Source organism: Alistipes sp. HGB5 (genome assembly GCF_000183485.2).
Classification (GTDB): Bacteria; Bacteroidota; Bacteroidia; order Bacteroidales; family Rikenellaceae; genus Alistipes; species Alistipes finegoldii.
The window spans coordinates 1-43092 of record NZ_AENZ01000026.1 but is presented as its reverse complement, the minus strand read 5'-3'; the positions used below and the strand labels follow the sequence as shown (position 1 = coordinate 43092).

Below are 43092 nucleotides of genomic sequence, written 5' to 3'. Positions count from 1 at the left end.
GAAAAAACTACTTTTGACTATGGCCGCCGGAATAGCGCTTTGTTCCTGCGGTTCGCACGATCCGCAGATCGCGATTGTGCCCTATCCCAATCATCTCGAAGCCGGTCGGGGAACCTATCGGGTGACCGATCGGCCCGTTACGTGCGACAGTCGCACCGACGAGCGGACGCAGCGCGCCGTGGTCGGATTCGCCGCACGGCTGGCGACGGTTACCGGCGGGACGAATCCCGTGACGGTCGCCGACGAGATGCCCGCGTCGGGCATCCGTTTCGTCACGGACGAATCGCTCCCGGCCGAAGGCTATGAACTGAACGTGGACGGGGAGGGAATCGAAGTGCGGGCGTCGCAGTTTCCCGGCTTTCTCTATGCCCTGCAAAGTCTCGGACAACTGCTGCCCGCGGCGGTTTACGGCACGGAGACTGCGCCCGATGCGGCGTGGGAGGTGCCCTGCGTGAAGATCGCCGACGCGCCGCGGTTCGCCTACCGCGGCATGCACCTCGACGTGGCGCGCCACTTCTTCTCGGTGGACGAAGTGAAGCGGTATATCGACGTGATGGCCATACACAAGCTCAATACGCTGCACTGGCACCTGACCGACGATCAGGGCTGGCGCATCGAGATCAAGCGCTATCCGGAGCTGACCGCCGTGGGCAGCATCCGCAAGGCCACCGTGGTCCGCAAGGAGTGGGGAACCTATGACGGTACGCCCTACGGCGGTTTCTATACGCAGGACGAGATCCGCGACGTGGTGAAATATGCCGCCGACCGGGGTGTTACGGTGATTCCCGAAATCGACCTGCCGGGCCATATGCTGGCGGCGCTGACCGCCTATCCCGAACTGGGCTGCACGGGCGGTCCGTACGAGGTGTGGGGCCGCTGGGGCGTGGCCGACGACGTGCTTTGCCCCGGACGGGAGAAGACTTTCGAATTCCTCGAAGGCGTATTGACCGAGGTGATGGAGCTGTTCCCCTCGGAGTATATCCATATCGGCGGCGACGAGTGCCCGAAGGTGCGCTGGGAGAAGTGTCCGCGCTGTCAGGCGAAGATCCGCCAGCTCGGCCTGAAGGACGACGGAGAGCATACCGCCGAGCATTACCTGCAGAGCTACGTGACCGACCGCATCGGCAAATTCCTCGCGCAGCACGGCCGCCGCATCATCGGCTGGGACGAGATTCTGGAAGGCAGGGCGCCCTCCGACGCCGTCGTCATGTCGTGGCGCGGCAGCGAGGGCGGAATCGCCGCGGCCAAGCTGGGGCACGACGTCATCATGACGCCGAATTCGCACTTCTATTTCGACTACTACCAATCGCTCGACACCGACGCCGAGCCGTTCGGAATCGGCGGTTACATACCGATGGAGCAGGTCTATTCGTACGATCCGGCGTTCCCGGAGCTGACGCCCGAACAGCAGAAACATATTCTCGGCGTGCAGGCCAACCTCTGGACCGAATACGTCTTGAGCGACGAACACCTCGAATACATGCTTCTGCCGCGTCTGGCCGCCCTGAGCGAGGTGCAGTGGTGTCTGCCCGAAACGAAGGACTGGAACCGCTTCATCGGCAGTTTCAGGATGGACGAAATCTATTCTCAGATGGGATATGAGTTCGCCAAGCATATCTTCGGGGTGACGGCTTCGTATGCGGTCGATCCGGAGAAGGGGGGCGTCGTGATGACCCTCACCACGCAGGGCGGCGCGCCGATCCGTTACACGCTCGACGGCTCCGATCCCACGGCTTCGAGTCCGCTTTACAAGGCGCCGGTGACCATCGGCGAAAGCTGCACGTTCAAGGCCGCGGCCCTGCGCGAAGGCATGCAGACGCCGGTCTATACGCGGAAATTCGATTTCAACAAGGCGACCGGACGGCGCATCGCGCTGAACGCCGCGCCGACGCTCAAATATACCTACGGCGGCGCCTCGCTGCTGGTGGACGGTTACCGCGGAGGTCCCGTCTATTCGAACGGCGCGTGGATCGGGTTCCTGAACGAGCCGCTGGACGTTACGATCGACATGCAGGGGGCGAAGCCCTATTCGGCGGTGACCGTCGAATCGCTGGTCGAGAAGGGCGAGTGGGTTTTCCCGCCTTCGTCGGTGGGGGTCTACCTCTCGGACGACGGCAGGGAGTTCACCGAGGCGGCGCTGATGTCCGTGCCGCAGGAGACGGCCGGCAGCCCCGACGGCGTCAAGCCGTTCAAGGTGCTCTTCCCCGAAACCTCGGCCCGCTACCTGCGCGTGGTGGCCCGTACGGTCGATCCGATTCCGGCATGGCACGGCGCGGCCGGACAGAAGGCGCATATGTTCGTGGATGAAATCATCGTAGAATAAAACCGGGAGTGGACGTGGAGAAGACCGCCGTGCGAATACAGGGACGCGAGTCCGTTGCGATGACGACGGCCGAATTCGGCCGCCTGTTCGCTACGTGGCGCGCGCGGTTCGAAGCGATCGCGTGCCGCTACGTGCGGAGCGCGGCGGTGGCCGAGGATCTCGTCTCGGACAGCTTCATGTCCTTCTGGGAGAACCGCGGCCGGATTCCCGCCGATGCCAACCTGCAGGCCTATATCCTGATTATCGTCCGCAACAAATGCCTCGACTGGCTGCGCGCCCAAAGCCTGCATGCCAAGATCGAGCAGGAGGTGTACGAGCTTAGGCGGCGGGTGCTGGCGGCCGACATACGGTCGCTGCAGGCGTTCAATCCTGAGGAGATTTTCTCGGCGGAGGTGGCCGCGATCGTGCGGCAGTCGCTCGACCGCCTGCCCGAACTGACACGCGAAGTGTTCGTCGCCCGCCGCTTCGAGGAGCTGAGCTACAAGGAGATCGCCGAAAAGTACGGCATCACCGTGCGGCGCGTCGAATTCGAACTGGAAAAGGCCGTGAAGCAGCTGCGCGTGGCGTTGAAGGATTATTTGCCCGTGTTGCTTATGTTGCTGTCGGATAATATTTTGCGATCCTGAATTCGAGAGCGTGAATTATTAAAAATATTTTTTTAGCAAATCCAAGTGCGTCTGATTGGGAATCGGGCGCACTTATTCGTTTTTATAGAAACAGACGAAGAGAGAGAGATGAATCCGGAACTTATCTATAAATATTTGGAAAATACGGCGACCGATGCCGAGACGGAGCAGGTGCTCGACTGGCTCGACGCCGATCCCGCGCATATGCGCGAATTGGACGAGCTGGACAAAGTGATGGCCGCTTCGGTCATTTACGGTCCCGACGTGCTGTCGCCTGCGCCTGCGAAGAAGGCGGCGCGCCGCATTTCGCTGGGTCGCATTCCGCTGCGCCGCATCGTGCGTTATGCCGCGGAGCTGGCCGCCGTGGCGGTCGTCGGCATCGGCGTGGCCCGGATGCTTGCCGACGACCGGATCGAAGAGTGGACGCGGCGGACGACGGCGCTCGAAGTGCCTGCGGGGCAGTACCTGAGCATGGAGTTGCAGGACGGCACCAAGGTCTGGCTCAATGCGGGAACCCGGCTGGAGTATCCGCTGGTGTTCGCCGGGGGCGAGCGGCGCGTGAAGGTTGCGGGCGAGGCGATGTTCGATGTCGAGCACGATCCCGCGCATCCGTTCGTGGTCGAGACGTTCGCCTGCGACGTCGAGGTGCTGGGAACCAAATTCGACGTGACGGCCGAGGAGCGCGAGGGATTGTTCTCGGCGGCCCTGCTGCGCGGAAGCGTGAAGGTGACCAACCGCCTGACGCCCGGCGAACAGTTCGTCCTCAAGCCCAACGAGGAGGTGCGGCTGGCGGGGCGGCGGCTGAACCTGAATGCGATCGGCAGCATGGACGACTACCTCTGGACCGAAGGCATGATCAGCATCAAGGGCCTTTCGTTCGGGGAGCTGATGCACAAATTCGAAAAGAGCTTCGGCGTGAAGATACGGATCGACCGCAACCGGATGCCGGAGGTCGATTACAACCACGGCAAGATCCGCATTTCGGACGGCGTCGATTCGGCGCTGCGCCTGTTGCAGATGGCCTCGGATTTCACCTATACGCGCAGCGAAGACAACGGAACGATCGTCATACGATAACCAATTTATAAACCTGAAAAAAACGAAAAGACTGCCTATGAGAAGAGCCGAACAATGACCCTCGCCGGTCGTCCGGGGCAAATAAAAAAAGCTTGCAGATGGTCGCAACATCCGCAAGCCGCGGTCGGCCGTTAATCAGCTACCCAGCCTACTAACAACTAACTAATTGCAAAAGTATGAACAAAAAACGTATTCAGCAAATTAAATGCCTGTTTACACTCTTTTTTGTCGTGTGCGCATCGTTCTATGCCACACGGTCATACGCTCAGAATAATGCGGTGACGATCCGTCTGTCGGGCGTCAGCATGGAGCGTGTGATGAATGAAATCGAGAACCAAACCAATTATTTGTTCCTGTCGAACAAGGACGTGGACATCAACAGCGTCGTGAGCGTCGATGTGGAGGCGCGCCCGCTTTCGGAAGCGCTCGCGCAGATGGTGCGCGGAACAGACGTGGTCTACCGTTTCGACGGCAAATACATTCTGCTTTCGAAGGCCGACCGCAGGCCTGTGACCGTGAAGGGCGTGGTGACCGACGCCGACGGCGCGCCGGTGATCGGAGCTTCGGTGATCGTCAAAGGTACGACCGTCGGAGCTTCGACCAATACCGACGGCTCCTTCTCGCTGCAAGTTCCCCCCCCCGCGGAAAATGCTGTCCTGACCGTTACCTACTTGGGCTACGAGCCGGTCGATGTGACCGTCGGCAGCCGCACCGATTTCCGGATTACGCTCCGCGATTCGGCCGTGGCGGTGGAGAACGTCGTAGTGACGGCCCTCGGCATCAAACGTCAGGAGAAGGCCCTGAGCTACAACGTGCAGCAGGTCAAGTCCGAGGAGCTGACGACCGTCAAGGACGCCAACTTCATGAATTCGCTGGTCGGCAAGGTGGCCGGCGTGCAGATCAACAGCGGTGCGAGCGGCCCCGGCGCCAGTGCGCGCGTGGTGATGCGCGGCGAGAAGTCGATCGAGAAGGGCAACAACGTCCTCTATGTGATCGATGGTATTCCGATGTATAACCACAGCTTCGGCGGCGACGGCGGCACCTATGCCAAACAGGCCGGTTCGGAGAGCGCCGCGGATATCAACCCCGAAGACATCGAGTCGATCAACATGCTGACCGGCCCTTCGGCTGCGGCCCTTTACGGCAGCGACGCCGCCAACGGCGTGGTGGTCATCAACACCAAACGCGGCGTCAAGGACCGTACGGTGGTGACCGTCAGCAACAGTACGACCTTTTCGAAGGTCTACCGGCTGCCCGACATGCAGAACAGCTACGGAACCAGTTCGGGGCTGATGAACTGGGGTGAGAAGTCTGCCAGCACGTTCGACGCCAAGAAGTTCTTCAACACGGGAACCAACATCATCAACTCGGTGTCGGTATCGACGGGCAACGAGAAGAACCAGACCTATATCTCGGCTTCGACGACCAATACGGCGGGCATCATTCCCGAAAATACGTACGACCGCTACAACTTCACGGCCCGCAATACCACCTCGTTCGCCAAGGACAAGCTCGTACTGGACTTGGGCGCCAGCTTTATCATCCAGCACGACGAAAACATGGTGACGCAGGGCAAGTATTACAACCCGCTGCCCGCGCTCTACCTCTTCCCGCGCAGCGACGACTTCGACGAAATCCGCCTTTTCGAGCGCTGGGACCCCGTGCGCGGCTATATGGTGCAGTACTGGCCTTACGGCGAGGGCGCACATTCGCTGCAGAACCCCTATTGGATTCAGAACCGCATGAACCGCGAGACGAGCAAGCGCCGCTACATGCTCAACGCATCGCTGCGGTGGAATATCACCGACTGGATGAACGTTTCGGGCCGCGTGCGGGTCGATAATTCGGAATACCGCATCAAGCAGAAGCTCTACGCCTCGACGCTGACCACCTTCTGCGGAACGAACGGCGGTTACGAAGACCAGACGCAGCACGACCGCAGTTTCTACGGCGACGTGATGCTCAACATCGACAAGACCTTCGGTGACGACTGGACGCTCAACGCCAACATCGGCGCTTCGATCAACGACCAGCGCTACGAGCAGGCCGGCGTGGCGGGCGACCTGCTGCTGACCAACCATTTCGCCATGAACAACCTCAACTATCAGGAGAAGTTCAAACCCCTGCAGGAGGGATGGCACGACCAGACGCAGGCGATCTTCGCTTCGGTCGAGGTGGGGTGGCGCTCGATGCTCTACCTGACGGTGACGGGCCGCAACGACTGGGCTTCGCAGCTGGCCTATTCCAAAAACTCGTCGTTCTTCTATCCTTCGGTGGGTCTGTCGGCCGTGGTTTCCAACATGGTGAACATGCCCGAATGGTTCACCTTCCTCAAGGTGCGCGGGTCGTATTCGAAGGTGGCGTCGGCTTTCGCCCGCTACCTCTCCAATCCGGCCTACTCGTTCAACAACCAGACCCACAACTGGAGCAAGCCTTCGACCTATCCGGCCTACAACCTCAAGCCTGAGGACACCAAGTCGTGGGAGATCGGCCTGAACGCCCGTTTCCTCAACCACATCAACTTCGACGTGACCTACTACCGTTCGAACACCTACCACCAGACGATCTATGCGCCGCTGCCCTCTTCGTCGGGTTACAACCAAGTGGTCGTGCAGGCCGGCGACGTGCAGAACCAAGGCGTCGAGCTGGCGCTGGGCTACAACAACAAGTGGAATGACTTCACATGGAGCAGTTCGTACACCTTTACGCTCAACCGCAACGAGATCAAGCGGCTGGCGGCCGGCGAAGTGAACCCCGTGACGGGCGAGACCATCACCGACAACGAGATTCAGAAGGACTGGCTGGGCGCGAGCAACGTGGCGCCGCAGGTCATCCTGCGTCCGGGCGGTTCGATGAGCGATATTTACGTCAATCACGAGCTTAAGCGCGACCTGAACGGCAACATCGAGATCGATCCTTCGACGGGCAACCTCTCGATCGCCGAAACCGACTTCCGCAAGGTGGGCCAGCTCTCGCCCCGCTACACGATGGGCTGGAGCAACAGCTTCGGCTACAAGGGCATCGAACTCGGTGCGGTCCTCACGGCCCGAATCGGCGGCCTGACCTACTCGGCCACGCAGGGCGTGCTGGACTACTACGGCGCGTCGCAGGCCACGGCCGACGCGCGCGACCGCGGCGGCATTCCGATCAACTACGGCACCGTCGATCCCCAGAAGTACTATTCGGCGATTTCGACGGCCGAGGGCGGTTACGGAGCCTATTACCTCTACAGCGCCACCAACGTACGCCTGCAGGAGCTGAGCCTGCAGTATACGCTGCCGGCGCGGTGGTTCCGCAACAAAGCCAGACTGACGGTCGGATTCGTCGCCAAGAACCTCTGGATGATCTACTGCAAGGCGCCGTTCGACCCCGAAATCTCGGCGGCGACGGACAACGCCTACTATCAGGGCGTGGACTACTTCATGCAGCCGAGCACGCGCAATTTCGGCTTTAACGTGAAACTGCAATTCTAACCGAACCAAAGCTATGAAAAATATCATTAAACTTACCTGCCTCTTATTGACGGTATGCGGTTTTGCGGGTTGTACGGGCAATTTCGACGAGTACAACACCGATCCCTATGCCCTTTACAAGGGAGACCCCGCCGTGCTGATTCCCACCATGCTCGACGCCATGATGTACGTGCAGCAGAACGACTCGCAGATGGTCGATCAGATGGTCGGCTCGCTGGGCGGATATTTCACGCTGTCGAACCGCTGGGGCGGTCAGAACTTCGATACGTTCAATGCGTCCGACGCATGGAACGCCACGCCGTACAATACGATGTTCGAGGATATTTACGCCAACTTCTTCGACATCGAGAAATCGACCAGCAAGTCGGGCCACTACTACGCGATGGCCCGTCTGGTGCGCGCCGCCGTGATGATGCGCGTCGCCGACTGCTACGGCCCGATCCCCTACAGCAAGGTAGCCGACGGCTCGTTCTATGTCGAGTACGACTCGGCGGAGGATGTCTACAAGCATATCATCGAGGACCTCGCGGGCGCGGCGACCACGCTCTACGCCTATGCGCAGGAGTATCCGGCGTCGAAACCGCTGGCTAACAACGATCCGATTTTCGCAGGCGACTATACGGCTTGGGCGCGTCTGGCCAACTCGCTCTGCCTGCGTGCGGCGATCCGCTCGAACGACCGCGAGGCCGCCGAGAGCGCCTGCGGCCATGCCGCCGGCCTGATCGAGACCAACGCCCAGAACGCCATGATGAGTCCCGGCGTGCAGGGAAATCCCTATCAGCTGGCTTCGGCGTCGTGGGGCGACCTGCGAATCAATGCTTCGATCGTCGATTACATGACCGGGTACGACGATCCCCGCTGCGAAGCCTATTTCCAGAAATCGACCTTCGACAACACCCGCTATATCGGCATGCGCGCCGGTACGGCCGGATTCGAGAAATCGGCCGTAAGCGGTTATTCGCTGCCCAACGTGCAGTCCGGCTCGTCGCTGCCGATTTTCGTGGCCGCCGAGACCAATTTCCTGCGCGCCGAGATGGCGCTCAGAGAGTGGACCGTAGGCGGTACGGCGCAGTCCTACTACGAGGCCGGCGTGCGTCTGTCGATGGAGCAGAACGGCGTGGCGGGCGAGGACATCGACGCCTATCTGGCCGATGAAACGCTCGTTCCCGCCGGACATCTGAACGATCCGCGCGGCGCGAAGTACAACTACGACCGTCAGACGGACGTCAAGATCAAGTGGAACGACGCGGACGGCACGGAGAAGAATCTGGAGCGCATCATCACCCAGAAATGGATCGCAAACTTCCCGATGGGACTCGAAGCGTGGGCCGAATTCCGCCGTACGGGCTATCCCGAACTGGCGCCGGCCATCGACAACCTCAGCGGCGGCGTTATCTCCGACAACTTCCGCGGTCTGCGCCGGCTGCGCTATCCCTATACCGAGCGTAACCTCAACAAGAGCAATTACGACAAGGCGGTGGCATTGCTGGGCGGTACGGACAACGAGTCGGTCGATCTTTTCTGGACGAAGAAAAAATAGTGTCGAAACCTAAACGAAAGCATACATTATGAACATAAAGAAAAATATATGGGCATTGGCGGCGGCGCTGCTTTTCGCGACTGCGTTTACCAACTGCAGCGACTGGACGGAGGTCGAAGCCGAAAAGAAGGTCGATTACGGCAATACCGAGACCTCGCGCCCCGAATCCTACTACCAAGCTCTGCGCGAGTGGAAAAAGACGGATCACTCGATTTCGTTCGGGTGGTTCAGCGGCTGGGGCGATCCTGCCGTTCTGACGGCCAGTATGCTGATGGGACTTCCCGACAGTATGGATATGGTCTCGTTGTGGGACAATTCGAGCAACCTTTCGCAGGGCAAGATCGAAGATCTCCGCATGGTGCAGCAGAAGAAAGGGACCAAAGTGCTGATGTGTACCTTTATCCAGTATGTCGGCAAGGGGTTCACTCCTGCCGAATATGATGTCGATGAAGCGACCCGCGAAGCGTTCTGGGGCTGGGTGGACGACGATGAAGCGGCCATCAAGACCTCGATGGAGAAATATGCGCAGGCTATCGCGGATACCATTTACAAGTACAACTACGACGGTCTGGATATCGATTTCGAACCGAATGTCGATGGAGTTGTGGGCAAACTCGATGAAAACGATACTTATGTGAGATGGTTCCTCGATATTTTGTGCAAGCACCTCGGCCCTCAGTCCAATTCGGGTAAAATGCTCGTTATCGACGGCGAACTCTGGAAGGTTCCTGTGAGCGCGGCGACTTATTTCGACTATTTCATCGGACAGGCCTATTCGGTTTCCGGCGGCACTCCGTCGCCCAATGCCGGACAGAGCGAGTCGAATATGGACTCGCGCCTGACGCAGATAATCAATAGATTTGGGGGCGTGATGTCCGAGGAGGAGATCACCAAGCGCTTCATCGTTACGGAAAACATGGAGAGCGCCATTGACGCATTGAACGGCGGTTATTTCTGGACGCTTCGCAACGGAACCAGACTCGACAAGGCCGAGTGCCCGTCGTTGCTGGGAATGGCCAGATGGCAGCCCGTCAACGGCTTCCGCAAAGGCGGTTTCGGCGGTTACCGGTTCAGCAACGAGGCGGTGAACAAACCCTCCTACAAATGGATGCGAACCGGAATTCAGGCGCAGAACCCCGCAGTCAATTAGTCCGAACAACCAAAAGCAAGAAAAAGATGAAAAACAGCATTAAAACAGCAGTTCTCGGTCTCGCGGCGCTCGTTTCGGGATTCTCGGCCTGCAACGATGCCGATTACGATACGCTCGGAGTGCACGCCTTCGTCAGCGAGAGCGCGTCGAATAAAAGCACGAAAGTGACCATTACCGAACTGGGCGCCGACGCCGAAATCACGGCCTGCCTGAGCGAGGCCGCAACGAAAGACGTAAAGCTGAAATTCGTGGTCGATTCCGAGGTGCTGGACCGTTACAACCAGAAGCAGGCTTCGAGTTTTCTCGTACTGCCCGAAGAGGTCTACGAGATGGACTCCGAAGTGACGATCAAGGCCGGAGAATTCAGCGCTCCTGCAACCAAGATCCATATCAAGCCGCTGCCCAAGGAGTATGTCGGCGAGAGCTATGCCCTGCCGCTGCGTCTTGTCAGCGCCGACGGGTCGGTTCCGGTGACCTCGCTGACCTCGACCTATGTGATTACGACCGAAGCGATTGTCGTCTCGTCGCTCCCGATGTTCGTCGGCGGCGCGGGACTTGCCGCCGACGGTTTCCCCTTGACGCTTCCGCAGTTTACGGTCGAGGTGCGTTTCCAAGTGAGCAATACGGCCAACCGCAACCGTGCCGTATTTACCAACGGCGGTTCGGTGCTGCTGCGCTTCGAGGACCCGCAGAACGACACTTCGGACCATAAGGCCCATTCGCTGGTGCAGTTCCAAGGCGACGGCTGGTATCTCAATCCGTCGTTGTCGTTCACGCCCAACAAATGGCAGCATCTGGCGCTGACCTATGACGGAACCAAGGTGACCCTCTATGTCAACGGTACTTTTGCCGGAAGCAAGGAGGGCGTGTGCGATCCCAACTTCGGATCGGCCAACTGGTTCGGCGGCGATGCCGGCGGCGGACACGGAACCGGCGATTCGTGGTGGAGCGGATGTAAGATACTGATGTCCGAGGCGCGTATCTGGTCGGTATGCCGTACGGAAGCGCAGGTGCAGAACAACATGACCACGACCAGCGCCAAATCGCAGGGCTTGGAGGCTTACTGGCGCTTCAACGAAGGCGAGGGCAATACGTTCGAGGACTGCACGGGCAACGGGCATACGCTGAAGACGTCCAAGACCCCGACGTGGGTTGCCGGCATCAAGTCCACCGATACGGAAACGCCGTGGCCTTAATCCCGTAATTATGGCGCAGGCGCGCCCGGTGCGTGCCTGCCGCCATGCGGTTCATTCAAATTGTTTGTTAAATACGATTACATTATGATGAAAAAATTGAAATATCTTTTGGCCGGAGTTCTCGTTTCTGCGGTTGCGGGTTGTTTTGTCGCATGCGACGACGATGAGTCTGCAACAGACGAATGGACGGCCGACTATGTTTATTTGGAACGTCTGAAGCTCGGTGTCGGCTCTTTGGAGTTCAATCAGACGCATTCGTCTCTGGGAATTGCAGGCGATACGGAGGTCTCGATGCCGTTTGCGGTTTGTCTTGCCAAACCATGGAAGTCGGATGTCGCCGTGAAGTTCGCTTATACGATCGAAGGCGATATGCCGGAGGAGATCGTTACTTTCCGCGAAGGCGGTGCCGTCGTGATTCCTGCCGGGGAGTTGGCAGCCAGAGATACGATGGATCTCAGGACGGATTGGAGTTTTGTTCCGCAGGAGGCTGCCACCTACAAAGTGACGGTCGGGATCGGATCGGTGCAGCCTGTTTCCGGACAATTGCGTATTTCTTCGAAACAGAAGGAGCTGTCCGTTCAGATAAACAAAGCCAAATCCATGGATATACAGGCCGGCGTGAAACCTTCGGGCAGCCGGATTGCGGATTACAGCGGTTGGTCGGTTTATGCTACCAATGTGGATGATAATAATGCAGACTGGGGAGCCCATCAACCTAAATTGATCAATGGGAATACCGGAGATTATATATGGTTCAATACTCCCCATCTCGGTGTAAAGATCGACATGGGCGCTACAAAGACTGTTACCGGATTGGAGACGTTCAGTGCTTACGGTGCGGCTTATGCGATGAGTTCTTGTGCTGTTTATACTAGCGATGACGGGGCCGGGTGGAAACTCGTAACGCCTGAAGAGGGCTTGTCGATGACGCCTGCCGGAACGCAGTATGTTTCGTTTATCGCGCCGATAACCGCTCGTTATATAATTTGGCATATGTATGGGTCGGCGCCTCTCAGCTCCGAGATTTATGTTTATTCCAAATAGAGGTGGGCTTTGAATAGTTTTTGAGGGGAAGCCGCCCGGTCCGAGACCGGGCGGCTTTTTTGACCGAGAGGGCCTGTGGGATATGGTATATGGGCGATTATCGGCCGGAGCGTGTGCAACGGAAGCGAAAAAAGCGTACATTTGTGCCCATGAGTGAACGGCATATAGACATAAACGAATTCGATTACGACCTGCCCGACGGGCGGATCGCCAAGTTCCCGCTGGCCGAGCGCAGCGCCTCGAAACTGCTGGTTTACCGCGGCGGGGAGATCGGCGAAGCGCATTTCGCCGACATCGGCGACGTGCTGCCCGAAGGCCAGCTGCTGGTGTTCAACAATACGAAGGTGATTCGCGCGCGGATCATCATGCATAAGCCTTCGGGCGCCCGCATCGAGGTGTTCTGTCTCGAACCGCACGATCCGGCCGATTACGAACGGGCGTTCGCCGTCGTCGGGCGGTGCGAATGGTCGTGCATCGTGGGCAACCTCAAGAAATGGAAAGAGGGGTATGTGGAGATCAACTTCGAGCACGAAGGCCGCCCGGAGCATCTGCGGGCGTGGCTCGTCGAGAACCGCGGCCGCGAGCATACCGTGCGCTTCGAGTGGTCGGCGGCGATGACGTTCGGGCAGCTGCTCGAATACCTCGGACGGATTCCGATTCCGCCCTACCTGAACCGCGAAAGCGAGGAGATCGACTATACGCGCTACCAGACCGTCTATTCCAAATTCGAAGGATCGGTGGCCGCGCCGACGGCGGGGCTGCACTTCACGCCCGAACTGATCGAGGGGATGAAGGCGCGCGGCTTCGGGTTCGAGGAGGTGACGCTGCATGTCGGGGCCGGGACCTTTCTGCCCGTCAAGGACGACGATGCCGCGCGGCATCCGATGCACACCGAGCATTTCGAGGTGCGGCGTGCGGCGGTAGCCCGCCTGCTGGAGAAGTGGGGGCGGATCACGGCCGTCGGCACGACCTCGGTGCGGACGCTCGAATCGCTCACGGCGCTGGCGTGGCGCATACGTACGGCCGGAACGCCCGATGCGGAGCGGGTCGTCGGTCAGTGGGAGCTGTACGACGTGCCGGCGGAGTTTTCCGGGCGCGAGGCGCTGGAGACTCTGCTGAAATACATGGATGAAAAGGGGCTGGAACGCATCAAGGCGGCGACGCAGATCATGATTACGCCGCTGGGGTACGAGTTCCGCATCGTGCGCAATATCGTCACCAACTTCCACCAGCCCAAATCGACGCTGCTGCTACTGGTGTCGGCTTTCGTCGGCGGGGACTGGAAGCGGATTTACGAATACGCCCTCGGACACGGCTTCCGTTTCCTGAGTTACGGCGACTCGTCGGTGCTGATGCGCTGACGCTGGGAGCGAGGCTGAGGGAGAAAGCGCGGCTGCCGGATGCGGCTGCCGGCCGGTCTTCGGCGGTCATCAGACGGTCGTTCGGCGGGGGCGGAAAGTCTCCGGGGAGTCCGGGGAGAAGATCACGTGCGCAGCAGCGTTTCGCGGATGCGTCGCAGGGCTTTGGTGATCTGCGCTTCGACGGTCTTGACCGAAATCCGCATCTGGTCGGCGATCGCGGCGTTGGAAAGCCCCTCTTCGCGGCTTTTGCGGAATACTTCGCGGCAGCGGTCGGGCAGTTGCGAGACGGCTTCGGCGACCAGCAGCATCATTTCGTCGGCTTCGAGCTGCAATGCTTCCGGGTTCGTGAAGAGCGGCTCAGGTCCCTCGATGGGGATGCCGTCGGTGCGTTGGTCGCGAAGCCGGTTGAGCGCGCGGTTGCGCACGGCGCGGAACAGATAGGCCCGGACGGAAGTCGAGATGCGGAGTTCCCCGGCATGCTGCCAGATATGCGTAAAGGTGTCCAATACGATCTCTTCGGCAGAGGTGCGGTCGCGGAGCCAGTAGGCCGCGAACCTGCAAAGCGGCGCGTAATAACGGTCGAACAACTCCCTGAAGGCGGCGGTTTCCCCCCCCCTTCGGCTGATGTGTTTCCACAAAACCATGTCGTGTTCGTTTTCCGGCCTCATCGTATCGCTAAAGGAAATTCAGACTAATAAAGATAGGCATTTTCGGGGATAAAACGGATGCGGAACGTATGAATTTTTCGTTTCGAAATCCTTTAGTTCCTGTTATCCTGCGGAATGCGGGACGCCCGAAATCGGGACTGCGTTAAAAAAAGGGGCCTGCTGAAGTGTTTCAGCAGGTCCCTTTGCAGGTTCGGACGTATTATTCGAGCAGTTCGTTGTTGCCCCAGACATTCAGCTCTGCGATGCACCATCCCCGGAAAGTCGGGTTATAGGTCTTGTTCGTATAGCTGGCGTGAATGCGCAGCCGGACGTAACGCGCATGCTGGTAGTCGTCGAGCATCGGACTGATGACCACACCCATCGGGTCCAGCGGCGAGTCGGGATCGGTCCGGTAGTCGCGGTATGTCTGGGTGTAGGTCCAGTTGGCGTCGTTCGCAGCGCCGAGGCCGTCGCCGGTGATCTCCTTCGCGGTCCAGACCTCCAAGTGGGCGATGCCGTAGCGCGCGCCGGCTTCCGGTTTGCCGGTAGTCATGTAGCGCTGATTGAACTGGAAGCCGCGTACGGTCACCTCTTTGCCCAGATCGATGACGAAGTCGTAAGGCGGATTGGCCTGCTCCTCGTCGGCGTTGCAGTAGCCGAAGGTGTTGATGTCTTCGTCGAACATCTTCTCCACTTCGTAGTTGGGTTTGGCCTTGGGGGCGGCGAGCACCTTCCAGCCGCTGCGGTCGAGCAGCACGGGTGCGGGCGGTCCCGGCTTGACGAACTTGTTGAAGAGGATGTAGCGGACGCCGCCCGTCGGCGAGACCGTCGCCCGCGGGTCGCCCTTGATCGAATCGATGGCGATCGGGAGCAGGTACGGCTCCTCGTCGGGCATGCGCTCGCTGAACAGCTCGACTTTCATCGTCGAGGAGACCGTGTTGTAGCGGGGCAGCATGACTTCGGTGGTCGAGAATGCGTAGGCCTCCGAGGGGCAGAGCTTGTACGAGGTACCGTGCGCCGCGTTATAGGTCTCGACCAGTTCGGGGTCGATCTTGAACACGACGGTTATGTAGTTGCCGCTGATCTGCTCGGCCTCCACGCGGATGTTGAGGGTCTGCTTCTTGGGGCTTTCCACCGTAATCACTTCGGCGTCGGCCGCGGCGTCCTGAATGCTCAGCAGGGCAGGCTGCTTGAGCGCCGGACCTTCGTCGTCCTTGCAGCCCGCCGTTGCGACGAGCAGGGCGACGGCGGCCAGAAGACGTATGTTTGCATATCGTTTCATAATCGTTTGCGTTTAAGGGTTCGTCTCAGCATTGGAATTTGACATCGACCAGCACGGGAATATGGTCCGAGGCCCGCTTGATGTCGCCTTTGTTGAAGTCGAGCATGATCTTGGTGCCGACCACGTCGCACTTCGCGCCGTTGCCGTTCCAAAGCAGGATGTAGTCGATACATTTGTTCGGCGCCTGCGAGGAGTGGGTGAAGTCGCTCGCGCCGTGGGGCGTGAGGACCGTCCAGCCCGTCTTCAGTTTGGAGATGGTGGGCGAATCGGGACGGGCGTTGAAGTCGCCGCCGAGGAAGACGGGTTTCTTCGAGCCGCCGAATTCGCGTTCGATGACCTTGTTGATCTCGTCTACCTGTCCCGCCTGAGCCAGCGTGGATACATGGTCGAGGTGGGTGGTGGCGAAGACGTATTTCTCGAACTCCATGACGACCATCACGCGGGGTTCGGCGCCGTCGCCCTTCGGCAGCGGAGCGGCAAAGGTCCGGACGGGTTTCTCACGGCTGGCGATTCCGTCGCCGTAGGCTCCGCCCTGATAGGCCATCGCCCGCGAATATTCGTAACTCCACTCCTTGCCCATCAGTCCGGCGAATTTCTTGAGCTGGAAGACCCGGCCGGTGCGGACCGTGCAGCTGTCCAGTTCGCTGATGCCCACCAGATCGGCCTTGCCCTCGGTCATCATGTCGGCGATCATCTGGTAGCTGCCGTCGCTGATGTACTTGGTGAAGACGCCGACGTTGTAGGTCACTAGACGCGTCGCGCCGTCGGCCTTGGGGTAGTAGTCCCGACCCGGTTCCTCCGGGGTTTCGGGTTTCAGATGGGGCGGAACTTCGTCTTCGGAGGAGGAGCTGCTGTTGCAGGCCGTTGCCGGGCAGGTCAAGCCGAGCAGCAGCATGATGGTAAGATATTTTTTCAGTCTGTTCATCGTTTCGTTCGTTTTTGAAGTTAGTATTGGGAATTAAAAGTCGAGCCCGTCGTTCCAGCCGGGGTTTTGCGTCAGGGCGCCGCCGGTCAGCGAGCGGTCGTCGGTCGGAATCGGGTAGTAGTAGTCGCGGGCCTCGTTCCACTCGCCCGGATTCTTCTTGTGGGGCGAGATGTAGCCGTGGTCGCCTTCCGAGAGGAAGATGTCCTGATCGATCTCCATGATGAGCGGGGCTTTGGTCGAGGGCGTCTCTCCCTTGGTCTTGAGATAGATGTCGGGCGTGCCGTCGCCGTCGAGGTCGTATTCGCCCTTGGAGGGGATGTAGAGGCCCAGCAGCGGCTGCGTGAAGGTCTTGCCCTCTTTCCAGCGGATGAGGTCGTAGTAACGGTGGCCCTCCTGAAGCAGTTCGATGGTGCGTTCGCGGCGGATTTCGAGCAGTACGCCTTTGTTCGAACCCGTCACGTTGGGGTAGCCTGTCTCAGGGGCCGAAAGGTACGGGTCGGGGTTGGCGTTGGCTTGGGCCATGTCCAGATTGGGCATGCCAGCTCGGTCGCGCAGCTTCTTGATCGTCAGGTCGATGTCGTCCTGCGTCAGCGTGCCCAGCTCGGCTTTGGCTTCGGCGTAGTTGAGATAGATCTCGGCCGTGCGGATGATCGGCAGGTCGGTGTACGAGAGGTTGTAACCGTCGGAACCGAAATCGGCGGGCGCGACGAACTTGATGGGCTGGTAGCCCGTCATGCAGGTCGAAAGGCTCGGCACTTCGACCTTGGTGGAGTTGATGCGCGTGTAACCCGGCGTGCGGATCGACTGCGCCAGACGCGGATCGCGGTTCTGGCACTCGTCCCGGAACTCCATCGTTTCCCAGCCCGCCTTGTCCGTGAAGCGCGTGCCGTCGGCCATCAGATAGCTGGCGACGATCTTGCGCGTCAGGCCCGGACGCCCGTAGGAGGTGTTCAGCGAGTAGAAGGTGCTGTTGTGGAATACGCTTAGCCCCTTGTTGTAATCGCGGGCGAGGACGACCTCGATCTGCTGGGCGTCTTCCGACACGAACAGGTCGCGGTAGGCGGTCTGCGTGCCGCCCGATGTGTAGAGTCCGTAGCCGCTGTTGGTGATGAACTCTTCGGATGCCTTCGCCGACAGGTCGAGGTAGTATTTCCAGTCGTTCTCCGGAAGGTCGATGCCGTGGTATTTGCGGAACGTGCCTTCGAAGAGACAGAAACGCGATTTCAGGGCCAGTGCCGTCCATTTCGTGATACGGTAGAGGTCGTGTTTGGTAGGCAGGTAGCGGATGGCGAAATCGATGTCCTCGATCATGCGCTGCATGACGTATTCACGCGAATCGCGCGGACGCTTGAGCTCAGGATCGGCCGAGCCGATCGGTTTCGAGTACCATGGCACGTCGCCGAACCGCTTGATCTTTTCGAAGTAGAAATAGGCGCGGAAGAAACGGGCCAGCGCGTCGTAGCGGTTACGGACGTCGAGGTCCTTGCAGTTGACCGAGTATTCGAGCAGCGTGTTGATGTCGCGCAGGCTGGTCCATGTCCAGCCGCCGCCCGACGCGGGGATCGTGCGGCCGCCGCGCATCTCCTGAGGCAGGTCGTTGTGAATGATGTTGTCCCAGTACTCGTTGTAGAGCCCGTCGGACGGGAAGGCCGTGTAGAATTTGTTGCTGAAAGCCTGCAGCTCGTTTTCGTTCGAGAAGAAGGTTTCGGGCGACATTTGGGCCAGCGGGTATTTGTCGAGCCACTCTTCGCAGGAGACGAGCGCCATGGTGCAGCCTGCGGCCAGTATCAATAATATTTTTTTCATGGTTCTGCTTGTTTGATTAGAATGTGACATCTACGCCGAACATGTAGGTCTTCTGCCACGGGTAGGTGCGCATCTCGTCGTTCATGGCGGCCATTTCGGGGTCGATATAGTCCGAGCGGATGGGCGACCATGTGGCGAGGTTCTCTCCCGTGAAGTAGACGCGAAGGTTGTCGATCAGCACTTTGCGGGTCCATTTCTTGGGCAGCGTGTAGCCTATCGTGAGGTTCTTCAGACGGCAGTAGCGGATGTTCTGCATATAGCGGTCGTTGACGGCCGTCAGCTCGCGGTTGGTACCCGACAGGGCGACGTAGCCGCGCGGACGGGGGAAGTAGGCGTCGGGATTCTCTTCGCTCCAGTACATCTTGTGGAAGTCTTTGGGAATCCAGCTCGCATACGGACGGGCGTAGGGACCCCAGAAGGCGATCGTATTGGCTTTGGGATACCAGTGGCGGCGTCCGATGCCCTGAAAGAAGATCGAAAAGTCGATGCCCGCCCACGACATGCTCAGCATAGTGCCGTAGTGGAACCGCGGCTGGCTGTTGCCGATGATCTCCCGGTCGCCCGGATCGTCTACGGTGTTCTTGCCGATGGAGATGATGTTGTCACCGTCCAGATCGAGGAACTTCAGGTCGCCGGCGTGCAGGCCGCGTTCCGAGCCGGCCGCGGCGTTGATCCGGTTGTTGACGGCCGTCTGATCGACGGCGTAGCCGGCAGCCTCGGCGTCCGTGGCGAAGAGTCCGCCGATGCGGTAGCCCCAGATCTCACCCCAGCGCATGCCTTCGTAGTAGGACTTGGCGAACGTGCGGTCGGGGTTGGCGTATTTGGTGATGTTGGTCACGTAGTCGTTGAAGGTGACCGTCACGCTGTAGGTGAACGGCCGGCGCAGGAGCTGGAACTCGTCGCGCCAGCTGAGCGAGAGCTCGTAACCCTTGGTGCGCAGGTCGGCGCTGTTCATCTTGGGCGAATCGGCGCCGTAGACGCTCGGCAGTGCGACGCCGGCGGTCAGCATGTCCTTCGTATCGCGGATGTAGAAGTCGGCGCTGAAAGCCAGCCGGTTGTTCAGGAAGCTCATGTCTACGCCCAGATTGTTGTGGATCGAGGTTTCCCACGAGAGGTTCGAGGCCACGGGGGCCGAAATGGTGGCCGTCGTGGGTTTGTCGCCGCCGAACAGATAGTTCTGGTTGCCGATCGAGATTTTGCGGATATAGTCGTAGTAGCCTACGTTCTGGTTACCCAGCTGTCCGTACGAATACCTGATTTTGAGGTTGTTGAAGTTTTTGCGGATGCCCTCGAAGAAAGGCTCTTCCGAGATGCGCCATCCGAGCGAGAGCGAGGGGAAGAAACCCCAGCGGTGACCGCGCTTGAAGCGCGACGTGCCGTCGTAGCGGCCGCTCACCTCCACGAGGTATTTGCCTTTGTAGTCGTAGTTCAGACGGCCGAAGAAACCCATCAGGGCGTATTCGTTCTGGCCGCCGCCGACCTCCATGCGCTCGTTGCCGTCGGCGCCCTGTCCCACCAGATTGAGGTCCATCAGCGTTTCGGAGAGCAGGTTGTAGCCCGTGGCCGACACGTCCTTGAGATACTTGGTCTCCCAGTTGAAACCGGCCATCGCCTTGAAGTTGTGCTTCTCGTTCCACGTGTGTGCGTAGGTGGCGTAGACGTTGGCCTGATAGTAGTTGTGCATCATGGTCTTTTCGTAGAGCTTGTCTTGGAAGCGGCTGCCCGTCGAGAGGGTTTGCACTTCGCCCGGATACTGCGAGTATTCGGTATTGACCTGACGGTTGAGGTTGTGCTGGGTGTTGAACATGTAGGTGAAGTTACCCTTGATCTCCAGCCCTTTGACCGGGGTCCACGTCAGCTCCGTGGTGGTCGACATGTTGTCGGTCTTGTCCTTGTTGTAGTGGCCGCCCTTGTTCATGATCGTGGGCAGGCCGTCCATGATCGAGTATTTCGACAGCGAGGTGTAGTAGACGCTCGTGCCGTCGGGGTTGTAGGGCATCATCGAAGCCAGTCCGTGTACCGTGCCCAGCGAGAAGGCGGTATTGACTCCGCTGGGGCCGGGGTAGTAGTACTGGTAGTTGTAGTAGCTGGTGTTGTTGCTGATCTTGAGCCACTTGTTGATGTCGAACGAGATTTTCGAACGGAAGTTGATCCGCTGCAGACGGTCGGGGTCCTGACGGAAGAGTCCCTCTTCGCTGTAGTAGTTGCCCGAAAGCATGTACTTGACCTTCGAGTTGCCGCCCGACAGCGAGACGCTGTGGCTCGTGTTGGGGTGTTCGTCCTTGAACAGGTAGTGGTACCAGTCGAAGTTGGCGTAGTAAACATATGTGTCGCGGCCGTCGCGCTGGTCGATCTTCACCCACGGACGTTCGGGGTTTTCGACCTTGTCGTTGCGGCGGGCCCACAACTCCATCATGTCCTGCTCTGTGTAGTTGGTGTAGTTGGTGCCTGCGTCGGCGTGCCAGAACAGGTCGTTGACGTAGACCGAGTAGTAGCCGCGGGTCTCGTAGTCGGTCGAGGTGGTGGGGGCGTTCCAGCCCCAGCGGCCGCTGTACGACACGCGGGTTTTTCCCGAATCGTCGCCCTCCTTGGTGGTCACCAGCACGACGCCGTAGGCCGCGCGTGCGCCGTAGATGGCGGCTGCCGAGGCATCCTTGATCACCGAAATCGAGGCCACGTCGTTGGGGTTGAGCTTCATCAGGTCGCCCTCGGCGCCGTCGATCAGCACGAGCGGCGAACCGCCGTTGATCGAGGTGATGCCGCGGATGTTCAGGTCGGCCGAGTTGCCCGGACGGCCCGATGTGGTCGAGATCGTCAGACCCGGAACCGCACCCTGAAGCATGTGGGCTACGGAGGGCGCCGAGCGGCTTGCGAGCTGCGTGTCGTCCACCGTGGCGATGGCTCCCGTCAGATTGACCTTCTTCTGGGTGCCGTAACCTACGACTACGACGTCCTCCATCTTCACGGCGTCCTCGGCGAGGAATACCTTGAGGTTGTTCTGCGAGGCGGGGACGGAGACTTTCTTGGAGATGTAGCCCAAATAGGTGAAGCTGAGCACCGCATCGGCATTGGGAACGGTGATGGTGAAACTGCCGTTGTTCTCGGACACGGTGCCGCGCGTATTGTCGCCCTCCAGCGTGACGGCGACGCCGGCCAAGGGAAGCTCGTGGGAGTCGTTGACCGTGCCGGTGATCGTGCGCGATCCGGCCGGGGCCTTGCGCGCCGCGGGGATCAGGGCGATCTGGCGTTCGGAGATCGTGAAATTGAGACCCGTCGGGGCGAGCATCTGGCGCAGGGCGGCGGAGATCGGCAGCTGTTTGGCGCGGAGGCTGACGCGCCGGGTCAGGTCGGTCTGCTTGGCGTCGTAGAAGAATGTGTATTTGCTGCTCTTCTCAATGCGCGAAATGGCTTCCGAGAGCGGTATGTCGGTGAACTCAAGGTTGATCGCCGGCTCCTGCGTCTGGCCGTGTGCAACCGTTGTCCATCCGCAGACGAGCAGCAAAAGAATTGCGAATAGTCTAAAATGTTTCATGGTTGAAGTTTTAAGTTAGCGTGTGTTTGCGGCGGCTGCCGCGGGAAGGATAGCGTGCGGTTCAGGTCTGTTCGGTCATAGGCATTCGGAGTTTGGTTGGTGTTTGGTAGGTTTACGGTTTTATTCTATCTCGGAGATGGATACCGAGCGGTTGTCCGAGAAGGTGTAGACGATCGGATTGATGCGGCTCATGATGCGCAGAATCGCTTCGAGCGGTTCGTCGGTGAGGGTGAACGTGTAGGCGTAATTGTGGGCGAGTGCCGGGGAGATGTCGATCCGGATGTCGTACCAGCGTGAGAGGTAGCGGCAGATTTCGCCCAACGACTGCCGCTCGAAGACCAGTTTGCCCGCGGCCCAGCAGGATTCCAGCTCGACGTTGCCCCTGCGGATATTCAGCTCTTGGGTGGCGGGGTCGTAGCAGGCTATTTCTCCGGGGTGCAGCCGGCGCGTCTCCCCGTTGCCGGAATCGAGGGCCACCGAACCCTCAACGAGCGATACGGCGACGGTCCGGTCTTCGTGCGAGGTGTTCACGTTGAATTTCGTGCCGTGAACCCGTATGCGCAGCCCTTCCACTTCGACCGTGAAAGGGCGTTCGGGATCTTTGGCGATGTCGAAAAATCCCTCTCCGCGGAGTTTTACGTTGCGGCTTTCGGCGCCGAAGGAGCTGTCGTAGGCGAGCGTCGAGCCGCTCTGGAGCCATACGGTCGAACCGTCGGTCAGATGCGCCAGCGACTTGCCGCCGAAGGCGCAGAACTCCTGTCTGGCCGGAACCGGTGTGCGGGAGAGGTCGGGACGGACCGCGAAGAGCGTGACGACGACGCCCGCGGCGACGGCTGCCGCCGTGCGCAGTATCGGCATCCAGCGGCGTTTCGGCGCGGGCCGTTCCGCCCGCTGCGGCGTTCCGCAGACTTCGATGCGGGACTGCAACTGCTCCCAGAGCCGGTCGCGGTCGGGATTGTAGGCCGAGGTGCGGCGCTGTACGTCGTCCCATATGCGGAGGGCGTTTTCGTAGATGCGGCGGTTGTCCGCATCCGCGACCCATAGGTCGAATTCGCGGCGCGATGCGGTGTCCAGCGTGCCCTTCAGCGCACGGATCAGGAGGTCCCGGTAATGTTTGTCCATGACGGTATTCGGTTTTTACCCGAAGACACGAAAAAGGCGGCCGACCCTTACGGCCGACCGCCTTTTTTCCGATTTTTTTAGCGGAATGTCTCCGGATATTCCTCCGCGGACGCTTCGTATATGCCGGGAACGGCGATGCGGAGAGGCTGTTTCCGCAGGATTCCGGGCCGGTTATCCGACGACCGCGGCGAACAGATCCAGATGCCCGTCCACGTAGCGGGCGAGCGTCTCCGTGACCTCGGCTTCCATTTCGCCGTACTCCTCCTCCAGCTCGTCGAAGGCTTCGTACTGCTCGTACATCGCCATGAACTCCTCGTCGGTGCGCTCCCGTTCCAAATCCTCCCGGTTGGCGTCGTAGATCTTCTTGGCGCGGTAGACCAGCTTCGAGAAACTCTCCGCACCCCACAGGCGCATGACTCTGGCAAACGGATTGCCGAAGATATAGGCCCCGTAGCCGTTCTGGATAAGCTGGCAGAAACCGCCTTCGGTCACCTCGTCCCGGAAAATCCGGTAGGCGAGCAGCGAGTGCTGTTCGCCGCTGAGCAGCGGCATCGTTTCGGCCGTCGGGTCTCCGCCGACCGTCTCCTTGTATTTGTCCGTAAAGACCCGGAGGAATTCGTCCATCCCTTTGGCGGCTGCCGTTTGCAGGGCCTTGTCTGTAATTTCGATCACGGTTTCCGTCGTTTGATTGTGAATATGGGGTTGTTTAGCCGGGTTACTGCTGCGCTTCGGGCGCGTAGGTGCGCAGGGCCAGTTTCTTGACCCACACCACGAAGCCGCCCGTGAGGATCAGGTTCAGCACCAGCGTCAGCACCGAGATGATGAGCGCCGGGCCGCCCAGACTGTAGCCCAGTGCGATGAAGATTACGCCCGCGCCCACCTCGCCGCGGGTGAACATGCCGATCGAGAGGGCGAGGCGTTCGCTGATCTTGCGGTCGCGGTAGAAGAAGAGCGGCACCAGTTTGCCGAGGTTCGAGAGCAACGATACGGCCAACACATGCAGCGCCAGCGTGCCCCACGGCATCATGGGCTGCGAGCCGGTGACCGACGTCGCGGCGGCCGTGTCGCCCGGAGCGCCCGTTACGAGCGGCATGCTCAGCCCCACGAGCAGCATGAAGAGGAACGAGATGCCGGTGGTGATGCGCCGTTCGGCGGCGGTGTCGATCTCCTTGTGTTTCATCAGCATGCCGACGACGAACGCCGGGAGCAGGACTTCGATATGGATGCTGTTCTCCGGTCCGTAAAGCCGGGCCGTGACGATGTGGACGAGCTGGGTCAGGGCGCAGACCACGACGGCCAGCCCCAAGATGGTTTTCCAGTCCTGACGTACGTTCCACGTCGCCTGCCAGCGCCAGCCGACGGCCAGCAGGAGGGTGACGACGGCGATGATGGCGAACATTTGCCACCGCAGGCCGGTCATCAGGATTTGCAGGGGGATCATCAGCAGGATGGTGTCCAGATCGTCGAAGATGGCCAGCACCTGTATCTTTTTGTAAATCCAGCTTTTCTTGAGACTGAGGGCTGCGAGCATCGTGAAGAGGATGCCGGCCGAAGTCGGCGCGGCGAAACGGCTCAGCAGCAGGTTTTCCTTCCACGCCTCGCCGCTGGTCCAGAGTTCGGGCGGAAGCAGTGCGAAGACGTAGTAGAGGACGATGAGTATCCACGGCAGCGCGGCCGTGGCCATGGCGATGAAGTAGTCCGCAGTGTAGGAACGCCAGCGGGTTTTGTCGATTTCGAATTCGCGGCCGACGTTGATCATGATGAATCCGAGGCAGATGTAAAGCAGCGTGTCGGAACACTTCTTGAACGCCGCGTATCCTGCACCGAGCGTGCCCGGAAGCATTTGCGAGACGATGAGTCCCAACATCAGGAAAAGAGAGAATGAGAGAACTTTTCGCATTAATTGATAGTTGTTTACAAGTGAGAGGAGTGCATTCGCCGGCAAAGATAATATATTCTGCTTTATTCCCGAAACCGCATCCGTCTTTCGTGAAAAAAATAACAATAATGAAACCGCAATTCACAATTATTTCTTACCTTTGCGGTCGAAAACGGCATATCAGTATTTAAAACCATAAATTAAACATTTACAACTATGCAGATTGTAGAGATTCACGCAAGAGAGATCCTCGACTCGCGAGGCAATCCGACCATCGAGGTCGAAGTACGTACCGTATCCGGCGCATTCGGCCGCGCAGCCGTTCCGAGCGGCGCATCGACGGGCGAGAACGAGGCCCTCGAACTTCGTGACGGCGACAAGAGCCGTTATCTGGGCAAGGGCGTTCTGAACGCCGTCAAGAACGTAAACGAGGTGATCGCTCCCGCCGTTATCGGCATGAACGTGGCCGATCAGGTGGGCATCGACAAGGCCATGATAGCCCTCGACGGCACGAAGACCAAGTCGAAGCTGGGTGCTAACGCCATCCTCGGCGTGTCGCTGGCCGTGGCCCGCGCTGCCGCCGACTACTTCGGCATGCCGCTCTATCGCTATATCGGCGGTGCAAACGCCAAGACGCTGCCCGTTCCGATGATGAACATCATCAACGGCGGTTCGCACTCGGACGCTCCGATCGCGTTCCAAGAGTTCATGATCCGTCCCGTGGGCGCTCCCACCTTCAAGGAGGCTATCCGCATGGGCGCCGAGGTGTTCCACAACCTGAAGAAAGTGCTTCACAACCGCAACCTCTCGACGGCTGTCGGTGATGAGGGCGGCTTCGCTCCCGCGCTGAACGGCACCGAGGACGCTATCGAGTCGATCATCGAGGCCATCAAGATGGCAGGTTACAAGCCCGGCCGCAAGGAAGAGGGCGGCGACGTGTCGATCGGCATGGACTGCGCTTCGTCGGAGTTCTACAAGGACGGCGTTTACGACTACACCAAGTTCGAAGGCGAGAAGGGCGCGAAGCGTTCGTCGAAGGAGCAGGTAGAGTACCTGAAGGGACTGGTTGCCAAATACCCCATCGACTCGATCGAGGACGGTATGTCGGAGAACGACTGGGACGGTTGGCAGATGCTCACCGAGGAGATCGGCGGCAAGTGCCAGCTCGTGGGCGACGACCTGTTCGTGACCAATGTGGACTTCCTGAAGAAGGGTATCGAAATGGGCTGCGCCAACTCGATCCTGATCAAGGTGAACCAGATCGGTACGCTGACCGAGACGCTCGACGCCATCGAGATGGCTCACCGTGCGGGCTACACTTCGGTTACGTCGCACCGTTCGGGCGAGACCGAGGATTCGACGATCGCCGACATCGCCGTGGCTACCAACTCCGGTCAGATCAAGACCGGTTCGGCGTCGCGTTCGGACCGTATGGCCAAGTACAACCAGCTGCTCCGCATCGAGGAGGAACTCGGCGATGAGGCTATCTACGGCTACACGAAGATCTACCGCAAGTAATTCCGATTTCGAAGGGCTTGACAGCCCTGTTGCATCAGGTTCCGGGCGAAGCCCGAACCGGATCATAAATGAAAGGGCCGGACATATTGTCCGGCCCTTTTTTTGTGCGGCGGCGTGCGGTCGCTCAGGCGCCGACCGCGGTCAGACCGCCTTTATCAGCGAACGTCCCAGCCATACGAGTACCAGTCCCAGAATGAAGCTCAGGCCGACGTAAAGGCCGAAATAGAGCCAGTGTTTCTGTTGGAGGAGCAGGTACATGTCGTCGGCAAACGACGAAAAGGTGGTGAATCCGCCGCAGAAGCCGGTGATCAGAAAGACGTTCATCGACGGCGAGATGACGTGGGTCTTTTCGGCCAGACCGAAGAAGATGCCGATCACGAAACTGCCGATAATATTGACGGCGAACGTACCCCACGGGAACGCCGAAACCGTAATGACATGGGCCAGTTTTCCCGTCAGAAAGCGCAGGCATGTGCCGATAAAACCGCCTAGCCCCGCAATAATCATCGCTTTAAACATAATTCACACATTTTTAGTTGATTCTACCATTCGGGTTCTTCCCCGAACAAATTTGATGCCACCGGGCTTCCGTATTTTGCCGCGGATCGCCACGGGGGGGCGGCTTTTGGCATCCTATTTGGAACCTCCGCTGATCAGTACCGGCGGACCGCTGCCCCGGCGGGATATGTATGGCCTTCGGGGATGCGGAGCCGGATTAACTATAAAAATCGTTTACTATGCACTTGACACCGAAAGAGATTGACAAGTTGATGCTGCTTTCGCTCGGTATGGTCGCCGAACGGCGTATGAAAAAAGGGCTGAAACTGAATTATCCGGAGGCCGTAGCCTATATTACGTCCACGGCACTGGAGGGAGCGCGTGAAGGCAAGACCGTGGAAGAGGTTATGAAAGGAGCGGCCAGCGTGCTGAAGAAAAGCGACGTCATGGAGGGCGTCGCCGACATGATCGACCTGCTGCAGGTCGAAGCCGTGTTTACGGACGGTTCCCGTCTGGTGAGCATCCACCATCCTATTAAGTAATTTTAAACATCCTGAGTATGAATACGAAAAATCCCGCCCCTGCGAAAAATCAGGCGCAGGCGGCGAGTCTCTATCCGAATAAACCCGGCTTCAAACCCGCAAAGCCCGTCGTCGTCGGTGGAGAAATCCTGATGAACGCCCCGATCGAGTACAATACCGGCCGCAAGACCGTGAAGCTTGTCGTGCGCAATACCGGCGACCGCCCGATTCAGGTCGGTTCGCATTTCCATTTCTTCGAGGTCAACCGTTATCTGGAGTTCGACCGTGACGCCGCTTTCGGCTGTCACCTGAACATTCCCGCAACGACCGCCATCCGTTTCGAACCGGGCGACCAGAAAGAGGTCGAGGTCGTGGCCTATTCGGGCAAACGCCGCGTGATCGGCTTCAACGGTCTGGTGATGGGATATACGGGCGACGAGGATGCGCCCACCTATTTCCCGGCACGTATGCATGCCGTGCGCAAAGCCCGGCATGCAGGGTTCAAGAACATTTCGGAAAGCGATGCCGAGGCCGCTATGAAAAAAAGCAACAACACTAAAAAATAGAGGATATGGCAACAATTTCACGTCAAGAATACAACAACCTTTTCGGTCCTACCGTCGGCGACAAGATCCGGCTGGGTGACACCGATCTTTACGTCGAGATCGAAAAAGACCTGCGCGAATACGGCGACGAGGTCGTCTACGGCGGCGGCAAGACCATCCGCGACGGCATGGGGCTGGCCAATACGATGACTTCGGAGGAGGGGGCGCTCGACCTCGTGATTACCAACGTGACGATCATCGACGCCAATCTGGGCGTCGTGAAGGCCGACGTGGGTGTCAAGGACGGAAAAATCGCCGGTATCGGCAAGGCGGGAAATCCCAATATCATGCACGGCGTGCATCCCGATCTGGTGACCAGCACCGCAACCGACGCGATATCGGGCGAGCACCTGATCCTGACGGCAGCCGGCATCGACGGCCACGTGCACATGATCTCCCCGCAGCAGGCTTACGCCTGTCTGAGCAACGGTATTACGACCCTGTTCGGCGGCGGAATCGGCCCTACGGACGGCAGTAACGGAACCACCATCACTTCAGGCCGCTGGAACATCGAACGCATGCTGGAGTCGATCGAGGGGCTTCCGGTGAACGTCGGCCTGCTGGGCAAGGGCAACTGCTCGATGAACCAGCCGCTCGAAGAACAGATCGAGGCCGGAGCCTGCGGCCTGAAGATTCACGAGGACTGGGGCTCGACTCCCGCTGCGATCCGCGCCGCGCTGGGCGTCGCCGATCGTTTCGACGTGCAGGTGGCCATCCACTCCGATACGCTCAACGAGAGCGGATACGTCGAGGATACGATCGCCGCCATGGACGGCCGCACGATCCATACCTACCACACCGAAGGCGCCGGCGGCGGACACGCCCCCGACCTGCTGAAAGTGGCGTCGATGCCCTACGTGCTGCCTTCGTCGACCAATCCGACCCTGCCGTTCGGGGTCAATTCCCAAGCCGAGCTGTTCGACATGATCATGGTCTGCCACAACCTCAATCCGAAGATCCCGTCGGACGTGGCCTTTGCCGAGAGCCGCGTGCGGCCCGAAACGCAGGCCGCGGAGAACGTGCTGCACGATCTGGGCATACTGTCGATGGTTTCGTCCGACTCGCAGGCCATGGGCCGTATCGGCGAATCGTTCATGCGCACGTTCCAGATGGCGTCGTTCATGAAGAACGCCTGCGGCAAGCTCGCCGAGGATGCCGACGGGAACGACAACTTCCGCGTGCTGCGCTATATCGCCAAGATCACGATCAACCCGGCCATCACCTACGGCGTTTCCGACTACCTCGGATCGGTCGAGAAGGGCAAGGTCGCCGACCTCGTACTCTGGGAGCCGCAGTTCTTCGGCGCCAAACCCAAGATGGTCATCAAGGGCGGCCTGATCAACTGGTCGAACATGGGCGATCCCAACGCATCGCTCCCGACGCCGCAGCCGTGCTATTACCGTCCGATGTACGGCGCTTTCGGCCGTACGCTGCCCGAAACCTGCCTTTCGTTCGTATCGGACGCCGCGTTCCAGAGCGGTATCAAGGAGCGTCTCCACCTGCATCGTATGGTGCAGCCCGTGCGGCGCACCCGCCAGCTTACCAAATACAACATGGTGCGCAACGGAGGAATGCCGAAGATCGACGTGAATCCCGAAACGTTCGACGTGCTGGTCAACGACATCCGCGCTTACGTCAAGCCTGCCGACAAATTCCCCCTGAGCCAGCTGCTCTGGTTCAGTTAGCCGGGAGGGCCTCTCCGATCCGGGGCGGTTTGTTGTTCCGCCTTCGGATCCGATCCGGCCCCGGATCGGTTTCCTGTTTCCGGGGGCATGCCGCAGGGGATGCTCCCGGAAATTAAAAACGAATATTAAAAACGAATCCGATGAAAATATATACGGAAATCATAGGCAATCTGCAGGACCCCGAATGGGTGAAGAAAGCGCGGGAAGCCGAAATCGAATATATCGATCTCGACCAGTGGACGGCCCAGAAAAGCCGCTTCGTGGTCAAAGGCGACCGGGAAAACGAATACGCCGTGGCATTGAAACGCCACTCGCAGATGCTCGACGGCGATATTATCGAGTATCTGCCCGAACAGCGCCGCATTGCGGCCATCCGCATCCGGCTCAACGACGTGCTGGTCGCGGACCTTTCGGATCTGGCGCGTCAAACGCCGGAAACGATCATCCATATCTCGGTGGAACTCGGTCATGCCATCGGCAACCAGCATTGGCCCGCAGTGGTCAAGGGGACAAAGGTCTACATTCCGCTGACGGTGGATAAAAAAGTGATGGACAGCGTAATGCGTACGCACCATATAGAAGGTGTCGCCTACTCGTTCCAGCCCGGTTCGGAGGTGATTCCCTACTTGGCGCCCCACGAAATCCGGCGTCTGTTCGGCGGCACGGGGCCCGACAGCGACGTACACCACCATCACGAACATGTGCATGCGCATTAAACCCGCCCTTATGACCGACGACGCAACAACCGTCATGCGGCTGCTCGAATTCACCGACTCGGCCTTTCCGGTCGGGACCTTCTCCTTCTCCAACGGATTGGAAACGGCCGCCGAGGAGGGACTGGTGCACGACGCCGCGACGCTCGAACAATATACGCAGGACATTGTCCGGCAGGCCGCCTTCACCGACGGAGTCGCGGCGCTGCACGCTTTCCGCAGCTATAACCTCGGTTATTACGAGGGTATCCTCAATGCCGACCGTCAGGCCGTTCTCTGCAAGATGAACGCCGAGGCGCGGCTGATGACCCGACGCATGGGCAAGAAACTGGCCGAGCTGTCGAAACATGTCTTTCCCGATGAAACCGCAGCGAAGTGGCTCGGCGACATCGCCGGCGGCCGTACCCCCGGCACTTATCCCGTGGCGCAGGGCATCGTATTCGCGGCCTGCGGAATCTCCGAAAAGGGGCTTTTCTGCTCCCACCAGTACGGTGTGGTCAATATGGTCGTCAGCGCGGCTCTCCGCTGCGTGCGCGTGTCGCACTACGACACGCAGCGCATCCTGTTCCGGGCCGCCGAAAAGCTCGGCGAGCTCTATGACACGGCGGGCGACATGGATTTCGACGACATGTATACCTTCGTGCCGCAGATCGACATTCTCGCCTCGCTGCACGAAAAGGGAATCAAACGCATGTTTATGAATTGATCCGCCCCAAAAGCGGAATAACCGAACAAACGAATAGATTATGAACGAAAATACAACTTGCAGAATCGGAATCGGCGGCCCCGTAGGCTCCGGCAAAACGGCACTCATCGAAGCGATCACCCCGCGGCTTCTGGACATGGGCTACAAAGTGCTGGTGATAACCAACGACGTGGTAACCACGGAAGACGCCAAACACGTGCGTAAAATGCTGAAGGGCATCCTTGTCGAGGAGCGAATCATCGGCGTTGAAACCGGCGCGTGCCCGCATACGGCCGTGCGGGAAGACCCTTCGATGAATATTGCGGCGGTCGAGGAGATGGAGGCCCGATTCCCCGACGGCGACGTGGTGCTGATCGAATCGGGCGGCGACAACCTCACCCTCACCTTCAGCCCCGCGCTGGTGGACTTTTTCATCTACGTGATCGACGTGGCCGCAGGCGACAAGATTCCACGCAAGGACGGACCGGGGATATCCCAGTCCGATATTCTGGTCATCAACAAGACCGATTTGGCCCCCTATGTCCGTGCTGATCTCGAAGTGATGCGGCGCGATTCCGAGCTGATGCGTCCGGGCAAGCCGTTCGTATTCACCAACTGCATGACGGGCGAAGGGATCGACGAACTGGTCGCCCTGATCCGCCGGATGGCGCTTTTCGACCTCGGCAACAACAAGGAGAAAGTTTCGGAATCCCTAACCGGCGCCGTACGATGAATTTCGCAGCAGCCAAAGAGATGAGTCCCTACCTCGAAGAGCCGAAGGCGATGCCCGTCGGCACTCCGGGCAAGATGGGGTATCTTTTTCTGGGATTCGAACTCGACGACGACGGCAGGTCGATCATGCGCGATCTGGAACGCCATGCCCCGCTGATCGTCCAGCAGGAACTCTATTTCGACGAAGGCATGCCTGAGATGCCGTGCGTCTACATCCTCTCGTCCGGAGGTCCCAACGTGGACGGCGATCGCTATGAACAGCGTTTTGTCGTCCGCGAAGGCGCCTACGCCCATATTTCGACCGGTGCGGCGACCAAGCTGGCCGAGATGCGCTACAACTATTCGGGGCTGACGCAGGCGTTCGAACTCGAAGAGGACTCTTATCTGGAATATCTGCCCGAACCGACGATTCCGTGCCGTCACACGCGGTTCATCGCCGACACGGCAATCCGCATCGCACCCTCGGCCACGCTGTTCTATTCAGAAATCTACATGAGCGGCCGTAAGTATTTCGACCGGGGCGAAACTTTCCAGTACGACATTCTGTCGGTCTGCTCCCATGCCGAACGTCCCGACGGGGAGCAACTGTTTCGCGAAAAATTCATCATACGGCCCGAAATGTATCCGCCTTCGACGCTCGGCGCGATGAACGGATACGACGTTTTCGCCAACGTGATCGTGCTGACGCCGCCGGAACATGCCGACAGCATCTACGAACGGACAGAGGCTTTCATCGACCGCGACCGCCGGCTGGCCGCCGGCATTACGCGCCTGCCGAACGATGCGGGGCTGCTCTACAAGGTCTTGGGCGAGGAGACGGCTCCCGTGAAACGCCTTGTCCGCGAATTCTGTTCCTCGGTTCGGCAGGAAGTCAAGGGCAAGCCGCTGCCCGAAGAATTCCCGTGGCGATAGAAACTTTGTTAACGGTTAAATAATTGTAAGTATGGCAAATACGATCGCTCGATCCGGAGGGGCCGGCGGAGGCTCTTTCGATTTTATCAAAATTCTGCTGCGCGGTACGGGGCAGGTGATGTTTCAGAACAGCGCGTGGACGGGACTCCTGTTTATGATCGGCATTTTCTGGGGCGCCTATGCCGAGGGGCAGGGACTTGTGGGTTGGGGCGCCCTGCTGGGCGTGACCGTTTCCACGGTGACGGGGTATCTGCTCGGCTTTCCGGCCAAGGACGGCGAGCAGGGACTCTGGGGCTTCAACGGCGTGCTGGTGGGGTGCGCGTTTCCTACGTTCATGGGCAATACCGTCTGGATGTGGCTGGCGCTGGCGCTCTGTGCGGCGCTGACGACATGGGTGCGTGCGGGATTTAACAACGTGATGGCGCCTTGGAAGGTCAATTCGTTCACTTTTCCGTTCGTCTTTTGTACGTGGATGTTTCTGCTCGCGGCGCGCGCCATGCACGGGCTTCCGACGACGCATATGGCCGATCCGGCGCTTCCGGCGGCTTTCTCGTCGCTGGAGAGCATCCGTTTTGGCGATCTGGCGGTTTACTGGCTGAAAGGCATCGGGCAGGTCTTTCTGATCAATTCGTGGGTGACGGGAATCTGTTTCCTCGCGGGACTGTTCCTTTGCAGCCGCTGGGCGGCGCTCTGGGCCGCGATCGGCTCGGCGCTGGCGCTGCTGACGGTCATCGCGCTGAAAGCGTCGGGCTCCGACATCTCCGACGGACTTTACGGATACAGCCCCGTGCTGACGGCCATTGCATTGGCGACGGTGTTCTATAAGCCGAATTTCCGCTCGGCGCTCTGGGCCGTTCTGGGAATTCTGGTGACGGTGTTCATTCAGGCCGGCATGTATATGCTGATGGCGCCCGTCGGAATCGCCACCCTGACCGGGCCGTTCTGCATCACGACATGGCTCTTCCTGCTGCCGCTCGTCAGGTTCGACGACGAGGAGAAGCCCGACCATTCGAACTGGTATCCGGAGAACAAGAAGCATCTGGCGGCGCAGCAGCCGGGCGCGAAAACGGAATAACCGTCCGTCCGGTCCGGCAGGGGCCGGACGGGGCGATCTGAAAACCTGAAAAACGACAGACTATGCACATGTCCGACGCACTGGTCTCCCCGCCGGTATTCGCCGTTACGGGAGCCGTATCGCTGGTCCTGCTCGGAACGGCGATCTGGAAAGTCAAGCATCCGCGAAACGACCGCCGCGAACCCGATGCGCGGGACGAGCACATCGTTCCGCTGATGGGCGTGATGGGCGCCTTCGTCTTTGCCGCCCAGATGATAAATTTCTCTATTCCGGGAACGGGTTCGAGCGGCCATCTGGTCGGCGGTATCCTGCTTTCGGCGATACTGGGCCCATGGGCGGCGTTGCTTACGCTGGCTTCGGTGCTGGTGATCCAGTGCCTAGTTTTCGCCGACGGCGGTTTCATGGCTTTGGGCGCCAATATCCTCAATATGGCGGTATTGTCGTGTCTGGCGGCCTATCCGCTGTTGTTCCGGCCGTTGATCAAACGCGGCGCATCGCCGGGACGGATCATCGCCGCGTCGCTGCTCGCCTCGGTGGTCGGACTCGAACTGGGCGCATTGGCCGTGACGATCGAAACCGAAGCGTCGGGCATCACCGCGTTGCCGATGGGGCGGTTTCTGCTGTTCATGCTCCCGATCCATCTGTTTATAGGTATCGGCGAGGGGCTGGCTACGGCGGCGGTGATCTGCGTCGTGCAGCGTTATAAGCCCGAACTGCTGTACGGTATCCGTCGGGAACGCGCCTCCGGAAGACGGAGACTCGGAAAGGCCCTTGCGGCGATCGCACTCTTGGCGCTGTTGATCGCCGGGTCGTTCTCGTGGATCGCTTCGTCCGATCCCGACGGACTGGAGTGGTCGATCAAAAAGACGGCGGGACGGTCCGAATTGGAACCTGCGTCCGACGGCCTGCACCGCAGAGCCGCCGCCATTCAGGAAAAGACGGCCGTGATACCCGATTACAACACGACATTTGCGGGAATCGTAGGGAGCGGAGCCATTCTGCTGGCCGTATTCGGCGCCTCCTGTCTGTTCCGCGCCGGACAAAAGCAGGGATGAAAAACAGATTGCAGCACGTACTTTGCGCATTGGATGCGATGGAGCGGACGGCGCGGATGCAGAGTCCGCTCCATCGCACGGACGCCCGGTCCAAACTGCTCGTCACGGTGGTTTTTCTCGTGACGATGCTCTCCGTGCCGCTCTGCAGGCTTCCGGAACTGCTGCTGTTTTTCGTCTTTCCGATCGTTGCCTGCGCGATGGGCGGCCTGAGTTACGGAACGATTTTCCGGCGGTCGCTTGTCGTGCTGCCCTTCGTCGTCTTCATCGGCGTTTTCAACCTGTTCTACGACCGCGAGCCGGTTTTCCGTATCGGGACGCTGGCGGTCACCGCAGGGTGGGTCTCGTTCCTTTCGATCGTACTGCGCGGACTGCTGTCGGTGCAGGCGCTGCTCGTGCTGATCGGAAGCACCGGCTACTACGGTCTCTGCCGGAGCATGCAGCGGCTGGGGGTGCCGGCTGTTTTCACCACGCAGCTGCTTTTCGTCTACCGTTACCTTTATGTTTTGATCGAAGAGGCCGCGGCCATGCAGCAGGCCCGCGACGCGAGGAGTTTCGGGCGCAGATCCTATCCGCTGAAGATTTGGGGAACGCTCGTCGGGCAACTGCTGATCCGCACTTTCGACCGGGCCGAGCAGATCAGCCGGGCGATGCTGGCACGGGGATTTTCGGGGCGCATCCCGGAGGGGGTGTTCGAACGCCCGGCATGGAAAATGCGCGACACCCTGTTTCTCGCCGTGTGGTGCTCGGCGTTCGTCCTGCTGCGCTTGTGCCGTCCGGCCGAAAACCTTTCGATGCTGATAAACAACCTTTGAGATGAGTCACCACTACCTCCGGTTCGACGATGTGCATTACCGTTATCCCAACGGCTATGAAGCGCTCTGCGGCGTCTCGTTCTGCATCACGCACGGGGAGAAGGTCGCCCTAGTCGGGGCCAACGGAGCCGGGAAATCGACGCTGCTGCTGCACACCAACGGACTGCTGATACCTTCGCAGGGCGAAGTGGTCATGGGCGGGATCAAGCTCACGCGCAGGACGCTGCCGCTGGTGCGGCAGTCGGTGGGGCTTGTGTTTCAGGATTCGGACAACCAGCTCTTCATGCCCACGGTCGAAGAAGACGTGGCCTTCGGACCTTCGAACATGCGTCTCGAACCCGAAGAGATACGCCGCCGCGTCACGGAAGCCCTCGATGCCGTCGGCGCGCTGCATCTGCGCGGGGCGTCGCCCTTCCGGCTTTCGGGCGGACAGAAGAAGCGCGTTGCGATAGCGACGGTCCTTTCGATGGAGCCGTCGGTGCTCGTCATGGACGAACCGACCTCGAATCTCGACCCCCGCGCCCGGCGGCAGATCATAGACCTGATACGCCGTTTCGGCCATACGACGCTGATCGCTACGCACGATATGGAGATGGTGCTCGACCTTTGCGACCGTACGATCGTGATGAAGCAGGGACGGATCGTGGCCGACGGCAGTACGCGGCACGTGTTCGGCGATCTGGCCCTGCTCGAAGAGTGCGGGCTGGAGCAGCCTTGCGAACTGCGGATGAAACGTGCGTTGAAAAGGGAGTACGCCCTTTGACGGTCAGTCGCGCCGGATTTCGGGACGAACGGAACGCCCCTTGTCGGGAAGCACCTCCCGGCCGACGACGGCCGTAACCAGCGCCCCGGCGAGCAGCACGCCGATCGTCACCCAAAGCACCAGCGAAGCGCCGCCCCATTTGAGCAGTATCGGAATGACGACGACGCCGGCGACGGCGCCCAGTTTGCCGAAGGCCGCGGCAAGTCCCGCACCCGCGCCGCGCTCGGCGACGGAATAGATTTGGGGCGGAATGATGAACGTCATCAGGTGGGGGCCCGCATTGAGGAACAGTTCGAAGAGCATGAACCCGGATACGGCGATCCAGACCGGCCAGTGGAATTCGTAGGCCGCCAGCAGGATGCCCATGCCCGCGGCGCAGAGGATAAATCCCCACGTCTGGGTCCGCACGTGGTACCAGCGGTTCACGAGCAGCAGACCAAGTACGAATCCCGGCAGGATGCAGAGGTTGATCCATGTGGTCAGCAACACCGAATCGGTGATTCGTGAAAAGGCCGACTCGGACCCCGTTTCCAGCCCCAGCGCCATGACCAGCACGGGCAGGAATACCCCGATGCCGTAGACGCCCAATCCCTCGCAGGCCCACGGAATGCCGCTGAAAATCACTTTCTTCATCTGACCGGGTTTGAAAAGGTCGCTCCAAGCCACCTTCGGCATCTGCGTTTTATTCGGGTGGTTGCGGATTTCGCCGATCTCCACGTCGGGGCCCAGAAAATAGCGCACGGCCTTTTCGGCTTCGGATATGCGCCCGTGGGCGATGAGCCATCCGGGACTTTGTTCGAAACGTATGCGGCAGAGCAGCATGACGACCGCCATGACTGCGACGAGCAGCAGCAGCCGGTTCCACAGGTGCGGATCGTGCCACTCCCGCAGCAGGGAAAAACAGATGGCCGCCGCTGCGATGCTGCCCAACGACGAAGCGGCTTTCGCTACACCGACCATCAGCAGTTTCCACCGCCGGGGCATGATCTCGGAGATGTAGTCCGAATCGAGGCTGTAACCGCCGCCGATGCCCAGTCCCATGAAAAACAGCCCCGTGACCAGCCCGAAGAGGTCGGCCGTGAAAAAGGTGAACAGCGAGGCCGCGAGGATGAGTGCGGGGCAGAACCGGAAGAAAAACAGGTATCCCTTTTTATCGCTCCACGCTCCGAACAGCACCGAGCCGACCATGATGCCGACGAGGCTGGTCGCCGCCACGAGTCCCTGCTGCAGGGAGGTAAGTCCGGGATGCCGGAAAATCTGGATCATCGGCAGTATGACGCCGACCAGCGTCGCCAGCCCTGCTCCGGTGATCTGTCCGAGCGAAGCGACGATAAGCACTCTGAAGTGGCCCCAACGCAGGGGCATCGTGTCCATGTTCATATTTTTATCGGTAGCTATGTTTGCATGCTCCTGCGGTTCGAGCCATCGTTTCCACCGTTCGAGCACCCACAGCAGCGCAACGCCCACTCCCACGCCGACGACCGATTCGGTAAAGCGCAGCAGGCAGTTTACGGCCGGCGAGACGTGGGGCGTCATCTGCGAGACGAGCAGGATGATGAGCAGCGTGATGGTGGCGATGCGGTTGTTCTGGTAGATTCCGACCAGCATGCAGAGCATCTCCAGCACGAAGACCGAGGCGAGCATCCCGACGATCGAAAAGGGCCATATCTTGAGGTATATGTAGGCGACGAGCGCTCCGAGGAAGGTTCCCAGCACCCGGGTCCATCCGGCGCGCAGCGAATCCTTGTAGTTGTGCGATTGCAGGACGACCACCAGCGACGTGCAGGCCAGCATGGCCCCCATCCAGCGCGACGCCTCGTGGAGCGATCCCGTTATGTAGACGCCCGTCAGATAGGCCAGCAGCACACCGATGCAGGAGACGAACGAGACGGAAGGGTGCATGCGTCCGACGGCATCGCGCAGGTGCTGCCGGATCCGTAACGGGATCGGTTGCCGGGTGTTTTCCATAATGAGCGTTTATCCGGCTCAGAACAAGAAACGCGCCGAAAGGGACGCCGTCCGTCCGATCCGGAGCGTTTCCGGGATTTGCACTTTCTTCGCTCCGCCGGGGGATTTTGGAACAAGAATTGGTGAAGGGGGAGGATGCGCTGCAAGAAGATAAAACAAATGTCCAAGTAAAACATAATGCGAGAAGATGAAGTCTAAACTGTTTGTCCTGCTGCTGTTGGGCGGTATCGTCCCCGTGTGCGCCCTGCGGTCCGAGACCGCCGACAGCCTGCGTAACGGGAAAACCTACCCGATCGGGGAGGTCGTGGTCACCGGAACCCGGCATGAAACCGACGTCCGGCATCTGCCGATGACCATTTCCGTCGTCGGACGGCAGAAGATCGCCGAGGGATTCCAGCCGTCGCTGCTGCCGACGCTGACCGAGCAGATTCCGGGACTGTTCGTTACGGGACGCGGCATCATGGGGTACGGCGTTTCGGGAGGGGCTGCCGGGCAGATGACGCTGCGCGGTGTCGGCGGAGGTCCCACAACGGGTCTGCTGGTGCTGATCGACGGCCATCCCCAGTACATGGGGCTGATGGGGCATCCGATCGCCGACGCCTGCCAGTCGATGCTGGCCGACCGGGTCGAAGTCGTGCGCGGCCCCGCTTCGGTGCTGTACGGCTCGAACGCCATGGGCGGCGTCATCAATATCGTGACGCGCAGGATGCACGAGGACGGGGTGAAAACCGATCTCCATGCCGGTTACGGGTCCTACAATACGCTCGAAACCGAGGTTACGAATCAGGTTCGGGCAGGACGTTTTACGAGTACGGTGACTGGCTCTTACAACGGCACCGACGGGCATCGCAGGAACATGGGCTTCGAGCAGTACGGCGGTTACGCCAAGCTGGGTTACCGGATTGCCCAAGCGTGGGATCTCTACGCCGACGTGAACCTCACGCATTTCAACGCCCGGAATCCGGGCTCCGTTTCGGAGCCCATTCTGGACAACAGGCAGCGTATTACCCGCGGCATGACTTCGTTCACGCTGCGCAACGACTACGGAAAGACTTCCGGAACCCTGAGCTTCTTCTACAACTGGGGACGACATAGGATCAACGACGGCCACTCGCCCGGCGAAGAGCCGCTGAACTACCGTTTCAACTCCCGCGACAGGATGCTGGGCGTATCGTGGTATCAGAGCGTCGCGCTTTTCAGGGGCAACCGCCTGACCGTGGGCGTCGACTGGCAGCATTTCGGCGGCAAGGCGTGGAACGCCTTTACCGACGGGGCTCCGGATAAAACCACGGCCGACAAGACGATGGACGAAGCGGCCGGCTATGTCGATTTCCGCCAGAGCCTGACGCACTGGCTGACGCTCGATGCCGGACTGCGCCTCGATCACCATTCGCATGCGGGTACGGAGTGGGTGCCGCAGGGCGGACTGTCGTTCCTGCTGCCGCACAACGCCCAGATCAAGGCGATGGTCAGCAAAGGATTCCGTTTCCCGACGATCCGCGAAATGTATATGTTTCCGCCGCAGAATCCCGATCTGAAACCCGAAAAACTGATGAACTACGAACTTTCGTTCACGCAGCGCGTTTCGGGCGGGGCGCTTTCGTACGGAGTCAGCGTCTACTATATCGACGGCGACAACATGATCCAGACCGTCCCGGTGGACGGACGCCCGAAAAACATCAATACGGGCCGGATCGAGAACTGGGGCGTCGAGGGCGACGCGGCCTGCCGCATAAACCCCGTGTGGGCTGTCTCGGCCAACTACAGCTACCTCCATATGGCCTACCCGGTGGTTGCGGCTCCCGAACACAAGCTCTACGCCGGGGTCGATTTTTCGCGCAGACGTTGGAAGGCATCGACGGGCGTGCAGTATGTTCACGGACTTTACACTTCGGTCAAACCCGTAGCGAAGGATAATTTCGTGCTGTGGAACGCCAGCGTCACTTTCCGCGCGACCCGGTGGCTCGATCTGTTCGTGCGGGGCGAGAACCTGCTGGCGCAGCGTTATGAGATCAACGACGGGTTTCCCATGCCGAAAGCAACGGCGCTGGGCGGTATGAATGTTAATTTTTAATACGATCCGAGACCATGACAATTCGTCAGTGCTTTTTCTGCCGGGGCCTGTTGGCGGTCATACTGTCAGCGTTCCTTGCTCCCTGCCATGCGCATTCGGGCAAAGCCCGTTTCCATGCCGTCGTCGACACCGACGGCGCCGCCGACGATCTGCGCACCCTCTGCATGCTGCTGGGCAACCGCGAAGTGGAGGTGCTCGCCGTCACGACTTCGGAAGGGGCGCTGCTTCCCGACAGCGCCGCCGTACGTGTGCGTGCGCTTCTCGATTCCTTCTACCACGAAGGCGTTCCGGTCGGTGCGGGACGTGCGGTGAATGCCCCCGCGCCTGCGTGGCGCGCCCATTCCGGAACCGTAGACTGGGGCGATGCCGCAACCGCAACCTCCGGAGCCGGCTTCCCCGCGGCGTCGGCATTGATCGCCGAAACCCTCGGAGAAGAGGAGGAGAAGGTCGTTTTCATCGCCCTCGGTGCTTTGACGAATCTATACGACGTTCTGCGGGAAAATCCCGCCTCCGGCGACCGGATCGACCGGATCGTCTGGTACAACAGCCGGGCCGAACCGCTCTCCGGAGCCAATTTCGAAACGGACAGCGTCGCCGCCCGTTATGTGCTGGCGAGCGGCGTGCCCGTAACTGTCGTGTCGGCAAACCCGGCATGTCCGGTCGTCGTTACGCCCGCCCTGATCGATTCGGTGGCGGCCGTGCCGAACGTCTACGCCCGGAAGATCGCCGCAACACACCGTACGCCTCCGCTGGCAAAACTGGTCGGGGAGCGTCATCTGGAAGCTTGGGACGATCTGGTCGCGGTTTATCTGTTCGCTCCGGAGCTGTTTTCCATCCGGGAACTGAATGGGACGGTTCGGGCGTGCGAACTGTCGGACAAGAGCGCGGCGGCGGAGGCGCAGACACGACTGACGGCGATTCTCCGGGGCAAGCCCGACAGCGAAAGCCGGGTGTTTTACGGCTTTCCGGTCGGCGGCGCACTCTATGCGGCGGATGTCGTTCCGATCATCGACTCGGCGGTTGCCCGTCACGGATTGAGCGAATGGCGGGCGGGCGTGCTGACCAACGAACTGCACGGCCATCTGGGGATTTACGCCACGATCGGCGTCAAAATGGGAATCCGTGCCCGCGAGTATTTCAATATCGGCGTGGACGACATTCTCGTCACGACTTATGCAGGCCATAAACCGCCTGTGAGCTGTATGAACGACGGCCTGCAGGTCGGAACGGGGGCCTCCGTCGGACATGGGCTGATTACCGTTGCGGAAATCGACACGCCGCGGCCCGAAGCGCGTTTCACCTTCAAGGACAAGACGATACGGTTGGTCCTGAAACCCCGGTATGCCGACCGTATCCGCAGGGATGTGAAGCGGGGGATCGAACTATACGGCGACTTGACAGAACCTTACTGGCAGTACGTGAGAGCGCTGGCGCTGCGGTACTGGCTCGATTTCGACCGGCATGAAATCTTCGACATGTATGTCGGGGATTAGTGCGCGCAGAGTCCGATTAAAATAAAAAATACTAAATATTGTATAAATTTTTTGATGAAAACGATTAATTTTTCTATATTTGGGATAGGAAATACAGCTCGGCTGTTTATTCTGGCAAAATAATCCCCATTCGAATGTGACTGATGAACAGTCAGGACGCGATATGCGCGGTTCCTGACCAGTTACATATTTGAATAATGGGGATTATTCTACTATTGCCAGAGTCAGGTTCCGCGCATCTTTTTTTGAGGAGCGATTTCAAAAGACGCGCCGTCATGAAGCAATCGGAATATCCGGGGTGAAACCATCCGGCAGTTTCACCCGATCGGCTGCCTGTGTCTACCTGCATGCAGTGAAAAGAATCCTCGCTGATGCGAGAGCAGTGACGCAACTTACTGCGGAGGGAGGGGCCTGATAAAGGTCCCTCCCCATTTTTTTGCCGTCCGTCCGGTGCGGCGGCTGCAGCGGCTGGTGGTGCTGAGAGCGGATGCCGGGGCGGAGGGAATAGACATCGGCAGTCATTGGCTGCCGGGTTTCGATGGCTTGGGAGAAATGTGAGAAGAGTAGGAGGGGTGCGGTAAAACGAAAAAACCTCATATATCAACGATATATGAGGTTTTTGCACTTTGTTGCAGTGATTTTCAACTGCTTCTACGGGTGGAAGATGGGGCTCGAACCCTTATTCCTTATTTGTTGTATATCAATCTCTTATAATGCAAGTTCGCTTTTGAGGTCACTATTTAGTAGTGAATGTTTAACGCCTCAATGCACACCTATACTACATAGACAAAGATACGATTAATTTTTCATATTTCCAAATATCATCTTTATCAAGCCCGATAAGACCTTTCTGAAAATCAAGCCATGGTGTTAAAATGTTGATATGTAATTATTTACGTGTGTTAATTACCCGTGCCTTTGTGGCATCTTTGCGTCAGAATCATTCGTGATAGTTACTGCTATGGACCGCATGGAAGAAATTCTGGAAATCGTGCGAGAA

33 protein-coding genes are annotated in these 43092 nt (G+C 59.4%); 23 read left to right on the top strand and 10 right to left on the bottom strand.

Features of this window, described 5'->3' with window-relative positions; genetic code table 11:
* Window positions 1-19 precede the first annotated feature (19 nt).
* The 9 genes from HMPREF9720_RS04870 to HMPREF9720_RS04830 all read left to right on the top strand — a co-directional run bounded on the left by HMPREF9720_RS04870 (window position 20) and on the right by HMPREF9720_RS04830 (window position 13790).
* The gene (locus tag HMPREF9720_RS04870; protein WP_009597085.1) at window positions 20-2323 is read left to right on the top strand and encodes a glycoside hydrolase family 20 protein; all 2304 of its coding nucleotides are present in this window, start codon (window positions 20-22) and stop codon (window positions 2321-2323) included.
* A gap of 14 nt (window positions 2324-2337) precedes the next feature.
* The gene (locus HMPREF9720_RS04865; RefSeq protein WP_014775080.1) at window positions 2338-2949 is read left to right on the top strand and encodes an RNA polymerase sigma-70 factor; all 612 of its coding nucleotides are present in this window, start codon (window positions 2338-2340) and stop codon (window positions 2947-2949) included.
* Window positions 2950-3057: 108 nt separating this feature from the next.
* Window positions 3058-4026: a FecR family protein gene (locus HMPREF9720_RS04860; RefSeq protein WP_009597107.1), complete on the top strand. Its 969-nt coding sequence runs from the start codon at window positions 3058-3060 to the stop codon at window positions 4024-4026.
* 176 nt (window positions 4027-4202) lie between these two features.
* Window positions 4203-7499, top strand: coding sequence for a SusC/RagA family TonB-linked outer membrane protein (locus tag HMPREF9720_RS04855; protein ID WP_009597095.1), 3297 nt, complete (start codon window positions 4203-4205; stop codon window positions 7497-7499).
* Window positions 7500-7512: 13 nt separating this feature from the next.
* A complete protein-coding gene (locus HMPREF9720_RS04850) occupies window positions 7513-9039 on the top strand; it encodes a SusD/RagB family nutrient-binding outer membrane lipoprotein (protein WP_009597092.1) in 1527 nt (508 codons plus the stop codon).
* 28 nt (window positions 9040-9067) lie between these two features.
* The gene (locus tag HMPREF9720_RS04845) at window positions 9068-10189 is read left to right on the top strand and encodes a glycoside hydrolase family 18 (RefSeq protein ID WP_009597080.1); all 1122 of its coding nucleotides are present in this window, start codon (window positions 9068-9070) and stop codon (window positions 10187-10189) included.
* Between the two features lie 26 nt (window positions 10190-10215).
* Window positions 10216-11385 carry a DUF1735 and LamG domain-containing protein gene (locus HMPREF9720_RS04840; RefSeq protein ID WP_009597084.1) on the top strand — a complete coding sequence of 390 codons (1170 nt, stop codon included), beginning with the start codon at window positions 10216-10218 and terminating at the stop codon, window positions 11383-11385.
* Window positions 11386-11469: 84 nt separating this feature from the next.
* A complete protein-coding gene (locus HMPREF9720_RS04835) occupies window positions 11470-12429 on the top strand; it encodes a DUF4999 domain-containing protein (protein WP_009597105.1) in 960 nt (319 codons plus the stop codon).
* 149 nt (window positions 12430-12578) lie between these two features.
* Entirely contained in the window at window positions 12579-13790 is a 1212-nt protein-coding gene (locus HMPREF9720_RS04830; protein ID WP_009597097.1) for an S-adenosylmethionine:tRNA ribosyltransferase-isomerase, read from the top strand.
* A gap of 122 nt (window positions 13791-13912) precedes the next feature.
* Here the strand turns inward: HMPREF9720_RS04830 and HMPREF9720_RS04825 are convergent, their stop codons facing one another.
* The 8 genes from HMPREF9720_RS04825 to HMPREF9720_RS04790 form a co-directional block, all read right to left on the bottom strand.
* Window positions 13913-14434: an RNA polymerase sigma-70 factor gene (locus HMPREF9720_RS04825; RefSeq protein WP_009597103.1), complete on the bottom strand. Its 522-nt coding sequence runs from the start codon at window positions 14432-14434 to the stop codon at window positions 13913-13915.
* A gap of 223 nt (window positions 14435-14657) precedes the next feature.
* Window positions 14658-15719, bottom strand: coding sequence for a BT_3987 domain-containing protein (locus HMPREF9720_RS04820; RefSeq protein WP_009597101.1), 1062 nt, complete (start codon window positions 15717-15719; stop codon window positions 14658-14660).
* A 25-nt stretch (window positions 15720-15744) separates the two neighbouring features.
* A complete protein-coding gene (locus HMPREF9720_RS04815; RefSeq protein ID WP_009597093.1) occupies window positions 15745-16644 on the bottom strand; it encodes an endonuclease/exonuclease/phosphatase family protein in 900 nt (299 codons plus the stop codon).
* Between the two features lie 33 nt (window positions 16645-16677).
* Window positions 16678-18450: a RagB/SusD family nutrient uptake outer membrane protein gene (locus HMPREF9720_RS04810; protein ID WP_009597106.1), complete on the bottom strand. Its 1773-nt coding sequence runs from the start codon at window positions 18448-18450 to the stop codon at window positions 16678-16680.
* A gap of 16 nt (window positions 18451-18466) precedes the next feature.
* A complete protein-coding gene (locus HMPREF9720_RS04805) occupies window positions 18467-21982 on the bottom strand; it encodes a TonB-dependent receptor (RefSeq protein ID WP_009597078.1) in 3516 nt (1171 codons plus the stop codon).
* Window positions 21983-22102: 120 nt separating this feature from the next.
* Complete coding sequence (locus tag HMPREF9720_RS04800; protein ID WP_009597089.1) at window positions 22103-23104, bottom strand: FecR family protein; 1002 nt, start codon at window positions 23102-23104, stop codon at window positions 22103-22105.
* A gap of 171 nt (window positions 23105-23275) precedes the next feature.
* Entirely contained in the window at window positions 23276-23776 is a 501-nt protein-coding gene (locus tag HMPREF9720_RS04795) for a DMP19 family protein (protein ID WP_009597090.1), read from the bottom strand.
* Window positions 23777-23819: 43 nt separating this feature from the next.
* Entirely contained in the window at window positions 23820-25004 is a 1185-nt protein-coding gene (locus tag HMPREF9720_RS04790; RefSeq protein ID WP_039939897.1) for a hypothetical protein, read from the bottom strand.
* 195 nt (window positions 25005-25199) lie between these two features.
* On the opposite strand from HMPREF9720_RS04790, the gene eno reads away from it, so the two are divergent.
* Entirely contained in the window at window positions 25200-26501 is a 1302-nt protein-coding gene (gene eno / locus HMPREF9720_RS04785; protein WP_009597099.1) for a phosphopyruvate hydratase, read from the top strand.
* A 141-nt stretch (window positions 26502-26642) separates the two neighbouring features.
* Here eno and crcB read toward each other — a convergent pair whose 3' ends face one another.
* Window positions 26643-27020 (bottom strand): fluoride efflux transporter CrcB, encoded by a 378-nt coding sequence (gene crcB / locus HMPREF9720_RS04780; protein WP_009597086.1) that lies wholly within the window; start codon window positions 27018-27020, stop codon window positions 26643-26645.
* Between the two features lie 218 nt (window positions 27021-27238).
* On the opposite strand from crcB, the gene HMPREF9720_RS04775 reads away from it, so the two are divergent.
* From HMPREF9720_RS04775 to HMPREF9720_RS04725, 11 genes are all read left to right on the top strand, one after another.
* Complete coding sequence (locus HMPREF9720_RS04775) at window positions 27239-27541, top strand: urease subunit gamma (RefSeq protein ID WP_009597094.1); 303 nt, start codon at window positions 27239-27241, stop codon at window positions 27539-27541.
* A 17-nt stretch (window positions 27542-27558) separates the two neighbouring features.
* Complete coding sequence (locus HMPREF9720_RS16070) at window positions 27559-28086, top strand: urease subunit beta (protein ID WP_009597108.1); 528 nt, start codon at window positions 27559-27561, stop codon at window positions 28084-28086.
* Window positions 28087-28091: 5 nt separating this feature from the next.
* Window positions 28092-29810, top strand: coding sequence for an urease subunit alpha (locus HMPREF9720_RS04765; protein WP_009597109.1), 1719 nt, complete (start codon window positions 28092-28094; stop codon window positions 29808-29810).
* A gap of 140 nt (window positions 29811-29950) precedes the next feature.
* Window positions 29951-30526 (top strand): urease accessory protein UreE, encoded by a 576-nt coding sequence (ureE, locus tag HMPREF9720_RS04760; protein ID WP_009597096.1) that lies wholly within the window; start codon window positions 29951-29953, stop codon window positions 30524-30526.
* Between the two features lie 10 nt (window positions 30527-30536).
* Window positions 30537-31229: an urease accessory protein UreF gene (locus tag HMPREF9720_RS04755; RefSeq protein WP_009597088.1), complete on the top strand. Its 693-nt coding sequence runs from the start codon at window positions 30537-30539 to the stop codon at window positions 31227-31229.
* 40 nt (window positions 31230-31269) lie between these two features.
* Entirely contained in the window at window positions 31270-31941 is a 672-nt protein-coding gene (gene ureG / locus HMPREF9720_RS04750) for an urease accessory protein UreG (protein WP_009597079.1), read from the top strand.
* The gene (locus tag HMPREF9720_RS04745) at window positions 31938-32852 is read left to right on the top strand and encodes an urease accessory protein UreD (protein WP_009597081.1); all 915 of its coding nucleotides are present in this window, start codon (window positions 31938-31940) and stop codon (window positions 32850-32852) included. The genes ureG and HMPREF9720_RS04745 overlap by 4 nt, the downstream gene beginning before the upstream one ends.
* Window positions 32853-32883: 31 nt before the next feature.
* Window positions 32884-33927, top strand: a complete 1044-nt coding sequence (gene yut, locus HMPREF9720_RS04740; RefSeq protein WP_009597098.1) for an urea transporter — start codon at window positions 32884-32886, stop codon at window positions 33925-33927.
* Window positions 33928-33995: 68 nt separating this feature from the next.
* Window positions 33996-34982, top strand: coding sequence for an energy-coupling factor ABC transporter permease (locus HMPREF9720_RS04735; RefSeq protein WP_254654359.1), 987 nt, complete (start codon window positions 33996-33998; stop codon window positions 34980-34982).
* The gene (gene cbiQ, locus HMPREF9720_RS04730; RefSeq protein WP_009597087.1) at window positions 34979-35794 is read left to right on the top strand and encodes a cobalt ECF transporter T component CbiQ; all 816 of its coding nucleotides are present in this window, start codon (window positions 34979-34981) and stop codon (window positions 35792-35794) included. Before HMPREF9720_RS04735 ends, cbiQ begins: the two co-directional genes overlap by 4 nt.
* Before the next feature lies 1 nt (window position 35795).
* A complete protein-coding gene (locus HMPREF9720_RS04725) occupies window positions 35796-36557 on the top strand; it encodes an energy-coupling factor ABC transporter ATP-binding protein (protein ID WP_009597082.1) in 762 nt (253 codons plus the stop codon).
* A gap of 3 nt (window positions 36558-36560) precedes the next feature.
* On the opposite strand, the gene HMPREF9720_RS04720 is transcribed toward HMPREF9720_RS04725, so the two are convergent.
* Complete coding sequence (locus tag HMPREF9720_RS04720; protein ID WP_009597083.1) at window positions 36561-38525, bottom strand: MFS transporter; 1965 nt, start codon at window positions 38523-38525, stop codon at window positions 36561-36563.
* A 187-nt stretch (window positions 38526-38712) separates the two neighbouring features.
* On the opposite strand from HMPREF9720_RS04720, the gene HMPREF9720_RS04715 reads away from it, so the two are divergent.
* Together HMPREF9720_RS04715 and HMPREF9720_RS04710 are read left to right on the top strand one after the other, a co-directional pair.
* Window positions 38713-40599 carry a TonB-dependent receptor gene (locus HMPREF9720_RS04715; RefSeq protein ID WP_009597102.1) on the top strand — a complete coding sequence of 629 codons (1887 nt, stop codon included), beginning with the start codon at window positions 38713-38715 and terminating at the stop codon, window positions 40597-40599.
* 14 nt (window positions 40600-40613) lie between these two features.
* Entirely contained in the window at window positions 40614-42092 is a 1479-nt protein-coding gene (locus tag HMPREF9720_RS04710; RefSeq protein WP_009597091.1) for a nucleoside hydrolase, read from the top strand.
* Window positions 42093-43092: the final 1000 nt, after the last annotated feature.

Excerpts from the sequence above, each read along its gene's own strand:
- yut (WP_009597098.1), top strand. The coding sequence starts at position 32,884 with ATGGCAAATACGATCGCTCGATCCGGAGGGGCCGGCGGAGGCTCTTTC.
- crcB (WP_009597086.1), bottom strand. The coding sequence starts at position 27,020 with ATGTTTAAAGCGATGATTATTGCGGGGCTAGGCGGTTTTATCGGCACA.
- HMPREF9720_RS04790 (WP_039939897.1), bottom strand. The coding sequence starts at position 25,004 with ATGCGAAAAGTTCTCTCATTCTCTCTTTTCCTGATGTTGGGACTCATC.
- HMPREF9720_RS04810 (WP_009597106.1), bottom strand. The coding sequence starts at position 18,450 with ATGAAAAAAATATTATTGATACTGGCCGCAGGCTGCACCATGGCGCTC.
- HMPREF9720_RS04800 (WP_009597089.1), bottom strand. The coding sequence starts at position 23,104 with ATGGACAAACATTACCGGGACCTCCTGATCCGTGCGCTGAAGGGCACG.
- ureE (WP_009597096.1), top strand. The coding sequence starts at position 29,951 with ATGAAAATATATACGGAAATCATAGGCAATCTGCAGGACCCCGAATGG.
- HMPREF9720_RS04850 (WP_009597092.1), top strand. The coding sequence starts at position 7,513 with ATGAAAAATATCATTAAACTTACCTGCCTCTTATTGACGGTATGCGGT.
- HMPREF9720_RS04825 (WP_009597103.1), bottom strand. The coding sequence starts at position 14,434 with ATGGTTTTGTGGAAACACATCAGCCGAAGGGGGGGGGAAACCGCCGCC.
- eno (WP_009597099.1), top strand. The coding sequence starts at position 25,200 with ATGCAGATTGTAGAGATTCACGCAAGAGAGATCCTCGACTCGCGAGGC.
- HMPREF9720_RS04870 (WP_009597085.1), top strand. The coding sequence starts at position 20 with ATGGCCGCCGGAATAGCGCTTTGTTCCTGCGGTTCGCACGATCCGCAG.
- HMPREF9720_RS04745 (WP_009597081.1), top strand. The coding sequence starts at position 31,938 with ATGAATTTCGCAGCAGCCAAAGAGATGAGTCCCTACCTCGAAGAGCCG.
- HMPREF9720_RS04830 (WP_009597097.1), top strand. The coding sequence starts at position 12,579 with ATGAGTGAACGGCATATAGACATAAACGAATTCGATTACGACCTGCCC.
- HMPREF9720_RS04815 (WP_009597093.1), bottom strand. The coding sequence starts at position 16,644 with ATGAACAGACTGAAAAAATATCTTACCATCATGCTGCTGCTCGGCTTG.
- HMPREF9720_RS16070 (WP_009597108.1), top strand. The coding sequence starts at position 27,559 with ATGAATACGAAAAATCCCGCCCCTGCGAAAAATCAGGCGCAGGCGGCG.
- HMPREF9720_RS04765 (WP_009597109.1), top strand. The coding sequence starts at position 28,092 with ATGGCAACAATTTCACGTCAAGAATACAACAACCTTTTCGGTCCTACC.
- HMPREF9720_RS04840 (WP_009597084.1), top strand. The coding sequence starts at position 10,216 with ATGAAAAACAGCATTAAAACAGCAGTTCTCGGTCTCGCGGCGCTCGTT.
- HMPREF9720_RS04845 (WP_009597080.1), top strand. The coding sequence starts at position 9,068 with ATGAACATAAAGAAAAATATATGGGCATTGGCGGCGGCGCTGCTTTTC.
- cbiQ (WP_009597087.1), top strand. The coding sequence starts at position 34,979 with ATGAAAAACAGATTGCAGCACGTACTTTGCGCATTGGATGCGATGGAG.
- HMPREF9720_RS04835 (WP_009597105.1), top strand. The coding sequence starts at position 11,470 with ATGATGAAAAAATTGAAATATCTTTTGGCCGGAGTTCTCGTTTCTGCG.
- HMPREF9720_RS04735 (WP_254654359.1), top strand. The coding sequence starts at position 33,996 with ATGTCCGACGCACTGGTCTCCCCGCCGGTATTCGCCGTTACGGGAGCC.
- HMPREF9720_RS04805 (WP_009597078.1), bottom strand. The coding sequence starts at position 21,982 with ATGAAACATTTTAGACTATTCGCAATTCTTTTGCTGCTCGTCTGCGGA.
- HMPREF9720_RS04820 (WP_009597101.1), bottom strand. The coding sequence starts at position 15,719 with ATGAAACGATATGCAAACATACGTCTTCTGGCCGCCGTCGCCCTGCTC.
- ureG (WP_009597079.1), top strand. The coding sequence starts at position 31,270 with ATGAACGAAAATACAACTTGCAGAATCGGAATCGGCGGCCCCGTAGGC.
- HMPREF9720_RS04775 (WP_009597094.1), top strand. The coding sequence starts at position 27,239 with ATGCACTTGACACCGAAAGAGATTGACAAGTTGATGCTGCTTTCGCTC.
- HMPREF9720_RS04710 (WP_009597091.1), top strand. The coding sequence starts at position 40,614 with ATGACAATTCGTCAGTGCTTTTTCTGCCGGGGCCTGTTGGCGGTCATA.
- HMPREF9720_RS04720 (WP_009597083.1), bottom strand. The coding sequence starts at position 38,525 with ATGGAAAACACCCGGCAACCGATCCCGTTACGGATCCGGCAGCACCTG.
- HMPREF9720_RS04860 (WP_009597107.1), top strand. The coding sequence starts at position 3,058 with ATGAATCCGGAACTTATCTATAAATATTTGGAAAATACGGCGACCGAT.
- HMPREF9720_RS04855 (WP_009597095.1), top strand. The coding sequence starts at position 4,203 with ATGAACAAAAAACGTATTCAGCAAATTAAATGCCTGTTTACACTCTTT.
- HMPREF9720_RS04715 (WP_009597102.1), top strand. The coding sequence starts at position 38,713 with ATGAAGTCTAAACTGTTTGTCCTGCTGCTGTTGGGCGGTATCGTCCCC.
- HMPREF9720_RS04725 (WP_009597082.1), top strand. The coding sequence starts at position 35,796 with ATGAGTCACCACTACCTCCGGTTCGACGATGTGCATTACCGTTATCCC.
- HMPREF9720_RS04755 (WP_009597088.1), top strand. The coding sequence starts at position 30,537 with ATGACCGACGACGCAACAACCGTCATGCGGCTGCTCGAATTCACCGAC.